This is a genomic window from Streptomyces humidus (assembly GCF_014649655.1).
GTDB classification, from domain to species: domain Bacteria; phylum Actinomycetota; class Actinomycetes; order Streptomycetales; family Streptomycetaceae; genus Streptomyces; species Streptomyces humidus.
In genome coordinates, this window is sequence record NZ_BMTL01000013.1 from 57,672 (window position 1) to 114,974 (window position 57,303).

Genomic DNA, 57,303 nt, shown 5'->3' on the forward strand with positions numbered 1-57,303 from the left:
TCTCGCCGAGGCGGTCGGCGAGCGCTCCGGCGAAGAGGCCGACGCCGCAGTACAGGTCGAGCGCCATGTCGCCCTTGCGCGGCAGCAGGCCCTGCATGACAGCCTTGACGAGGGTGTCGGCGGCCTGCGGGTGGACCTGCCAGAATCCGCCGCTGCCGACGCGGTACGTCCGGCCGTCGGCACGCTCACGGACGAAGGCGCGGCCGTGGACGCGATGGATGCCGCCGTCGTGCTCCTCGACGCGCATGACGGAGACGGGCCGGTCCAGCTCGACGAGGGGCAGGCGGGCGCCCGGCCGCGGTTCGAGGATCACCATGCGGTCCTGGGAGCCCGTCGCGGCGATGGCGTCGACGGACTCCATCCCCGACCAGTCGCGCTTCTCGATGCCCAGCTCGCTGACGCCCTCCGCGGCGATCATGCAGTGCTCGATCGGCTCGACCTCGTGGGAGCGGTGGCGGCGCAGACCGGCATTGCCGTCGGCGTCCACCGCGTACTGCACGCGGGTGCGCCACTGCGGCACCTGTCCGGCGGGCAGCTTGTCGCCCTCCGCCGGCATCACGGTGCCGTCCCAGCCGGCCTCCTCGGGCGTGAGGCCCGCGAGCCGCTGCAGCTGCTCGGCGATCACCTCGCCCTTGAGACGGCGCTGCGCGCCGGGCTTGGCGTGCTGCCAGTCGCAGCCGCCGCAGCGCCCGGGGCCGGCGTAGGGGCAGGGGGCTTCGACGCGGTCCTTGGAGGGCTCCAGGATCCGTACGGCGTCCGCCCGCAGGAAGCGGGCGCCCTCCTCGCCGTCGGTGACCCGGGCCACGACCCGCTCACCGGGCAGGGTGTGCCGGACGAACAGCACCTGACCCGCCTCGGTACGGGCGATGCAGTGGCCGCCGTGGGCGACGGGCCCGACCTCGACCTCGTACTCCTCGCCGACGAGGGACGCCGCCTGCGACTTCTTCGGTTCTGCCTGCATGGCGGGGGGACTCCACAACGTCGAACGAGGAACGGCCGGACAACAGCCCACCAGTCTACGTGGCTGTCGTCCGGCCGTTCACCACGCGCCGGTGCGCGCAGCGGGGTCAGTGCTTGTCGTCCGGTCCCTGGGCGCCGGGCGCGCCGCCGGAACCCGACGCGGAACCCGACGACTCCTTGGGACGGCCCACGTGTGCGGGGCCACGCCGCACGGAACCCGGGGCGTTCCACTCCTGGCGCCTGCGCGCCCGCTTCCTCGCCGCCTCGGAGGACTGCAGCTGGTATGGGACGGACGTGACCATCACGCCCGGTGTGAACAGCAGCCGTCCCTTGAGCCGCAGCGCGCTCTGGTTGTGCAGCAGGTGCTCGTACCAGTGGCCGACCACGTACTCGGGGATGATCACCGACACGGCGTCGCGCGGCGACTCCCGGCGCAGGCTCTTGACGTACTCGATGACCGGCCGCGTGACCTCGCGGTACGGCGAGTCCAGCACCTTGAGCGGCACGTCGATCCCGCGCCGCTCCCACTCCGCGCGCAGCGCCTTCGTCTCGGCCGGGTCGACGTTGACGGTGAGCGCCTCCAGGGTGTCGGAGCGCATCAGCTTGGCGTAGGCGAGGGCGCGCAGCGTCGGACGGTGGATCTTCGAGATCAGCAGCACCGAGTGGACGCGCGAGGGGCGGACGCTGTCGTCGCTGGGGCCCTCGGGGGCGGCGATCTCGGCGGCGACGCCGTCGTAGTGGCGGCGGATCGCGGTCATGACTCCGTAGAAGATCACCATGCCGAGCAGGGCGACCCAGGCGCCGTGCGTGAACTTGGTGAGGAGGACGACGACCAGCACCAGACCGGTGAAGAAGGCGCCGAAGGTGTTGATCGCGCGCGAGCGGACCATGTGACGGCGCTTGGCCTGGTCGGTCTCGGTGGCCAGAAGGCGGTTCCAGTGGCGGACCATGCCGGTCTGGCTGAGGGTGAACGACACGAACACGCCGACGATGTACAGCTGGATCAGCCGGGTGGAGTCGGCGCCGTAGAGGACGACCAGCAGCATGGCCGTGCCGGCGAGCAGCACGATGCCGTTGGAGAAGGCGAGCCGGTCGCCGCGGGTGTGCAGCTGGCGGGGCAGGTAGCGGTCCTGGGCGAGGATCGAGCCGAGCACCGGGAAGCCGTTGTAGGCGGTGTTCGCCGCCAGGAACAGCACCAGGGCGGTGGCCGCGGCGAGCACGACGAAGAAGAAGCTGCCCTTGCCGAAGACGGCCTCGGCGACCTGGGTGATCACCGGGTTCTGGACGTAGCCGACGCCGACGCCGACCCCGTTCTTCAGCAGGTCCGTGGCCGGGTTCTCGGCCATCCGGACCTTGGTGACCAGGGCCAGGACGATGATCCCGCAGAACATGGTGACGGCCAGCAGCCCCATCGCCGCGAGCGTGGTCGCCGCGTTCTTCGACTTGGGCTTGCGGAAGGCCGGCACGCCGTTGGAGATCGCCTCGACGCCGGTGAGGGCGGCACAGCCGGAGGAGAAGGCGCGCAGCAGCAGGAAGACCAGTGCGAAACCGGCCAGCCCCTGGTGCTCGGCCTTGATCGTGTACTGCGAGGTGGGCGCCCGCATCGCGTCGCCGAGGACCAGCCCGCGGAAGGCGCCCCAGGCGATCATGATGAAGACGCCCGTGACGAACACGTAGGTGGGGATCGCGAAGAGCTTGCCGGACTCCTTGACTCCGCGCAGGTTCATCAGTGTCAGCAGCACGATGACGGCGACGGCGCAGGCCACCTTGTGCTCGACGACGAACGGGATCGCGGAGCCGAGGTTCTCGATGCCGGAGGAGATGGAGACGGCGACGGTCAGGACGTAGTCGACGAGCAGCGCGCTGGCCACCGTCAGCCCGGCCTTGGGGCCGAGATTGGTGGTGGCGACCTCGTAGTCGCCGCCGCCGCTGGGATAGGCATGGACGTTCTGCCGGTAGGAGGCGACCACCGTGAACATCAGCACGACGACCGCGAGGGCGATCCATGGGCTGAAGTGGTAGGCCGACACGCCCGCGATGGACAGGACCAGCAGCACCTCCCCGGGCGCGTAGGCCACGGAGGACAGCGGGTCGGAAGCGAAAACGGGTAGGGCGATGCGCTTCGACAGGAGCGTTTCTCCTAGTCGATCACTGCGCAGTGCACGCCCGATCAGAATCCGTTTGGGCACGTCGGTCAGTTTGGACACAACTGAGGATCGTAGGCCTTCGAACACGGGGCCGCCCACCCTCCCCCGGGCTCAGCCGGGTGACAGGTCGCCGCGTCTGCCTCCCGAGTGAAATCGGCCAGGCCCGGGCTGCGGATTCCGCAGCCTCGACGATCGTCGTGGCTATATGACAATCCCCCGTCCCCTGACGCCCTTCGGAGGGTCCATGCACACGACCGCGGAGATCATCGGCGCCGTCGGCACCCTCGTCGGCCTCGGAATCCTTACTTTCCTCAGTCTCTGGAGCATCAGTCGACGGTAGACCGGACGAACCGCGCGCCGGCCGTGCGCGGGGGTGCCCTGGGAGGACCGCGCGTGTGTAGCTTGGGCTGCGGTCTGAGACCCTGTTCAAGGCCGAGTGCCATGGACAGGGCAGAAAACTTATCGACTTCTTTACTTCTTGACCTCGGAAGGACGGTCGTGCACATCGTCATCATGGGCTGCGGCAGAGTGGGTTCCGCTCTCGCGCAGACCCTGGAGCAACAGGGGCACACGGTCGCGGTGATCGACCACGACCCCACCGCCTTCCGACGACTCGGCTCCGGTTTCGGCGGCCGTCGTGTCACCGGCGTCGGCTTCGACCAGGACACCCTGCGCGAGGCGGGCATCGAGGAGGCCGGCGCGTTCGCCGCCGTCTCCAGCGGAGACAACTCCAACATCATCGCCGCCCGTGTGGCCCGCGAGATGTTCGGCATCGAGAACGTCGCGGCCCGTATCTACGACCCGCGCCGCGCCGAGGTCTACCAGCGTCTGGGCATCCCCACCGTGGCGACCGTCCGCTGGACGGCCGACCAGATGCTGCGGCGGCTGCTGCCCTCGGGCGCGGAGCCGCTGTGGCGCGACCCCACCGGCGGAGTCCAGCTCGCCGAGGTGCATGCCGCCGCGTCCTGGGTCGGCCACAAGATCAGCAAGCTGCAGGAGGAGACGGGCGTCCGCGTGGCGTTCCTGACCCGCCTCGGCGAGGCGATGCTCCCCAGCTCGCAGACGGTCCTCCAGGAGGGCGACCTGGTGCACGTGATGCTGCGCACCGACGAGGTCGAGAAGGTCGAGGCCTCGTTCGCCGAGGGTCCCAGGGAGGACGGTCACTCATGAGGGTCGCCATTGCCGGAGCCGGCGCCGTCGGCCGTTCGATCGCCGGTGAACTGCTGGAGAACGGCCACGAGGTCCTGCTCGTCGACAAGGCGCCGACCGCCATCTCGGTCGAGCGCGTCCCCCAGGCCGAGTGGCTGCTGGCCGACGCCTGCGAGATCACCTCCCTGGACGAGGCCGCGCTCCAGCGGTGCAACGTGGTGATCGCCGCCACCGGCGACGACAAGGTCAACCTGGTCGTCTCGTTGCTGGCCAAGACGGAGTACGGCGTCCCGCGCGTCGTCGCCCGCGTCAACAACCCGAAGAACGAGTGGCTCTTCAACGAGTCCTGGGGCGTGGACGTCGCCGTCTCGACCCCGCGTCTGATGTCGGCCCTGGTCGAGGAGGCGGTGAGCGTCGGCGACCTGGTCCGGCTGCTCCGCTTCAGCCACGGCGACGCCAACCTCGTCGAGCTGACCCTGCCCGAGGAGTCGGCCCTGGCCGGCACCCAGGTCGGCGACGTGGAGTGGCCGGAGGACACCTCCCTGGTCACCATCATCCGCGGTACCCGCGTCCTCACCCCGACCCGCGAGGACTCCCTCGAACCGGGCGACGAGCTGCTCTTCGTGGCCGCCCAGGCCAGGGAGGAGCAGTTGGAGGACCTGCTGTCGGTCCGCAAGGAGGACACCGGCAGCTGACCCTCGGTCCGAGGGGTGCGCTCGGGGGATGCGCTCCGAGGAATACGGTCCGAGGGACGCGCTCCGAGGGATACGACGACGGGGGCGCCCTGAGATCTGACGCTGTCGGTCAGATCTCAGGGCGCCCTTTCACGCCTGCCCGTCTCCCCCACCCGGCCCCTCTGCCCACGGGTGCGACCCGCGCTCGAGGACGCGCCCGTTCACGGCCGCGGCGCAGGTCCGGGGACGCGGCCATCGAGGACGGTCGGTCACCGGCAGCGCCGGAGACTACCTGTCCCGACGGTGCCGTCCACCGGCGTCCGACGAGGCCCCCTCGGTCTTTGCGGCCTGCGCGGCCTCCGCCGCGTCCGCTGCCTCCGCGGCCTTCTCCTCGGCCTCCATCTCCGCGAACACGTCGATCGGCGCGGGCGCCTTGGCCAGGAACACCCAGGTCAGCCAGACGGCGAGCAGGAACGGCGGGATCTTCAGCGCCACCAGCACCCAGCCCAGCTGCGCGGTGTTCGCCCACCAGTACAGCGGGAAGAGAATCGCGCACTTGGCGAGCAGAATCAGACCCCAAGCCCAACTGGCCTTGGCGTAGGCCTTCTTGCGCCCAGGGTTGCGGGTCCGCCAGGAGAGGTTCTCCTTGAAGACCGGGCCGAGGATCAGACCGATCAGCGGCACCCCGCACAGCGTCGTGACGATGTAGGCGAGGGCCAGCCCCAGCGTGTAGAGCATGCCTGGCAGATAGAAGTCCTTGGCGTTGCCGGTCATCATCGCGAAGACCACGCCGAACGCGACGCCGAAGACCCCGCTGAACGCGTGCTTGACGGTGTCCTTCATGGCCAGGCGGACCACGACCAGGACCAGCGACACCGCGAGCGCGGCGATCGCGGACATGTGCAGGTCCTTGTTGATCGTGAAGATCGTGACGAAGAGCAGGCCGGGCACCACCGTCTCGACCATGCCCCGCACGCCGCCGAACGCCTCGAACAGCGCGGCCTCGGTCACCGCCCGGGCGTCGGCCGCGGCCCTGTTCTCCGCGGTCGTGTCTTCGGTCGGCTTGTCGAGCGACGTCACCGGCTACTCCCTACCCAGGGGTCTCAGTTCGTACTTGGGGTTGAACAGCACCCGACGGCCACGGCTCATGGAGACCCGGCCCGATGCGATGAGCTTGCGCCCCGGTTCTATTCCCACGATGGAGCGCCTGCCCAGCCACACCACGTCGAGTGCCGCACTGCCGTCGAACAGTTCGGCCTCCAGGGCCGGGACTCCGGCGCGCGGCCGCAGGGTGACCGTGCGCAACGTACCAGTAACGGTGACTATCTGCCGGTCCTGGCAGTCTCCGATCCGCGTGCAACCGGCCGTCTCGGCGTCCTCTCGCAGCTCCTCGGACTCCAGGTCCTCCTGCGACGAGGAGAGCCGGTCGAGCATGCGCCGGAACCGGCCGACCGGCTTTTCGGAACGAGGAACAGCGTTCATATCTGAAGCGTACCGGGGCCCGCAGACAGAGCCGCACCCGCGACGGCACCCGCCCGCGACCCCCGAGACGGTGGCCTAGGTCGTGGCCGCCGTACGCGGAACCCGTACCCATGGGCGTATGCGGAACCCGTACCCGTGTCCCTGCCCATCGGCGTACGCGCGACCGTACCCATGCCCGTGCCCGCGGTCGTCGCGACGTCCGCCTCCCGGCCCGTGGCTGCGGCCCTACCGCTCGAACCGGTATCCCATCCCCGGCTCCGTGACGAAGTGCCTCGGATGCGAGGGGTCCGCCTCCAGCTTGCGTCTGAGCTGTGCCATGTACACGCGCAGATAGTTCGTCTCCGTCCCGTACGACGGCCCCCACACCTCCTGCAGCAGCTGCTTCTGGCTGACCAGGCGACCGGTGTTGCGCACCAGCACCTCCAGCAGGTGCCACTCCGTGGGCGTCAGCCGTACGTCCTTCCCGGCCCGGTTCACCTTCTTCGCGGCCAAGTCCACGGTGAACTCGTCGGTCTCCACCAGGACCTCGCCCTCGCCGCCCCCGGCGGGCTCGGCGCGGCGGACGGCAGCCCTCAGCCGGGCCAGCAGCTCGTCCATGCCGAACGGCTTGGTGACGTAGTCGTCGGCGCCCGCGTCGAGCGCCTCGACCTTCTCGTCGGAGGAGTGGCGTGCGGACAGCACCAGGATCGGCACCCTGGTCCAGCCGCGCAGTCCTCTGATCACCTCCACGCCGTCCATGTCCGGCAGCCCGAGGTCGAGGACGACGACGTCCGGGTGGCGGGCGGCGGCGAGCCGGAGCGCGGTGGCGCCGTCATGGGCAGCGTCGACCTCGTACTTGCGGGCCTTGAGGTTGATCACGAGGGCGCGCACTATCTGCGGCTCGTCGTCGATCACGAGGACCCTCGTCGGAGCCTGGGGCGTCCCGTCGGCCGCGCTCAGCATGAGGCCTGCCTTTCGGGTCTTGCGGTGTACGTGTCCGGCCCAGGAGCCGGGCCGGGATGCGGCCCTGGGTCAGGGCCGGGATGCGGCCCGGGGTGTGACTCGGGGCGTGGTCCGGCCGCGCGCAGGGTGAGGACCATGGTGAGTCCCCCGCCAGGGGTGTCCTCCGCGTCGAGGGTGCCGCCCATGGCCTCGGCGAAGCCTCGGGCGACCGCGAGGCCCAGCCCCACTCCGGCGCCTCGCGGGGCGTCGCCGTAGCGCTGGAAGGGGGCGAATATCCGCTCCTTGGCCTCGTCCGGGACGCCTGGTCCACGGTCGACGACCCGTAGCTCGACCCGGTCGGACAGAGCGCTCGCCGAGACCAGCACGGGTGCACCTCCCGGACTGTACTTGACGGCGTTCTCCACCAGGTTGGCGACCGACCGCTCCAGCAGGCCGGCGTCGACGGCGACCATCGGCAGCGTCTCGGGGATGTCCAGCTCGACGCGGACCTGCGGGTCGGGCACTCCGCCGAGCGCCATCGGCACCACCTCGTCGAGGTCGGTCTCGCGGATGATCGGCGTGACCGTGCCCGTCTGGAGACGGGACATGTCCAGCAGGTTGCCGACCAGGTGGTCGAGACGGTCCGCGCCGTCCTCGATGCCTTCCAGCAGCGCCGCCCGGTCGTCCTCGGACCAGGCCACGTCGTCGGACCTCAGACTCGAGACCGCCGCCTTGATCCCGGCCAGCGGCGTGCGCAGGTCGTGGCTGACGGCGGCCAGCAACGCCGTGCGGATGCGGTTGCCCTCGGCCAGCGCGCGGGCCCGGTCGGCCTCCTCCTGCAGCCGCCTCCGGTCCAGCGCGACGACTGCCTGCGCGGCGAACGCGGCCAGCACCCGCCGGTCCTCCGCGGGCAGCACCCGCCCGGTGAGCGCCAGCGCCGTGCGGTCGCCGACCGGCACCTCCACGTCCGCGTCGTCGGGCCGTTCGACCGGGCGCCCGAAGCCGACATGGCCGGCGCGGGTCCAGGGCTCGCGGTCGCCCGCCCGCTCCAGGAGCGCCGCCGACTCCATCCCGAAGGTCTCCCGCACCCGCTCCAGCAGCGCCTCGAGGCTGGTCTCGCCCCGCAGGACGTTGCCCGCCAGGTAGGACAGGATCTCCGACTCGGCCCGCAGCCGGGCCGCCTGGTGGGTGCGCCGGGCGGCGAGGTCCACCACCGACGCCACCGAGATCCCGACGCCGACGAAGATCACGATGGCGACGATGTTCTTCGGGTCGGCGATGGTCCAGCGGTGCAGGGGCGGCGTGTAGAAGTAGTTCAGCAGCAGTGAGCCCACGGCCGCCGAGGCCAGCGCGGGCAGCAGGCCGCCCAGCAGGGCCGCGGCCACGGTGACCGCCAGGAACAGCAGCATGTCGTTGGCGAGGCCGAGGTGGACGGTGCTCAGCAGCAGCGCCACCAGCGCCGGGCCGGCCACGCCGACCAGCCAGCCCCAGACGATCCGGGCCCGCCCGAGCCTGGCCCCGCGGGCCACGGGCAGCCCGCGCCCCTTGGCGGCCTCCTCGTGGGTGACGATGTGGACGTCGAGGTCCGCCCCGGACTCCCGGGCGACGGTCGCGCCGACCCCGGGCCCGAAGACGTACTGCCAGGCCTTGCGGCGCGAGGAGCCGAGCACGATCTGGGTCGCGTTGACCCCGCGGGCGAAGTCGAGCAGCGCGGCGGGCACGTCATCGCCGATCACGTGGTGGAAGGTGCCGCCCAGGTCCTCCGCGAGGGTGCGCTGCACCGCCAGTTCCTTGGGCGAAGCCGAGGTGAGCCCGTCGCTGCGCGCGATGTACACGGCCAGCACCTCGCCGCCGGCGCCCTTCTCCGCCAGCCGCGCCGCCCTCCGGATGAGCGTGCGTCCCTCCGGGCCGCCGGTCAGCCCGACCACGATCCGCTCGCGCGAACCCCAGATCGCCGACACCCGGTGCTCGCTGCGGTACTGCTGCAGGTACTCGTCGACCCGGTCGGCGACCCACAGCAGGGCCAGTTCCCGCAGGGCCGTGAGGTTCCCGGGCCGGAAGTAGTTGGACAGGGCCGCGTCGACCTTGTCCGGCCGGTAGACGTTGCCGTGCGCCATCCGGCGGCGCAGCGCCTGCGGCGACATGTCCACCAGCTCGATCTCGTCGGCACGCCGGACGAACTCGTCGGGCACCGTCTCCTGCTGCCGGACGCCCGTGATGAACTCCACGACGTCGCCCAGGGACTCCAGGTGCTGGATGTTCACCGTGGAGATCACGTCGACGCCGACGGCGAGCAGTTCCTCCACGTCCTGCCAGCGCTTGGCGTTGCGGGAGCCGGGAACATTGGTGTGGGCGAGTTCGTCCACCAGGGCGACCTTCGGGGCGCGGGCGAGGACGGCGTCCACGTCCATCTCGGTGAAGGCGGCGCCCCGGTACTCCAGCTCACGGCGCGGGAGCTCCTCCAGGCCGTGCAGCATCACCTCGGTACGCCGGCGGCCGTGATGCTCCACGAACGCCACCACGCAGTCCGTGCCGCGCTCCATCCGGCGATGGGCCTCGGACAGCATGGCGTACGTCTTGCCCACGCCGGGTGCGGCACCGAGGTAGATCCGAAGCTTGCCGCGTGCCATGGCCTCATTGTCTTCCTGTCATTGCTGCCTACGCAGCGTCGACCTTACGGCCAACACTTCCGGGACGAGGGGCGGGACGAGGGCCGCGACGCGCCTTTGACGCAACCCTGACGCGTGGCGGACGCCCGCGCCCCTCAGCCCTTCATCGGATGAGCCCTCCCCATCGGTTCACGCGGGATCGTCCGGTGTCCGGCCTGGGGGCCGAGGGCCTGCCGCAGCCGCTCCCCCGCGTCGGTGCCGTGCAGGTCCTGGCCCTGGACCCGGCTGGTCTCGGCGACCTGCGAGACGGGGGAGATGCCGTACCCGGTGCGGGTGAGGTCCCGGCAGGTCTCCTGCGTCGAGCGGAGAGGCCAGGTCCGGGCCAACGGGCCGGACCTGGCCTCATGTGCAGGGATCAGGACGCGCGCAGGGCACGCCGAAGGGCCGCACCCCCGAAGAAGGGGTGCGGCCCTGTCAGCCGTGCGTCGCGTCGACGAGTCGAACAGCCGGCCCTCCGGCGGGGCGGCGGGTCAGCGGACCTCGGTGATCTCCGGTCCACGCTGAAGCTGGCCCATGCCACCGGAGAAGCGGGAGCTCTCGTCCTGCTGCTGGACGCCCTCGGGCACCATCTGCGCGTCGTTCGGCAGCTTGAGGACGATCGGGTCGCGAGGCGCCATCGGACCCTCGCCGCGGACCACGACCGTGTCCCGGAAGATCTGCTCCAGCAGACCCGCCGCCTGCGGCTGCACCGCGCCCTGGCCGGAGATCACCCCGCGCAGGAACCAGCGAGGACCGTCCACGCCGACGAACCGCACGACGTGGAAGCCGCCCGTGCCGTCCGGCAGCTGCACCGGCACCTGGGCCCGCAGCTCCCAGCCCAGCGGGCCCTCGACCTCGTCGACGATGCCGCCCTGCTGCGTGATGCCGGAGCCGATCTCCTCGCGCACCTCGCCCCAGATGCCCTCGCGCTTGGGAGCGGCGAAGGCCTGGAGCTGGATGGCGCTGTCGCGCAGCACGACGGTCGCGGCGACGATCGCGTCGCCGGCGACCTCGACCCGCAGCTCCATGCCGTCGACCCCGGGCACGAAGAGCCCGCCGAGGTCCACGCGGCCCTCGGCCGGGTCGCGTACCTCGGAGTCGTCCCAGGGCCCGTCGGGCCGCGGCTCCGGCTCGAGCCGCACGCGTTCGCGCTCGCCCTCCACGTCGTCCGCCTCAGTGTCGACACTGTCGACGACCTGCTCGGCCTCGCCGGCCGCGTCCTCGGCGGCACCCTTCTTCTTGCGACGTCCGAACACGTCACTGTCCTTCCCGGTCGGATACGACCGAAGCGTATCGATTCCCACCCGTCGCGCCGCCCTCGGCGGCCTGACCGCTTGTACCGCTTGCGCCGCCCACGGCGGCATGCCCGCCGGTGGACCCGAAGCCCCCTGCGGCCCGCGCCGATCCGGGAAGCTCCGCCACCTCCTGGAAGCGAACCCTCTCGACCTGCTGGACGACCAGTTGGGCAATCCGGTCGAAGCGCTCGAACCGCACGGACTCGTGCGGGTCGAGATTCACCACGATCACCTTGATCTCCCCACGGTACCCGGCATCAACCGTCCCCGGGGCATTCACGAGGGCGACGCCGCATCGGGCGGCAAGTCCCGAACGCGGGTGCACGAAGGCCGCGTACCCCTCCGGCAGGGCGATGGACACCCCCGTCGGCAGCACGGCCCGCTCCCCCGGCGCCAGTTCCCGGCTCAGGGTGGTGCGCAGGTCGGCCCCCGCGTCCCCGGGGTGCTCGTACGCCGGAAGCGGTACGTCGGGGTCGACGCGCCGGATCAGGACGTTCAGCGCGTCACTGCTCACGGATTCACCTCGAAGGCGCGAGCGCGCCTGATCCGGTCCGGGTCGCTCATGGCGGCCTGGATCTCCTCCTCGCGGCCGTGCTGCACGAAGTGCTCGACCGCGACCTCCACGAAGAGCGCCTCGGCACGGACGGCGAGGGGTCCGTCGGGGCCACCGATCCGGCCGACGGCACGCGAGTAGATCTTGCGTCGGGCCACCGCGGTGACCTCGGCCTCCAGGTGGAGCGTGGCGCCGACGGGGACGGGCCGCAAGAAGTCGGTCTCCAGCCGTCCGGTCACCGCGATCGTGCGCAGCAGCCAGTTCAGCGAGCCGAGCGTCTCGTCGAGAGCCGCTGCCAGGATCCCGCCGTGGGCCAGACCCGGCGCGCCCTGGTGAGCGGGCCGCACGGTGAACTCGGCGGTGACGCTCACCCCCTCGCCGGCCCGCGTCTCCAGGTGCAGCCCATGGGGCTGCCCGCCGCCGCATCCGAAACAGTGTTCGTAGTGGGCGCCGAGTAGCTCACCGGGTGCGGGAGCGTCGGGATGCCGTACGGGTTTCACGGCGTCGGCCGGAGGCTCAAGAGCTGCGGAATTACCACTCACAGCCGCAGACCTTACCCGCGCGTCCGCCGTGTTCGGACACCGTGCCAAGCTTGGCTTCATGCAGCTCTCCGCCGCCCCTTACGAAGAACGCCTCACCGCCCCCCGCTCGTGGTGGTTCGTCTCGTTCCTCGTGGGCGTCTCCATGGCCCTGATCCTGTTGCCCTTCGGCACCCTGCCGTTGCTCGGCGGCCTGGTCGGCGGCACCGCTGCCGCGGCCGTCGTGGCCAGCTCCTACGGCTCCCTGCGCATCCGGGTCGTGGGTGACTCCCTCATCGCGGGCGAGGCGAAGATCCCGGTCGCGGCCCTGGGCGAGGCGGAGATCCTGGACGCGGAGGAGGCGCGCGCCTGGCGCACGCACAAGGCCGACACCCGTGCCTTCCTGCTGCTGCGCTCCTACATCCCCACGGCGTTGAAGGTGGAGGTCACCGACCGGGACGACCCCACGCCGTATCTGTATCTGTCGACGCGGGAGCCCGAGCGCCTGGCGCAGGCCATCGCGGCGGCGCGGGAAGCGAAGGCGTAGGCCGGGGAAGCCCCCGTCGTCGGTCGGCCCGGCAGTCGTCGGACGTCAGCGCCCGAGCCCGTCGGGGCTTCCGGGGATCTCCCCCATGGTCAGCGGATCCGCGGGGCTCTCCAGCGCCGGCAGTTCCGTCAGCTCGTCCCAGGGGACCTGCATCCTGCGCAGATCGGCGCGGACCTTCGCGGCGACCCTTCTGGTGTCCCGCCGGTTCATGACCGCGCCGACGAGGGCGCCCACCATGAAGGGCATCAGATTCGGCAGGTCGCGGACCATGCGCTTCATGATCTGCTGGCGCAGCTCGCGCTTCATCTGGCCGCCGAGGGCCGAGTTGACCGAGGACGGCTTCAGCACGTCTATCCCGCGTTCGCCCGACCACGAGCGCAGATACGCGGTACTGCGGTCCTTGAGACTGCCCGTCGGCCGCAGGCCGTAGACCTCGTGGAGTTCCGCGATCAGTTTGAGCTCGATCGCCGCGACCCCGGTGATCTCCGCGGCCAGTTCGGTCGGCATCGCGGGCGGCACGGGCAGCATCGCCGCCGCACCGATGCCCGCGCCGACGGTGGACGTGGCGTTCGCCGCGCCGGCCACGAGTCTGTCGGCCATCTCCTCCGGTCCGAGCCCCGGGAACTGCCGACGAAGCGTCTGAAGGTCCCGTACGGGGACCCGGGGGGCGATGGCGATGATCCGGTCGGCCAGGTGCCCGAGGCCCGCTCTGGCCCGCCTGCCGCCCTGTCGGGCGCCTTCCAGGGCCAGGCCCTTGGCCCTGTCCCGGATGACCGCCGCCCTCCGCCTTGCAACGGGGGCGGCGATCCACGCCGGTACCGGGAGGTCACTCCGGCCCGCCGCGGGTTCGAGCGAGGCAGATCCCGCCGGGACTGCTCCCGTGCCGGATGAGCCTCGCTCGTCGTCACGCACGCCGTGAGGGCCGTCGGACGGCCCTTTGTCCGTTCCCCGCAGGGGGAAGCGGCGCTTCCTGGGAGGGGTCGAGCCAGTCACGGCCGACCCCGCCTCAGTCGCAGTCGCGGCAGATCGGCTGACCGTTCTTCTCCCGGGCCAGCTGGCTGCGGTGGTGCACCAGGAAACAGCTCATGCAGGTGAACTCGTCCTGCTGCTTCGGCAGCACCCGGACAGCCAGTTCCTCGTTCGAGAGGTCTGCGCCGGGCAGCTCGAGGCCTTCGGCGGCCTCGAATTCGTCGACGTCGACCGCGGAAGCGGACTTGTCGTTCCGCCTGGCCTTCAGCTCTTCAAGGCTGTCTGAGTCGACGTCGTCATCGGTCTTGCGTGGGGTGTCGTAATCGGTAGCCATTTCGCCTCTCCCCCTCTGGGTGTCTGCGGTGTCTCCAGCGCACGTAACGCGTGAGAGGCCGGACTTGTGCCCGCCTCGAGGCGGAGATTTTGCCTCACATCAAGGTCTGTTACTCAATCGACACCCAACCGAACTCCTCACGAGTGATCGGCTTGGATGGCGATCGGGACCGTACACGGTCCGATTGCCGCACTTCAAAGGCGTCTCACCGTGTACTTCCCGTGATCGGGACCCCCGAAAACCCGGATTTTCCGGGCTTTACGCGGGCATTCATGATCACGGAGAGTAGATGGCCGGAAATTCGCCCCTGTGATCGATCACACACGGAGGGGCCTGTCGTAAGCCCAGAAAATTCCGCGCAAAGCGAACATCCCCGCGTGTGTCGCGACATGATCTCAGACAGGGAAGCTGACTCGCATCACGAGCCCACCTCCCTCGCGCGGCCGGGCCTCGATATGGCCGCCGTGCGCCCGGGCCACGGACCGCACGATGGACAGACCGAGCCCGACCCCCTTGTCGCTGCCCGTCCGCTCCGTACGGAGCCGACGGAACGGTTCGAACAGATTGTCGATCTCGTACGCCGGAACGACAGGGCCGGTGTTCGACACGACCAGAACCGCCTGGCCGTGCCGGACGTCCGTGGTCACCTCGACCCAACCGCCCTCGGGCACGTTGTACCGCACGGCATTCTGCACGAGATTCAGCGCGATCCTCTCCAAAAGGACGCCATTGCCCTGAACCACCGCGGTCTTCTGCTCGCCGCGGATCACCACGCCCTTGGCAGCCGCCTCCCCGTGCACCTGGTCGACGGCCTGCTCGGCCACCTCCGCGAGGTCCACCGGCTTGCGTTCGACGATCTGGTTGTCGCTGCGGGCGAGCAGCAGCAGGCCCTCGACGAGCTGCTCGCTGCGCTCGTTGGTGGCCAGCAGCGTCTTGCCCAGCTGCTGCAGCTCCACCGGCGCTCCCGGATCGGACAGGTGCACTTCCAGCAGGGTGCGGTTGATCGCCAGCGGTGTTCTCAGCTCGTGCGAGGCGTTGCCCACGAAGCGCTGCTGGGCGGTGAACGCGCGCTGCAGACGCTCCAGCATGTCGTCGAAGGTGTCGGCCAGCTCCTTGAGCTCGTCGTCCGGGCCGTCCAGCTCGATACGACGGGACAGGTCCGAGCCCGCCACCGCGCGCGCGGTGCGGGTGATCCGGCCGAGCGGGGCCAGCACCCGGCCGGCCATGGCGTAGCCGAACGCGAAAGCGATGATCGCAAGGCCCAGGAGGGCGAGCAGGGAGCGGCTGAGGAGGTCGTCCAAGGCGCGCTGACGCTGGATGGCGTCGCACTGTTTGAGCACCGAGTTGATCTCCTCCACAGGGGCGGAGTTCACGGCGGGACAGCTCGTACTGGTGATCTGGAAGCTCGGTCCGCGAATCTGCAGGGCCTGGCCGCCGCCGCCTTCGTGCAGGGCCTGCGCGGCCAGCAGGTAGATGATCGACAGCAACAGGATGCCGGCGATCAGGAACATGCCGCCGTACAGCAGGGTCAGCCGTATGCGGATGGTCGGGCGGAGCCAGGGGAAGGGCAGCTGCGGGCTCCTGGGGTCCCAGGTGGGCTTCGGGGGCGCCTGGGGAGGGGGTGGGGTCGATGCCACGGCGATCAGATCCGGTAGCCCGAACCGGGGACGGTGACGATCACCGGGGGTTCGCCCAGCTTGCGGCGGAGCGTCATGACGGTCACACGCACGACGTTGGTGAACGGGTCGGTGTTCTCGTCCCACGCCTTCTCCAGGAGCTGCTCCGCGGAGACCACCGCGCCCTCGCTGCGCATCAGCACCTCCAGGACGGCGAACTCCTTGGGTGCGAGCTGCACCTCATTGCCGTCGCGGAAGACCTCTCGGCGGTTCGGGTCGAGCTTGATGCCGGCACGCTCCAGGACCGGCGGCAGCGGCACGCTGGTGCGCCGGCCGAGCGCACGCACGCGTGCGATCAGCTCGCTGAAGGCGAAGGGCTTGGGGAGGTAGTCGTCGGCGCCGATCTCCAGGCCCTCGACCCGGTCGCTGACGTCGCCGGAGGCCGTGAGCATCAGCACGCGCGTGGGCAGGCCGAGTTCGACGATCTTGCGGCAGACGTCGTCGCCGTGCACCAGCGGGAGGTCGCGGTCGAGGACGACCACGTCGTAGTCGTTGACGCCGATGCGCTCCAGGGCGGCCGCACCGTCGTACACGACGTCGACGGCCATGGCCTCCCGGCGCAGTCCGGTGGCCACCGCATCGGCGAGCAGCTGCTCGTCCTCGACGACGAGTACGCGCACGTCGCAGTCCTTCCTGTGTCCACCCGCGCAGCGTCATGGGACGCACGCGGGCGGGGGTCTCGGTGAGTGTCGCGTCCATCCTGCCCTTTTCGGCCATAAGTCGGCGGTAAGACGGGTGGGGGCACCCGAGGGTCAGGCGCGAGGCCCGGGAACGCGAGATTTTCTCGTCGGGTCGAGGTTTCCGCGGAGGGGAGCCAGGGGAGGACGGGTTTACACCCCGCGATCACGCTCTGCATGTGTCGCTGCACCATGTGGCACTACGCGGTCCGCTTGCCGCAGAGCGGGCGTGGGTGTCCGGCACCGTCGCCGCCCGGCAGGGCAGCGCTGGGCACCCGTGAGAGACGTGATCGCCCCTTCCCGACCCGGCACACCCCCGTGCCACCGACCCACGACCCAGGACGAGGGGGCGCAGCATGGACGCATTCACCGCAGGACTTCTGCAGCGCATAAGGGCGACCGAGACCGACCTGACGCGGGCTCGCGTCGAGGGCGACGACTTCCTCGTCGAGGTGGAGCAGGCCGAGCTCGACGACCTGCGCCGCCTCGCCGCCGAGCACGGTGTGGAGGTCGGCGCGACCAGCGTCTAGCGGCAGGCGCGTACGTGGAGGGGCCCCGGCGAATCCAGCGCCGGGGCCCTTTCGCGTGTCCGGGCGGCTGCGGCTCGGCCGTGCTCAGTCGTGCCAGGCGCCGAAGTCCTCCAGCAGGCGCTGGAGGGGCTCGAAGACGCCCGGAGTGGCGGCGATCGCGAGATCGCGTCCGGGACGCTCTGTGGGCCGTCCACCGGTCAGCGCGCCCGCTTCCCGGGCGATCAGGTCGCCCGCGGCGAGGTCCCAGGCGTGCAGACCGCGCTCGTAGTAGCCGTCGAGCCGGCCGACGGCCACGTCGCACAGGTCGACGGCGGCCGAGCCGCTGCGCCGGATGTCCCTGAGGAGCGGGATCAGCCGCTGCGCGACGTCCGCCTGGTGGGTGCGGACCTCGGTGACGTAGTTGAAGCCGGTCGAGACCAGGGCCTGGTCGAGGGGGGCCGCCGGGCGGCAGGCCAGGACGCGCTCCCCCGCCCAGGCGCCGGTCCCCCGGGCTCCGCCGCCGCGGACGGCGTGGAACGTCTCGCCGCGCATCGGGATCCCGACGACGCCGACCACGGTCTCGCCGTCCTGCTCGGCCGCGATGGAGACGGCCCAGGTGGGCAGCCCGTAGAGGTAGTTGACCGTGCCGTCGAGCGGGTCGATCACCCAGCGGACGCCGCTGCTGCCCTCGCTGGAGGCGCCCTCCTCGCCGAGGAAGCCGTCGTCGGGCCGACGCTCGGAGATGAAGCCGGTGATCAGCTTCTCGGCCGCGATGTCCATCTCGGTGACGACGTCGATGGGGCTGGACTTGGTGGCGGCGACCGCGAGGTCGGCCGGGCGGCCGTCGCGCAGGAGCTCGCCGGCGCGGCGGGCGGCCTCCCGGGCGAGCGCTAGCAGTTCTGTGTGCAGGGGGTCGGTCACACCGTTCCTCACGCGTAGGGGCTGTCGGCGCCCGCGGCGGCGGGCTTGGGGGCGCGGCCGGGGCAGCAGCCGACCGGGCACAGGTGGTGGCTCGGCCCGAGCGCTCCGAGGGCGCACGGGGTGACCTCCAGGCCGCTCTCCACCGCCGCGCGCTCCAGGACGAGCTCACGGACCGCGGCGGCGAAGCGGGGGTCGGCGCCGACGGTGGCCGAACGGCGCATCGGCAGGCCGAGCTCGCGCGCCTTGGCGTCGGCCTCCGTGTCGAGGTCGTAGAGAACCTCCATGTGGTCGGAGACGAAGCCGATGGGGGCGATGACGACCGCCGGGACACCGGCCGCGTGCCGCTCCTCCAGGTGGTCGCAGATGTCCGGCTCCAGCCAGGGGATGTGCGGCGCGCCGGAGCGGGACTGGTAGACGAGCTGCCACGGGTGGTCCACGCCGGTGCGCTCGCGGACGGCGTCGGCGATCAGCCGCGCGGTGTCCAGGTGCTGCCTCACGTACGCGCCGCCGTCCCCGTGACCCTCGACCGGGCCGGAGGCGTCCGCGGCCGAGACCGGGATCGAGTGGGTCGAGAAGGCGAGGTGCGCGCCGTCCCGGACGCCCTCGGGAAGGTCGGCGAGCGAGCGCAGCACGCCGTCGATCATGGGTTCCAGGAAGCCGGGGTGGTTGAAGTAGTGCCGCAGCTTGTCGACCCTGGGCGGTTCGAGGCCCTCGGCCTCCAGCGCGGCCAGCGAGTCGGCGAGGTTCTCACGGTACTGGCGGCAGCCGGAGTAGGAGGCGTAGGCGCTGGTGGCGAGGACGAGCACGCGGCGGCGGCCGTCGGCGACCATCTCGCGCAGGGTGTCCGTGAGGTACGGGGCCCAGTTGCGGTTGCCCCAGTAGACCGGCAGGTCCAGGCCGTGGCCGGCGAAGTCCTTGCGCAGGGCGTCCAGCAGGGCGCGGTTCTGGGCGCTGATGGGGCTGACCCCGCCGAACAGGAAGTAGTGCTGCCCCACTTCCTTGAGGCGTTCCTTGGGGATGCCGCGCCCGCGGGTCACGTTCTCCAGGAACGGGACCACGTCGTCCGGGCCTTCCGGGCCGCCGAAGGAGAGCAGGAGCAGGGCGTCGTAGGGAGTGGCATCGAGCGCGTCTGGCATGGGTCGATCCTGCCACCCGGCTGCGACAGCCGGAAAACGGCCGGGCGGGCCGGCCCCGCGCGCGAAACCGGTTCACCAGGGTGCGTTAGGGTTGCCTAAGTTCGCTCGTCAGCTGTATGAGCTGTATTCACGCCTTACCGGTTCGGCCGGGCACCGCACACCCGCCGGGTCCTGCCGAACCTCCTCTCCTCGCGCCGCGCCGAGCCTTCACGCGCGCGTGAGCCGGACCACCGGAGACCCTGTGCCCAGCCCGTACCGCGCTCTGTTCACGGCCCCCGGCTCCAAGGCGTTCTCCGCCGCGGGGTTCCTGGGCAGGATGCCGCTGTCGATGATGGGCATCGGCGTGGTCACGATGGTTTCCCAGCTCACGGGCCGTTACGGGCTCGCGGGCGCGCTGTCGGCGACCATCGCGCTGGCGGCCGCGCTCCTCGGGCCGCAGATCTCGCGCATGGTGGACGTGCACGGGCAGCGCCGGGTGCTGCGCCCCGCGACGCTGGTCGCGCTCGCGGCCGCGGCCGGGCTGCTGCTGGCCGCGCACTTCGCGTGGCCGGAGTGGGTGCTGTTCGTGTGCGCCGTCGGCATCGGCACCGTGCCCAGCCTCGGCGCCATGGTCCGGGCCCGCTGGGCGGCTCTGTACCGGGGCACCCCGAAGCTGCACATCGCGTACTCCTTCGAGTCCGTGGTGGACGAGGTGTGCTTCATCTTCGGGCCGATCATCTCCATCGGCCTGTCCACGGTCTGGTTCCCGGAGGCCGGGCCGCTGCTGGCGGCCTGCTTCCTCGCCGTCGGCGTCTTCTGGCTGACCGCCCAGCGGGCCACCGAGCCCGAGCCCCATCCGCGCGGGCAGCGCGACAGGGGTTCCGCGCTGCGCTCGCCGGGCCTGCAGGTCCTGGTGTCCACCTTCGTCGCGACCGGAACGATCTTCGGGGCGGTCGACGTGGTCACCGTGGCCTTCGCCGACGAGCGCGGTCACAAGGGCGCCGCCAGCCTCGTCCTGGCGCTGTACGCGGCCGGCTCCTGCCTGGCGGGGATCGTGTTCGGCCTGCTGCGGCTCAAGGGGTCGCCGGAACGTCGCTGGCTGCTGGGCGTGTTCATGATGGGCGTGAGTATGATCCCCCTCCTACTGGTCGGAAACCTGCCGTCTCTGGCCGTGGCGCTCTTCGTAGCGGGTCTGGCCATCGCTCCCACGATGATCACCACCATGTCCCTCATCGAAGAGCACGTACCGCGCGCACAACTGACCGAGGGCATGACCTGGATCAGCACCGGGCTCGCCGTCGGGGTGGCGCTCGGCTCCTCCCTCGCAGGCTGGGTCATCGACGCGGCCGGGGCGCGGGCCGGGTACGGGGTTCCGGCGGTGTCCGGAGCCGTCGCGGTCGCGGTCGGTTTCCTGGGCTACCGCCGGCTGAGCAGGCCGGCTCCGGGTCGGGGAGGCACCGTTGAGCAGCACAGCGAGCGGGAAGAACGGCACGTGGCGTAACTGGGGCGGCAACGTCGTCACACGCCCTGCGCGGGAGGTCACGCCCGCCTCCGTCGACGAACTGGCCGAGGCGCTGCGCCGGGCCGCCGAGGACGGCATGAAGGTGAAGGCGGTCGGCACCGGCCACTCCTTCACGTCGATCGCGGCGACCGACGGTGTGTTGATCCGCCCTCAACTCCTGACCGGCATCCGCAAGATCGATCGCGACGACATGACCGTCACGGTCGAGGCCGGAACGCCGCTCAAGAGACTCAACCTGGCCCTGGCGCGCGAGGGTCTGTCGCTCACGAACATGGGCGACATCATGGAGCAGACGGTCTCCGGGGCCACCAGCACCGGCACCCACGGCACCGGCCGCGAGTCCGCCTCCATCGCCGCCCAGCTCAAGGGCCTCGAACTCGTCACCGCGGACGGCTCGGTGCTCGTCTGCTCCGAGAAGGAGAACCCCGAGGTCTTCGCGGCCGCCCGGATCGGCCTGGGCGCCCTCGGCGTCGTCACCGCGCTCACCTTCGCCGTGGAGCCCGTGTTCCTGCTCACCGCGCGCGAGGAGCCGATGTCCTTCGACAAGGTCCTCGCCGAGTTCGACGAGCTGTGGGCCGAGAACGAGCATTTCGAGTTCTACTGGTTCCCGCACACCGGCAGCACCAACACCAAACGCAACAACCGCAGCGCCGGCCCGGCCGAGCCGGTGAGCCAGGTCGCGGGCTGGATCGAGGACGAGCTCCTCTCCAACGGCGTCTTCCAGGTGGCCCAGTGGGTCGGCCGGGCGGCGCCCGCCACGATCCCGGCGATCGCCCGGCTCTCCAGCAAGGCCCTGTCGGCGCGCACCTACACCGACATCCCCTACAAGGTGTACACGTCGCCGCGCCGGGTGCGGTTCGTCGAGATGGAGTACGCGGTCCCGCGGGAGGCGGTGACCGAGACGCTGCGCGAGCTCAGGACGATGATCGACGGATCGGGGCTGCGGATCAGCTTCCCCATCGAGGTGCGCACCGCTCCCGCCGACGACATCACCCTGTCCACCGCCTCCGGCCGCGACAGCGCGTACATCGCCGTCCACATGGTCAAGGGCACGCCCTATCAGGGGTACTTCACCGCGGCCGAGCGCATCTTCACCGCGTACGAGGGCCGCCCGCACTGGGGGAAGGTCCACACGCGGGACGCGGAGTACTTCGCCGGCGTCTATCCGCGCTTCGAGGAGTTCACGGCGCTGCGGGACCGGCTGGATCCCGATCGTCTGTTCCAGAACGACTACCTGAGGAGGGTCCTGGGGACGTGACGGGGGGTGCGGGCGCGCCGGGCGGCCGGATCGTGACCGCCGTCGCGCGTCGGGCGCCACGGCGTCCCCGGGCTCGGAAGAAACCACGGGGCCGTGCTCCGGGATCGCGTGAAGTGTGCCACGCCCAAGATCGGGAAGGCTTGTGACGGAGGGCCGGAACCCCTCTTTTGCCAGAACTCGGGTGGCGCGCCAATCCACGCACGTGGCCCAAATGGAGTACTGTTGCCAGCCCTGGGCCCGGTCTCCCGCCAGGATGTCCGGGGCCTCGCTGGACCGCATGGAGGGGACTGGTTGCACAGGGTGGCGATGTCGGTCACTCAGCGTGGCGGGTAGGTTACCGTGCCATAACGGCGACGTAGGGCCTGTGTCCGACACGCCGGGCAACTCGGCAAGGTTGTGGCAGGCTGCACCCGGGCAGGCCACACTCGACTAGCGGAAGCAGCGACGCACGTGACGTCGGCAGGCACCACCCGGGAGGTCCCCATGCCCGAACTGCGTGTCGTGGCCGTCTCGAATGACGGCACACGGCTGGTGCTGAAGGCTGCGGACAGCACGGAGTACACGCTTCCGATCGATGAGCGTCTGCGCGCCGCCGTACGCGGCGACCGTCCCCGCCTCGGCCAGATCGAGATCGAGGTGGAGAGTCATCTCCGCCCCCGCGACATCCAGGCGCGTATACGTGCCGGTGCGACGGCCGAAGAAGTCGCGCAGATGGCGGGCATCCCCGTCGACCGCGTGCGCCGCTTCGAGGGCCCCGTGCTGGCCGAGCGTGCCTTCATGGCCGAGCGCGCCCGCAAGACTCCGGTGCGTCGGCCCGGCGAGAACGCCGGTCCGCAGCTCGGTGAGGCCGTCCAGGAACGGCTGTTGCTCCGCGGCGCCGAGAAGGACACCGTCCAGTGGGACTCGTGGCGCCGCGACGACGGCACCTGGGAGGTCCTGCTGGTCTACCGGGTCGCGGGCGAGCCGCACTCGGCGAGCTGGACGTACGACCCGCCCCGGCGGCTCGTCCAGGCCGTCGACGACGAGGCGCGTTCGCTGATCGGCGAGTCCGACGACCTGGCCGCCCCCGAGCCCAGCTTTCCGTTCGTCCCGCGTATCGCCCGGCTGCCCCGCGACCGTCCGCTGGACCGCACCCTCGACCGGCCCGGCCTGCCCGCCCAGCCGTCCGAGCCGGACGAGGAGAACGCCGGCGAGCGCGAACGCGACTCGCTGACCAGCCTGTTGGAGGCGGTGCCGAGCTTCCGTGGCGACATGGTCGTCCCGGAGCGCCCGACGACGGAGCCCGTCACGGAGGAGCCCGACGAGCAGGAGGTCCTCGCCGAGGAGCCCGCCGCGCCGGCCGCCTCCGCCGGTTCCGCCTACGCGGACGTTCTCATGCCGCGTTCCGTCGGCAGTCACCGTGACCGTCTGATCGGCGCCACCGACCGTCAGGCCGAGGCGGACGGCGTCCGTCCGGGCCGTCGGGCCGCGGTGCCGAGCTGGGACGAGATCGTGTTCGGCACCCGGCGGAAGAAGCAGGAGTAAGCGTCCCGGCAACTCCCCCGGGACGCAGGCCGGTTCCCACGTCCCGGGGGCCGGATCGCCGGATCGCCGGATCGCCGGATCGCCGGATGACAGGACCACCGGGTAGGAGGCTCCGCGCCGACCCTGCGTACGCGCGAAGGGCCGCACTCCGGGGTGCGGCCCTATTGACCGGCCCGTCACGCCGGACGGGTCACCCCGGGTCGGGGCCCACGGCGACCGGGCGGGCCGGGTCCGCGGACCACTCCGACCAGGACCCGACGTACAGAGCCGCCGGGATGCCCGCCACCGCCAGGGCAAGCACCTCGTGAGCGCCGGAGACCCCTGAGCCGCAGTACACGCCCACCTCGACGCCCTGCGACGCACCCAGGGCCTTGAAGCGGTCCCTCAGCTCCTCCGCGGGCAGAAAGCGGCCGTCCGGAGCGACGTTGTCGTTGGTGGGCGCGGACACCGCACCCGGGATGTGCCCGCCGACCCGGTCGATCGGCTCGACCTCACCCCGGTACCGCTCCCCCGCGCGGGCGTCGAACAACACGCCGGAGCGGGCGAGGGCCGCCGCGTCGTCCGCGTCGAGCAGACCCCCGGCGCCCGGCGCCGGCGCGAAGTCGCCCTCCTCGCGCGGGGGAACGTCTGTCGAGAGCTCGCCCGACCATGACGGCAACCCCCCGTCGAGGACTCGCACGTCCGGGTGACCCGTCCAGCGCAGCAGCCACCACGCGCGCGCCGCCGCCCATCCCTGCCCGCCGTCGTACACGACCACCGGCGTCCGGGCCGAGACGCCCGCCCGGCGCATGGCGGCGCCGAACTCCGCGAGGTCCGGCAGCGGGTGCCGGCCGCGGTCGCCCGACGGTCCCGCGAGCTCCTCGTCCAGGTCCACGTAGACCGCGCCGGGCACATGCCCCGACTCGTACGCGGCCCGGCCGTCGAACAGCGGCTCCCCGGCCGCCTTCGCCACGCTGAGCTGCCAGCGGACGTCGAGGACCACGGGCGGATCGCCCCCGGCCAGCTCGTCGGCCAGTTCCGATGCGGTGATGATGGCGTTCATGTCCCCCATCCTCGCGTACGGGGTGGCCCCGGCGCTCAGGTCCGGCTACTCTGCTCGGCCGGACCCGCTCGATCACGCGGCGTGCGGGGGCGAACACGTGCCGTACAGGCGATCGACATGCGGCGACCATCGCGCGCCGACCGAAGAGAAACCCCATCAGGCATCCTCCGAGGGCTGAGGCGACGCGGCCACCACGAGTGGCCGAGGAGAGAGTGACGATGACCGAGGCAGGCGGGCCGGCCGGCCCGATCGGCGCAGCACATGCCCGCTACGCGCCCGGTACACCCTGCTGGGTGAGTCTGATGGCGCACGGGTTGACGGCGACTCAGGAGTTCTACGGCGGGCTCTTCGGCTGGGAGTTCCAGCCCGGCCCGCAGCAGCTCGGCCCCTATGTGCACGCGCTGCTCGACGGCCGCGAGGTGGCCGGCATCGGCAAGCTGGCCCCGGACCGGCATCTCCCTGTCGCCTGGACGCCCTACTTCGCCTCGGACGACGTGGACTCGACCGCCGAAACGGTACGGCTGTGCGGGGGCACGATCGGGGTGGGCCCGCTGGAGGCCGCCGACGCCGGCCGTCTCGCGATCGGCTCCGACCCCTCCGGCGCCGTCTTCGGCGTCTGGCAGGCCGGCGCCCATGTGGGCACCGAGGTCACCGGCGTTCCCGGCACGCCCGTCTGGTACGAGCTGACGACCTACGAGACCGCGAGCGTCCGCAAGTTCTACGCGACGGTGTTCGGTTACGCGGAGGAGGCGGCGCCGGCGACCGACTTCGACCACGTGACCCTGCGTGTCGACGGCCGGCCGGTCGCCGGGGTCCACGGGGTGGGCGCGGCGCTGGCCCGGGATCTGGGGCCGCACTGGACTACGTACTTCGAGGTGGCCGACGTGGACGCGGCCCTCACGCTCGTCGTGGGCCTCGGCGGACGCGTCCTCGGGCCGGCTCATGACAGCGCGTACGGGCGCGTGGCGGCCGTGGTCGATCCCGAGGGGGCCCACTTCTCCCTGCTCCAGGACGCGCCCTGAGCATCCGCCTCCGGCCCGCGGGCCGCCCGGGCCGGGCCTGCTGAACCGACGGCACGTCGGGCGGCAGGGACGCAGCCCGCGCCGACGACGCGGGCATCCGGCGCCGGTGGTGGCGTCGGCACAGGACCTCGTGGCCGATCGTGTCGGCCTGGTGCTGTGGGGACGGCGCCCTCTGCCGCGTCTGCCGTGGACAAGTCGACGGCGCGTCAGGTCCGTCGGCCGGATGGGAAGGGCCGAGTTGGGCCGCAGCGTGTGCGGCACGGACCGGTCCGCCCCTTGCGCGGGTGGGCGCAGGGCAGCCATGTCCTGCCGACCGGCTCGTGCCGGCGTCCGCTCCAGGAGAGCGGGCACTTCCTATCGTGGGGACCGCGTACCGCCCGTCGTGCCGCGACGGCCCGTGCCTGCGTATGTGACCGCGATGACGAAGGTCAGGCCGACGACCGCGGCGGGAGCGATCGCCGCCGCCGCGAGCCGGTCCGCGCCGTCCTCGGGTCCGGCGGCCACCAGGAGGGCCGCCGTGGCCACGGCGGCGGCCAGTCCGCAGAACAGGAGGGCGGCGAAGGCGTGCCGGGAGCGGCCGTGTCCGGGCCGGCCGGGGGCCGGCGCCGCGAAGTGACGGGCGATCTCCCGCACCTCCCGGCGGTGCTGCGCGGCGGCACGGATCCGCAGTGCGGCCGCGACGGTCGCACCCGCCACCGCCATGACGCAGGCCGCCTGCAACCTCACGCCGGCGAAGAGCACTGCGGCGACGACCGCGGCCGTGCTCCAGCCGGTCAGGCAGGCCGCCGCCGCGGTACGGCGGGAGACCGGCCGGTCGGCCCCGGCGCGCAGATCGGCGAGGGCAGGGACGTACCAGACGCAGCCGGCGGCGGTCGCCAGCGCGGCGCCGAGCGCCGGGACGGTGTGGGACACCTCAGCTCACCGCCTCGGCCGCGGCGATCTCGGGGTGGTGGAGGTCGAAGGCCGGCGACTCGGACCGGATCCGCGGCAGCCTGGTGAAGTTGTGCCTCGGGGGCGGGCAGGAGGTCGCCCACTCCAGCGAACGGCCGTAGCCCCACGGGTCGTCGACCTCGACCGGCGTGCCGTACCTGGCGGTCTTCCAGACGTTGTAGAAGAACGGCAGGATCGACAGGCCCAGCAGGAACGACCCGATCGTGGACAGGGTGTTGAGGGCGGTGAAGCCGTCGGCGGCCAGGTAGTCGGCGTACCGGCGGGGCATGCCCTCCGCGCCCAGCCAGTGCTGGACGAGAAAGGTCAGGTGGAAGCCCACCGTGAGCGTCCAGAAGGTGATCTTGCCGAGGCGCTCGTCGAGCATCTTGCCGGTGAACTTGGGCCACCAGAAGTGGAAGCCGGCGAACATCGCGTACACGACCGTGCCGAAGACCGTGTAGTGGAAGTGCGCGACGACGAAGTACGAGTCGGAGAGGTGGAAGTCCATCGGCGGCGAGGCCAGGATCACGCCCGTGAGGCCGCCGAAGACGAAGGTGATGAGGAAGCCCGTGGTCCACAGCATGGGCGTCTCGAAGCTGAGCGAGCCCTTCCACATGGTGCCGATCCAGTTGAAGAACTTCACGCCCGTCGGCACCGCGATCAGGAACGTCATGAAGGAGAAGAACGGCAGGAGAACGCCGCCGGTGACGTACATATGGTGCGCCCACACCGTCACCGACAGGCCCGCGATCGCGATCGTCGCGCCGATCAGGCCCATGTAGCCGAACATCGGCTTCCGGGAGAAGACGGGGATCACCTCGGAGACGATCCCGAAGAACGGCAGCGCCAGGATGTACACCTCCGGATGGCCGAAGAACCAGAAGAGGTGCTGCCACAGCAACGCGCCGCCGTTGGCCGCGTCGAAGACATGGCTGCCGAACTTGCGGTCGCACTCCAGGGCGAACAGGGCCGCAGCCAGGACCGGGAACACGATCAGGACCAGCACCGCGGTCAGCAGCACGTTCCACACGAAGATCGGCATCCGGAACATGGTCATGCCCGGTGCGCGCATGCAGATGATCGTGGTGATGAAGTTGACCGCACCGGCGATCGAGCCGAAGCCCGACAGCGCCACGCCCATGATCCACAGGTCGGCGCCGAGGCCCGGCGAGTGGACGGCGTCGGACAGCGGCGCGTACAGGAACCAGCCGAAGTCGGCGGCGCCGCCCGGGGTGAGGAACCCGAACGCGGCGATCGACGAGCCGAACAGGAAGAGCCAGTAGGCGAGCATGTTCAGCCGCGGGAACGCCACGTCCGGGGCGCCGATCTGCAGCGGCATGATCCAGTTGGCGAAGCCGGTGAACAGCGGCATCGCGAACATCAGCAGCATGATCGAGCCGTGCATGGTGAACGCCTGGTTGAACTGCTCGTTCGACATGATCTGCAGACCGGGCCGGGCCAGTTCCGCGCGCATCAGCAGGGCCGTCACACCGCCGACGACGAAGAAGACGAACGCGGTGACCAGGTACATCGTCCCGATCTTCTTGTGGTCGGTGGTCGTCAGCCAGTCCGTCCACGACGATCCGCCCGAGGTGTGCTCCGCCCGTCCGGATGCCTCGTCGGCCACGGCGACCGCGGCGTGCGGCCGCTCGGTCCCCATCTGCTGTATCTGTGCCTCGTCCACCGGACGGCGTCCTCCCTATCTGTCTCGTGCAACGACGAGCCGGAAGTGCCGAGGTGCGGGATGCAGACCTGGCTCTTCGCGGCCGCCGTCACATGATCAGCTGTGGGGTACCGGGGCCGGATAGGGCCGAACAGCCCCTCCGAAGCCCCTCGGACAGGGTCGAACATCCCTTTTCGCGCCGCTGAGCGGCCCGGCGCGCATCGTCTTGCCCAGCCCTCGCTTTGCCCAGCCCTCGCCTTGCCCAGCCCTCGCCTTGCCCAGCCCTCGCGGGCCGCTGAGCACCGATCGAGAGGCGCCAGGAAGCCGGGAGCGCCGGGCGACGGCACCGACGACGCGAGGCCCGCACACGACGAACCGCTCCGGAGACCATGCGCCTTCCCCTGCCCGGAAAACGCCCGCCCGCCCCGCGGAGGGGGCGGGCGGGCGCTTGTTCACAGGCTCGGCAGGGTGCCGTCCAGCGTGCCGTACGTGTCGTACAGGTCCTCCACGGCCAGGACCATGGACTCCACGCCGGGTTCGCGGACGATGACGAGACCCTTCATCCAGAGGTAGGTCCCGTTCAGGTTCTCACCGGTGTCGCGACACCGGTCCAGGATCTCCTGGATCTTGCTCATGGCCAGGACTACGGCGAACCAGCGTTTGCCGCCGGGGCCGGTGACGAGCACATCGCCGTCGTCGAGCGTCCCGGGCTCGTCGCCCGTCTCCACCGTGAACCGGAAGGTGAGTTCGGGCCTGCGGACCGTCCAGAACGGCTCATCGACCTCGATGTCCATGCGACTCCTCATCCATACAGCTTCTTCAGCCTCGCGATGACGTCGTCCTCGTTCTTCTTGTCGGACTTGCCGAGGACCTCGATCGTGTCACCCGTCTTCCGGTAGAACAGCCGCGCGCCGTGCGCACTGCGGGCGTACCTGACGTTGCCGAAGAGCGCCTTGGTGCCGGTGCCGGAATTCAGGTTGCCCGACATCAGCTTCTGGAACATGTTGTTGAGATCGCGCTGGACCGTCTGGTCCCGGCCCGCCTGCTCGGCCAGTTCCTTGAGCCTCTTGTCCTTCCCGACGAGGGACTTCATGCAGAACTTCGCCTCGGGAGCCGCCGACGCCGAGAACGCCTTGCGCGCGGCCGCGGCCGGAGCGAGGCCCAGCATGTCGTCGGCGAGGGTGAGCAGGCACTGCGCCGGCGCCTGCCCCTTGCGCAGGATCTCCAGCAGCTTGCGCAGCCGGTCCAGGGTGTGCTTCGCCTGGACCGTGTCGTCGAGGAACTTCGCGATACCGCTGCCGACCTTGGCGATGGCCTTGCCCAGCGCCGGGATCTTACCGACGGCGAGGACGAGGCCGGCGGCGTTGACGAGGGTCCACAGGCAGCTCACGACGTCCCCGGAGCCCAGGCAGCGCTTGAGGTCCTTCTCCCCGATGAACTCCAGGAGGATGTCCGCGCCGTTCTGCTTGACCCAGTCGATGACGTCCAGGGAGGCGAGGGCCTTCGCGGAGCGGTAGTCGTCCACGCAGGACTGGCCGCACTCCTTGAGCAGGAGCGCCTCGTCGCTCGCGGACAGGCCGGGACCGGAGTCGGGACTTCCCGTCGCGGCGGAGGCGCGGTCCGCCTCGACCCGCTTGCGGTACTCCTCCTCCGCCGAGTCGGCGGCGGCGTCGGCCTCCTCGGCGGAGCCCTGCGCGTCCTTGGCCGCGGCCTCGGCGCCGGTGGCGTCGTCCTCCGCCTCGGTCGCCGTGGCCCGCGCGCTCGCGGCGTCGGCGTCGGCGGCCTTCGCGGCGGAACGAGCACCTGCCGCGTCGCGCTCGGCCTCGGTGGCCTCGCTGTCGGCGGCGGTCGCCTCGGCCCGTGCGGTGTAGGCGGCGGACTGGGCGTAGGCCGCGTCGGAGCCGGCCTGGCGGTCGTACTCCTGGGCGCCGGCGTCAGCCTTCTTCGCGGCTTCGGCGGACTTCGCGGCGGCTGCCGCGGAGACCCGTGCGGCGGCGACCGCCGCTGCGGCGCGGGCGGCGTCGGCGGCGGCGGCCGCCGCTGCCTTCGCGGCAGCCTTGGCGTCGGCGGCGGCCTTGTCGGCGAGCGCCTTCGCGGTGGCGGCGGCCTTGGCCGCATCGTCGGACTTGGCCTTCGCGGCGGCGGCCTGCTGTTCGGACAGCGTCAGCGAGGTCTGGCCGACGAGGACGGCGAACGCGGCGGAGGAGTCCGTCTCCTTGTACGCGGTGCCGATGTTGACGGCCTCGTTGGCAGGCTTGATCACCTCGGCCGCCGAGTCGCGGGCGGCGGTGGCGTGCTCGGCCGCCGCATAGGCGTAACCGGCGGTGACGGCCGCCCAGGAGGCGGTCTTGTCAGCCTCGGAACGGGCGGCGGTGGCCTCGGTGCGCGCGGTGACGGCGGCAGCGGCGGCCTTCTTGGCCTCCACCTCCGCGTTCTCGGCGTTCTTCTGCGCGGCTGCTGCCGCTTCGATCGCGGTGGCGGCGGCGGCGTGCGCGGTGACCGCGGCGGCATGCGTCGTCCGGTAAGCGGCCTGGGCGGTCTGTGCCGCCGACTCCGCCCGGTACGCCGCCCCGTCGGCCCTGATGGACGCCGCGCGGGCGGCGACGGCCGCGGTGGTCGCGGTGTCGGCCTCCTGTTGGGCGTCGGCCGCGGCGGATGTCGCCGTGTTCGCGGCGGCGCGCGCCTCGGTGGCGGCGGCCCGGGTCTCCTGCGCGGCAGCGGTGCCCTCGGCGGCAGCGGCGGCGGATTCGAGCGCGGCGGCGCGGGAGAGCGCGGCCTGCTTGTCGCGGGCGGCGTCCTTCGCCCGGTTCTTGGCCTCGTACGCCCGTTGCTGGGCCGCGATCGCGGTGGCGTACCCCTCCTCGGCGGTGGCGCCCGAGGTCTCGGCGGCGGAACGGGCCGAGGCCGCCGTGGCCTGGTCCTGCTTGGCCCGGGTCTCGGCGGCCTCCGCCTTGGCGCGCTCACGGGTGGCGTTGGCGTGCTCGGCCCCGGCGGTCGCGGCGGCGGCCTCGGCGGTGGCACGGGCCGCCTTCGCGGTCGCCGCCCCGGCCTGCGCCGTCTTCTCGGCGGCCTCGGCGGTGGTCTGCGCGGTCTTGGCCTTGGCGGCGTTGGCCGCCGCCTCCTTGGCCTGGGCGTCGGCCGCGTCCGCGGCGGCCTTCGCCTGGGCGGCGGCCTCCTCGGCGGCGGCCCGACGGAATTCGGTGTTGATCGCGTGGGCCTGCGTCTGGGACAGCGCGAGCTGGGCCTTGCTGTCGGCGACGGTCGCCTTGGCCGCGTTCAGCGCGGTCTGTGTGGCCTTCGCGGCGGCCTGCGTCGCGGCGTACGAGGCCTTCACGACCTGCACCGACTGCTGGGCGTAGAGCAGACCCCGGCCGCGTGGCGTCCTCGCGGCGTCGGCGATGGCGTACGCGCTGGTCTGGGCGGCGGCGGCCTTGTCGGCGGCGGTCTTGGCGGCCGTGACCGCGGCATTGGCCAGCGTGACCTGGGCGGCGGCCTTGTCGCGGGCCTTGGTCAGGTCCGTCGCGGCCTGTGTGAACAGGCTCTTGGCGGGGCGCCCGGGTTCGTCGGCGGGCTTGCCGGCCCAGAACTTCTGCCAGGTGAGGATCTGGTCGGCCAGCCACGCCTGGCCGATCGACTCGATCATCGCGTCGGTGGCCTTCTGCGCCTGCGCGGCGGCGCTCCCCTCGGCGGCCATGATGTCGGCACGCGGCTTGGCCTGCCCGGCGTACTCCTGCTCCCACTCCGCGTAGGCGGCGGCCGTCACCGGGGCGAGGACACGGCGCGGGTCCTGGGGGTTCCAACTGTCGCAGCCGGCCCAGGAGACCTTGAGGGACTCCACCTCCGTGCGGTACTCGGGCGAGCCGTCGGCCGGGGCCTGGGTGGGGAAGCCGCCCTGTCGCAGATAGCGGGCGATGTCGCTGGAGGTGATGGAGTTGAATGGCCCCTCGACGTTGCCCGGATAGAGGGTGAAGTCGGCGAGCTGGTCGTCGCCCGCCGGGCTCTTGCCCTTCAGGGACGCGGCGAGCTTGCGGGCGCCGTCCAGGGACGCGGCGCTCGGGGCGCTGCGGCCGTCCTGCCCGAACGTGTCGTACAGCGCCTCCTGCGGGCCCAGGGTGAACGCCTTGATGCCGGCGTCGAACTCGGGGGAGATCAGGGACATCCCGGTGGCGCCGGTCGCGCTCATCGCGTACGGGCGGTTCGCGGCCTCCCAGCCCTTCTTGCGGGCGTCGGCCCCCTGGACGTAGGCGACGGCGCTCGCCCGGTCGGCGCGCAGGGCGTCGTCCAGGAGGCTCGGATAGATGTTGTCCTTGCGCAGCAGGGCGGCGGCGAGGTCGGCGTCGGTGCCGTTCAGGGCCTTCGTCGCGGCGGCCTTGACCGTGGCGCCGCCGATGTGGAGGGCATGGCCGACCTCACAGCGGTCGGCGCGCGGGCCCTGGCCGAAGGTGATGCGGGCCCCGGCGCCGTTGTCCGGGAGCGGGTCGGCCGCCTGGGCGGGCAGAGCGTACGCCAGGCCGGTGAGCAGGGACACAGCGGTGGTCAGCGCCGTGCCTGCCAGTCCTCGTCTTAACCGTCGGTGTCTGAGCATGTGGCTCCTCACGTCGCATGGGCGATCGGGAGGAAGCGGGCATCCGTGACATCATGACGGCCCCACGGAAAGCTGACGGCGGGCATGACGGCACCACGCAGCACGTGAAGAATCTCAATGAATCGGGCAAGGCCGTCACAGTGGTCAGGAGTGGACGGCCGCCCTCTTCCCCCGTTGAACGCACAGAGCCTGGCACATCGAAAGGGCTTGCGAAAGGGCTTTCCCGGATACGGCAGGGTGGATGATCGCGCCCCCCTGCGGGCGCACCCACACATCCCGGGATCAAGCAGACGACCAGGTGACGGCACGTCATATGTGCTGCATTTCCGGCAAGTTAGCGGGGAACGACCTGGGCCGCCGCATGAACTCACCGTGCGACGCGATGTCTGCCGGTCGTCCGGACGGCGAGTCTCGGCGCACCTGACGGGACACCCCGTGCGGGCGGAGACCGAGAGGCTCCGCGGACCACGGCCGCGGTGAACCGCGCCCCACGGGGCCGACCGCGCTCAGTCGGAGGCCACCGGCAGGACGTCCGGCGAGAGCGCGCCGGCCCGGACGGAAGCGCTCGTCATGCGGCGACGATGGTGGCGCCTGCACAGGACCTCGTAGCCGATCGTGTCGGCCTGGTCGACGTCGCCGACGACGACCTGCGCGCCCTCGACGACCATGACGCCGCCCACCGTGCGGGCGTTGTGCGTGGCACGGGCTCCGCACCAGCACAGCGCCTCGACCTGCAGTACCTCGACGCGGTCGGCGAGTTCGACGAGCCGCTGGGAACCGGGGAACAGCTTGGACCGGAAGTCGGTGGTGATGCCGAAGGCGTAGACGTCGACGCCGAGGTCGTCGACCACGCGCGCGAGCTGGTCGATCTGCTCCTCGGCCAGGAACTGCGCCTCGTCGGCGATCACGTAGTCCGCGCGGCGGCCCTGCGAGAGGTGGTCGACGAGATAGGCGTACAGGTCCTGGCCGTCCTCGACCTCGACCGCGTCGGTGACCAGACCGAGGCGGGAGGACAGCTTTCCCTCGCCCGCGCGGTCGTCACGGGTGAAGATCATGCCCTGCAGACCGCGGGCGGAGCGGTTGTGCTCTATCTGGAGAGCCAGTGTCGACTTCCCGCAGTCCATGGTTCCGGAGAAGAACACCAGCTCGGGCATGGGGAGTCGAGCGCCTTTCGGTCAAGGAGAGGGACAACGGCGGGAGACGGTTCCGGCTTCAGGAGCGTACTTCGAGCAGGGGGACGAACTGCTCGGCAGGGGTCATCGAACCGTGGTTGCCGACCATCGCCGACTCCTTGGGCTCCCGCTCCGACGCGATGATCAGGACGTCGTCCCGGGCGGCCGCGATCACGTCGCCGAGGCGGCCGTACACCCGCTCGTCGACCTGCGGACCGAACCAGCCCGCCGTGATCGCCTCGTCGCGCGAGGCGACCCAGAACTGTTCGCCGAGCACCTCGCGCCAGCAGGTCAGCACGTCGTCCGCGGCGCCCGGCACGGCGTAGACATGGCGGGCGCGGCCCTCGCCGCCCAGCAGGGCGACGCCGGCGCGCAGTTCCCAGTCCGCGTCGAAGTCGATGCGGTGCTCCTCGTCGAAGGGCACGTCGATCATGCCGTGGTCGGCGGTGACGTAGAGCGCGCTGCGCGGCGGGAGTTGCTCGGCGAGACGCTGGACGAGCCGGTCGACGTGCATGAGCTGACCGCGCCAGGTGTCGGAGGCGACGCCGTAGCGGTGCCCCGCGCCGTCCAGTTCGGCGTAGTAGGTGTAGACGAGGGAGCGGTCGCCTGCGGCGAGCTGTTCGGCGGCGAGGTCCATGCGCTCCTCGCCGGTGAGCCGCCCGTGAAACGTTCCGCCGCTGAGCGCGACCTTGGTCAGCGGGGTGTTCTGGAACGCTGGGGACGACACCTGGGCGGCGTGCACGCCCGCCTGGTGGGCGAGCTGGAACACGGTCGGGTACGGCTGCCACTTCCCCGGCGCGGTCCACGGCTGCCAGCGGAGCTGGTTCATCAGCTCGCCGGTGTCCGGGTTGCGCACGGTGTAGCCGGGCAGCCCGTGCGCGCCCGGCGGGAGGCCGGTGCCGACGGAGGCGAGGGAGGTCGCGGTGGTCGCCGGGTAGCCGGCGGTCAGCGGGCGTCCGGTGCCGCCGCGCGAGCTGCCGAGCAGCGCGTGCAGATAGGGCGCCTCGTCGGGGTGGGCCTTGATCTGCTCCCAGCCGAGGCCGTCGACGAGGAAGACGCAGTTGCGGTCCGCGGGGGCGAGCTCCGGGATCGCCGCGGTCATCCCGGGCACGGCCATGCCCGCCGCCAGCGTGGGCAGCAGGTCGGCCAGGGAGCCGGAACCGTACTCGGGGACGGGGGCGGAGCCGACGACGAGCGGTTCGGGGAAGTCCCAGAGGGCGGACCGGTCCATCAGCGGGTGACGTCCGCGGTGGCTTCGGAGAGCGACTGCGCGAAGGCCAGGGCCTGGCGCACCGTCTCCGGGCCGTCCCCGGCCTCGCTGACGCGCAGGCTGAGGTCGTCCGCCGTCGAGCTGCCCGTGTAGCCGTGGTCGGCGTCGCAGTCGGGGTCGCCGCAGGCGGCCGGCTCCAGGTCGAGGCGGGAGACGGCGCCCCAGCCGATGGTGAGCACGACCTCGCGCGGCAGGGCGCCCGGCGTGTACGACTCCGGGTTGGCGACCACCCGGCTGAGCACGACCGACGAGATCCTGGCGAGCTTGACGGACTCCGTGGACGTCGTCGCGTAGGGCGTCGGGGAGGTGCTGTCGGCGGCCTGCTCGTCGGTGTGGCTGACGATGAAGCGGTTGCCGGTGAGCACCAGCACGGTCACATGCCGGCGCACCTCGTTCTGGTCGAACGTGGTCTCCTGGTGGACCAGGAACGACCGGATCGGCTCGCCGCCCACGGCGGCCTCCACCGCCTCGGCCACGAGGGCCGGGTAGTAGCCGCTGCGCTCGATCGCCGCGCGCAGCCCCTGGGTCGTCGTACTGGTCTTGGCCATGCCCTCCATCCTACGGGGACCCACTGACTGCGAGGCACCGCTCAGGGGCGCCCGGACGGACCCGGGGCGGCCGCGGTCCGTTCCGGCGAGCGTCCGCGGGCCGCGTCCGCCCGGTCGGCGCGCCGTCCGGGCGGCGGCTCCTCGCACGCGTGCCCGGGACGGAACGCTTCGGCGATGTCCGGCCGTTCCGCCGTCGGGGCCCGGGGCGGGTGTCCCGTCCGGGCCGTTCAGTAGGCCGGCAGGGTCCTCGGGCCGAGGTCGTCGCGCGCGGGCGGGGGCGCGAGACGGACCGACGCGCCGAGGACGCTGACCCCGTGCGGGGCGACGACGACCGGCTCCAGGGTGACGGCGACGACCTCGGGGTGGTCGTCGACCAGCCGCGAGACGCGCAGCAGGAGCTCTTCCAGGGCCGGGGTGTCGACGGGCTTCGAGCCGCGCCAGCCGAACAGGAGCGGAGCCGTGCGGATGGAGCGGATCAGCGACGTGGCGTCGCGGTCGGTGACCGGGACCAGCCGGTGTGCCATGTCCCCGAGCAGCTGCGAGGCGGCCCCCGCGAGCCCGAAGGACAGCACCGCTCCCGCCGCGGGGTCGATGACCGCCCGCACGACCGTGTCGACCCCGCGCGGCGCCATCGCCTGGACGACCGGCCGGAGTTCCTGCGGCGCGCCGAAGAGCTCCGTCAACTCGGCGTACGCCCTGCGCAGTTGTTCCTCGTCGGCCAGATCCAGACGCACTCCCCCCAGATCGGCCCGGTGCCGCAGGTGGGGGGCGGTCGCCTTGAGGGCGACGGGGTAGCCGAGCGCGCCCGCGGCCCGCACGGCCTCCTCGGGGGTGGGCGCGGGGATCGCCGGGCGGGTGCGGATGCCGTAGCGGCCGAGCAGCTCGCAGGTCTCCTCGGCGCCGAGGGTGAGGCCCTGCCCGCGCGCGAGGAGCCCGGCGATCAGTCGGGCGGCGCCCTTCTCGTCGATGTCGTCGTACTCGGGGACCTTGCCGGGGTCGGCGGCCTCGCGGCGCCACTGGGCGTACTTCACCGCCTCGGCGAGGGCGCGGACGGCGCGTTCGGCGGCGGGGTAGGCGGGGATGAGGTGTGCCCCCTCGGGCGCCTCGACGGCGGCCGGCCGGGGGGCGGGCCCGGCCTCCGCACGCGCGCGTGCGGCGCCTTCCGCGCGCGGTGCGGTGCTCGTGGCGGCCGACAGGGCCGCCGCGAGGCCGCCGAGTTCCACGTGCACGACGAGGACCGGTTTGGCGGGAGCCGCGGCCGCGGCCGAGCGCAGGGCCTGCGCGAGTTCCGCGTCCCCGGGCGAGCGCTCACCGATCGCCGGGATCGCCGTCACCACCACCGCGTCGCACGTCTCGTCGGCCAGCGCCCGCGCCAGTGCCGCGTGGAAGTCCTCCGCCGAGGCCTCCGTGGTCAGATCCGAGGGCGGCTGCGGACGCAGCCCCTCGGAGAGACAGGCGTCGTAGGTGAGCAGTCCGAGCGACTCGGAGTTGCCGAGAATCGCGACCCTCGGTCCCGGCGGCAGCGGCTGGCGGGCCAGCAGCAGGCCTGCGTCGACCAGCTCGGTGATGGTGTCGACGCGGATCACGCCGGCCTGCCGCAGCAGCGCCGACACGGTCGCGTGCGGCAGGCGGGTCGCCCGCACGGCATGGCCCTGCGGGGCGGAACCGGCGCCCTGGACGACGACCAGGGGCTTGGCCGCCGCCGTGCGCCGTGCGAGGCGGGTGAACTTGCGGGGGTTGCCGATGGACTCCAGGTACATGAGGGCGACGTCGGTGTCGGGATCGTCGTACCAGTACTGCAGGACGTCGTTGCCGGAGACGTCCGCACGGTTGCCGGAGGAGACGAAGGTGGACACGCCGGTGACGCCGGTGACGCCTCCGCCGCGCCGGTGGAGACGGGACAGCAGGGCGATCCCGATGGCGCCCGACTGGGCGAACAGGCCGATCCGGCCGGCCCTCGGCATCTCCGGGGCGAGGGACGCGTTCAGCCGCACCTGCGGGGAGGTGTTGATGACGCCGAAGGCGTTGGGCCCGATGATCCGCATGCCGTACGCGCGCGCCTGGCGCACCAGCCGGCGCTGGCGCTCGCGTCCGTCGGGGCCGCTCTCGGCGTAGCCGGCGGAGAGGACGACGAGCCCCTGCACTCCGTGCTCGCCGCACTCCGCCACGGCCTCGGGCACGTGCTCGGCGGGGACGGCGACGACCGCGAGGTCGACCGGCGCCTCCATCTCACGCACCGAGCGGTGGGCGGGCACCCCGTCGAGTTCCTTCAGGTCCTCGGGGAATGCCTTGTTCACGGCGTACAGGCGGCCGGTGAACCCGGCCTCCCGGAGGTTGCCGAGGACGCTGCGGCCGACGCCGCCCGGGGCGCGTCCGACGCCGAGGACGGCGACGGAGCCCGGCGCCAGGAGCCGTCCCACGGAGTGCGCCTCGGCGCGCTGCTCCCGCGCGCGCTGCACGGCGAGGGAGCGCTCGGTGGGTTCCAGGTCGAACTCGAGGCGGACGACGCCGTCCTCGAAGCTGCGCTTCTGGGTGTAGCCGGCGTCCGTGAACACCTTGATCATCTTGGTGTTGGCCGGGAGCACCTCGGCGGCGAAGCGGCGGATGCCGCGCTCGCGTGCGACGGCCGCGATGTGCTCGAGGAGCGCCGAGGCGACCCCGCGCCCCTGGTGGGCGTCCTGCACCAGGAAGGCGACCTCGGCCTCGTCGGCGGGCGCGGAGGCGGCCATGCCGTCGGCCCCGATCCGGTCGTAGCGTACGGTGGCGATGAACTCGCCGCCGACCGTGGCCGCGAGTCCCACCCTGTCCACGAAGTCGTGGTGCGTGAAGCGGTGGACGTCCTTTGCGGACAGGCGCGGGTAGGGCGCGAAGAAGCGGTAGTACTTCGACTCGTCCGACACCTGCTCGTAGAAGCTGACCAGGCGATCTGCGTCATCGACGGTGATGGGGCGGATGCGTGCGGTGCCGCCGTCGCGCAGCACCACGTCGGCCTCCCAGTGGGCGGGGTACTCGTGCCGGTCCGACGCGCTCTGCATGGGCCCCACAGTACGGCTCGCGCAGGACAACGGCGCACGGCAGTCTGTGGAGGACGTACGTCGGGTCGAGGCCGCGATCCGACGACCACACCGGGAGAGGGCGAGACGGACTCTCCCTCACACGCTTCACGTGTGGAACACTGGTCTAGACAACCTGAACCCCGAAGGGCAGCATCACATGGCTGAGCGCCGCGTCAACGTCGGCTGGGCCGAGGGCCTTCACGCCCGCCCCGCTTCCATCTTCGTCCGGGCCGCCACGGCCGCAGGCATCCCCGTGACGATCGCCAAGGCCGACGGCAACCCCGTCAACGCGGCCTCCATGCTGGCCGTCCTCGGCCTGGGCGCCCAGGGCGGCGAGGAGATCGTCCTCGCCTCCGACGCCGAGGGTGCGGACGTGGCCCTCGACCGACTGGCCAAGCTGGTCGCCGAGGGCCTCGAGGAACTCCCCGAGACCGTCTGAGCGGTCGCCGGTTCCGGTGAAGGGCTCGTCCGAATTATCGGGCGAGCCCTTCACATTTCCCGTTCCCGGGCAGCGGAAATAATCCCCCGCGAATTATCCCCTTCTTTGTATACGGCCCTCGCGTTAATTCCGCAGACCCGACATGTTTACGGGAGGTTGCGAAGTTCTCACACGGTCGACGCGCTCCGGGCCGCCGGAAAAGCGCAGCCGGTGCGCCGGCGTCGAGCGCTCGGCGTGCAGCGCCGTGATCGCCCGTGCGCGCTCCCCGTCCCCGCGCGTCACCGCGTCCACGATCGCGCCGTGCTCCGCCCAGGACTCCACCGGGTCGGCCGGGGCGTCCACCGTGTACATCCAGGCGATCTTGTGGCGCAGCTGGGTGAGCATCGACGCCAGAGCGGGGCTGCCGGAGGCCTGGGCGAGCGTCTCGTGGAACCAGCCGCCCAGGGAGCGCAGATCGCCGCTGCTGCCCCTCCTGGCCCGCTCCTGGCCCAGCCGGACGAGTCCGCGAAGCACCTTCAGATGGGCCTCGGTGCGCCGCTGAGCGGCCCGGGAAGCGCCGAGCGGCTCCAGCAGCATGCGCATCTCCAGCAGGTCGCCGGCCTCGTGCTCGGTCGGCTCCGCGACGCACGCGCCCGCGTGCCTCCGCGTGACCACGAAGCCCTCGGCCTCCAGTGTGCGCAGCGCCTCCCGGACGGGGACGCGGGAGACGCCGTAGCGGCGGGCGAGGAGTTCCTCGGTGAGGCGGCTGCCGCGCTCGTAGACGCCCGCGACGATGTCGTCCCGGACGGCTGTGCACACCGAGTGCGCCGGAATACGCATGACGGACCTCCGCCTTAATCCCCGTGAAACGTCGACGAATGACGCGTGTCCAGCGACTCTATTGCAATGAACGGGAATTTCCGATGGCGGGCCGGAATCCATGGATATTTTTTGGACAGGCCGCCCCGGGAAACGGCAAAGCCCCGGCCTGAGGGCCGGGGCCGGACGATCTGCCGTCGTGCGTCGTCAGACGTTCACGCCGTGCTTACGGAGATAGGCGACCGGGTCCATGTCCGAGCCGTACTCCGGGGTGGTACGGGCCTCGAAGTGCAGATGCGGGCCGGTGACGTTGCCGGTCGCGCCGGAGAGGGCGATGCGCTCCCCCGGAGTGACCTGCTGTCCGACCGACACCTCGATGGACGACAGGTGGCCGTACTGGGTGTACGTCCCGTCGGTCATCCGGATGACCACCTGGTTGCCGTAGGCCCCGCCCCACCCCGCCTCGACCACGGTGCCGGAGCCGACCGCGTGCACGGTGGTGCCGCTTGCCGCGTGGAAGTCGACGCCGGTGTGGCTGCCGGAGGACCACAGGGAGCTGCCGGCCTGGTATCCGGTGGAGACGTAGGAGCCGGTGATCGGGATCACGAAGGTGTTCAGGCGCTTGCGCTCGGCCTCGCGGGCGGCGCGCACGCGTGCCTCGCGCTCCTCCACGGCCTTCTTGGCGGCTGCCTGGCGGGCGGCCTCCTCGAAGGCGGCCTGCTTCTGCACGGCGACCTGGTCGTCGATCTGCTCGACGACGGCCTCACCGGCGGTGACGACGGGGATCAGCCCGGTCTGCTCGGGGGTGGGCTCGGCGGCGAAGGCCGGGGCGGCGGCGACGGTGGCCATCACACCGGTGGTGGTGAGCGCCGCGACGCCTGCCGCGCGGGTGGTGGTGCGCTGCATCCGGCTGGGCCGACGATGCTTCCCGGGGGCGCAGGTGAACGCCATGAAGTCAGCGGTGTCCTTTCCTTCCCTCTCGCCTACCGGGTTAGCTGACGGGTTCGGAGCAGGAAGGTCTCCTACGGACCCCCTCGCCTTCGCGCGGGCGTCCGATTCACCCCAGGGACTTCTGGGCCCCTCCGGCCGCGAAGACGGCGACAGGAGGGAGGGTCCCCGGCTCCCCTGGCTCGCGCCATGCGGGGACTCGGCGATGACTGTCCGCTGCCGCGGGTGCGGCGCAGTGCCTGACGAACAGCCCGGATGAAGCTAAACGGCGCGGGTTTCCCTGCTCAAACGAATCCCGGGTTTTGTAGCGCATCCCACAGCACAGACAGGCGACTCCCCCTCAATTCGGACACACGGGGAACTCAATTCCCTCACGTGGGGGCCCTGGTGACGCTCGCGTCGGCCAGGACCCCTGCACGCGCGGGCCGTTGCCCGGCTACTCCGCGGAGACGACCTTCACCTCGCCGATGCCGAGCGCCTCGACCGGTTCCCTGATCTGCGCCGCGTCGCCCACCAGGACCGTCACCAGCCGGTCCACCGGGAAGGCGTTGACGGCCGCCGCGGTGGCCTCCACCGTGCCCGTCGCCGCGAGCTGCTGGTACAGCGTCGCCTGGAAGTCGTCGGGCAGGTGCTGCTCCACCTGATCGGCGAGGGTGCCCGCCACGGCAGCGGCGGTCTCGAACTTCAGCGGTGCCACCCCGACCAGGTTCTGCACGGCGACGTCGCGCTCGGCGTCGGTGAGGCCGTCGGCGGCGAGGGTGCGCAGCACCTTCCACAGGTCGTCCAGCGCGGGACCGGTGTGGGGGGTGTCCACGGAGCCGCTGATGGCGAGCATCGCGGCGCCCGAGCCGTCCGGCGCGGACCGCAGGACCTGCCCGAAGGCGCGGACGCCGTAGGTGTAGCCCTTCTCCTCGCGCAGGACGCGGTCCAGGCGGGAGGTGAGGGTGCCGCCGAGGCAGTACGTGCCGAGCACCTGCGCGGGCCACACGCGATCGTGCCGGTCGGCGCCGATGCGGCCGATCAGCAGCTGTGTCTGGACGGCGCCGGGACGGTCCACGATGACGACCCGGCCGGTGTCGTCGGCGGTCACCGGCGGCACGGGCCGCGGCTCGGCCGAGGATCCCGTCCAGACGCCCAGGGTGTCGCTCAGGAGCGTCTCCAGGCCGGCTCCGGTGAGGTCGCCGACGACCACGGCGGTGGCCGTCGCCGGGCGGACGTGCCGGTCGTAGAAGGCGCGTACGGCGGCGGAGTCGATCTTCTCGACCGTCTCCGCGCTGCCCTGGCGCGGGCGCGACATGCGTGCGGTGGCCGGGAACAGCTCCTTGGAGAGCTCCTTGGCGGCGCGCCGGGCGGGGTTGGCCAGCTCGTGGGGGATCTCGTCCAGGCGGTTGCGGACGAGGCGCTCCACCTCGCTGTCGGCGAACGCGGGTGCGCGCAGGGCGTCGGCGAGCAGAGCGAGGCCCTTGGCCAGGCGGGAGGCCGGCACTTCGAGGCTGAGCCGGACGCCGGGGTGGTCGGCGTGCGCGTCCAGGGTGGCGCCGCAGCGCTCCAGCTCCGCGGCGAACTCCTCGGCCGAGTGCTTGTCGGTGCCCTCCGAGAAGGCGCGCGCCATGATCGTGGCGACGCCGTCGAGGCCGGCCGGTTCGGCGTCCAGGGGTGCGTCGAGGAGGATCTCCACGGCGACGACCTGCTGGCCGGGGCGGTGGCAGCGCAGGACGGTCAGGCCGTTGTCCAGCGTCTCGCGCTCGGGCGCCGGGAACGCCCACGGCTTGGCCTCGCCCGCCCGGGGCTGGGGGTGGAAGTCCATCGTGGCGAGCTCGGTCACCGGGCCGCCTCCTCGTTCTCGTCCTGGTCGGCGGGGGCTTCGGCGGCGGTCGGCTCATAGACGAGCACCGCACGGTTGTCGGGGCGCAGGCGGGCCTCGGCGACCTCCCGCACCTCCTCGGGCGTCACGTCCAGCACGCGCTGGACGGCGGTGAGGGCGAGCTGAGGGTCGCCGAACAGGACGGCGAAGCGGCACAGTTCGTCCGCGCGGCCGGCGACCGTGCCGAGCCGGTCGAGCCACTCGCGCTCCAACTGGGCCTGCGCGCGCTCCATTTCCTCGGTGGTGGGGCCCTCCTCGGCGAACCGGGCGAGCTCCTCGTCGATGGCGGTCTCGATGACGGGCACCTCGACGTCGCCGGACGTCTTCACGTCCAGCCAGCCCAGGGAGGGTGCGCCGGCCAGCCGCAGCAGGCCGAAGCCGGCTGCCACAGCCGTACGGTCGCGGCGCACCAGCCGGTTGTACAGGCGGGAGGACTCGCCGCCGCCGAGGACGGTGAGCGCCAGGTCCGCGGCGTCGCACGCGCGCGTGCCGTCCTGCGGCAGCCGGTAGGCGGCCATCAGGGCACGGGCCGGCACCTCCTCCTCGACGACCTCGCGGAGCTGCTCGCCGATGACGTCGGGCAGTCCGCCGTCATGGGGCGCGGGCTTGCCGTCGTGGCCGGGGATGGAACCGAAGTACTTCTCGACCCAGGCCAGGGTCTGCTCCGGGTCGATGTCGCCCACCACGGAGAGCACCGCGTTGTTGGGCGCGTAGTAAGTGCGGAAGAACGCGCGCGCGTCCTCCAGCGTCGCCGCGTCCAGGTCGGCCATCGAGCCGATCGGCGTGTGGTGGTACGGGTGGCCGTCCGGGTAGGCGAGAGCGGTCAGCTTCTCGAAGGCCGTGCCGTAGGGGACGTTGTCGTAGCGCTGACGGCGCTCGTTCTTGACGACGTCGCGCTGGTTCTCCATGGACTCGTCGTCGAGCGCCGTGAGCAGGGAGCCCATACGGTCGGCCTCCAGCCAGAGCGCGAGCTCCAGCTGGTGCGCGGGCATCGTCTCGAAGTAGTTGGTGCGCTCGAAGCTGGTGGTGCCGTTGAGCGATCCGCCCGCGCCCTGGACCATTTCGAAGTGCCCGTTGCCCTTGACCTGGCCGGAGCCCTGGAACATCAGGTGCTCGAAAAGGTGAGCAAGGCCGGTACGCCCCTTGACTTCGTGGCGTGAGCCCACGTCGTACCAGAGGCACACCGCCGCGACGGGGGTCAGGTGGTCCTCCGACAGCACCACGCGCAGGCCGTTGGCCAGGCGGTGCTCGGTCGCTGTCAGGCCCCCGGAGCCTGCCTGGGCTGTGGCCGTGTGACCCATGGGCATGTACGTCCCTTCCGATCGCGGACGCGGTCGTCGAAACCGCGGTTTTCCTGCCGGTCCTGCCACTGTATGCAAGCGTGCGGACGGTCGGCGAAGTTCCCGGGCGACGTACGCCGAGAGCGAGATCGCGTAGCCTGCGGGCAGCCGTGGAGGAGAAACCTCTGCGTGCGGGCCCGGGCGGCCGACGCCGGGTCCTCGCCCGCTCTGTCAGTGCCACGGTCCACAATGGTCCGCATCAGATCCCGTCACACGCCCCAGCAAGGAGCCGGCAGCGATGGCCCGCCGCAGCACGAAGACCCCGCCGCCCGACGACTCGTACGAGGAGCGCATCCTCGACATCGACGTCGTCGACGAGATGCAGGGCTCCTTCCTCGAGTACGCGTACTCGGTCATCTACTCCCGCGCCCTGCCGGACGCCCGTGACGGTCTGAAGCCGGTGCACCGCCGCATCGTCTACCAGATGAACGAGATGGGCCTGCGCCCGGAGCGCGGCTACGTCAAGTGCGCCCGTGTCGTCGGCGAGGTCATGGGCAAGCTGCACCCGCACGGCGACGCGTCGATCTACGACGCCCTGGTGCGGATGGCCCAGCCCTTCTCCATGCGGCTGCCGCTGGTCGACGGCCACGGCAACTTCGGCTCGCTGGGCAACGACGACCCGCCCGCCGCCATGCGGTACACGGAGTGCCGCCAGGCCGCTGCCACGAGCCTGATGACGGAGTCGATCGACGAGGACACGGTCGACTTCGCGCCCAACTACGACGGCCAGGAGCAGGAGCCGGTCGCGCTGCCCGCCGCCTTCCCGAACCTCCTGGTCAACGGCGCCTCCGGGATCGCGGTCGGCATGGCCACCAACATGCCGCCGCACAACCTGGGCGAGGTCGTCGCGGCAGCGCGTCATCTGATCCGCTACCCCGGCGCGGATCTCGACGCCCTGATGAAGTTCGTCCCGGGCCCCGACCTGCCCACCGGCGGCCGGATCGTCGGCCTCTCGGGCATCAGGGACGCCTACGAGAGCGGCCGCGGCACCTTCAAGATCCGCGCCACGGTGGCGGTGGAGACCGTCACGGCCCGCCGCAAGGGCCTGGTCGTCACCGAACTGCCCTTCACGGTGGGCCCCGAGAAGGTCATCGCCAAGATCAAGGACCTCGTCGGCTCGAAGAAGATCCAGGGCATCGCCGACGTCAAGGACCTCACCGACCGCGCGCACGGCCTGCGCCTGGTCATCGAGATCAAGAACGGCTTCGTGCCGGAGGCGGTCCTCGAGCAGCTCTACAAGCTGACGCCGATGGAGGAGTCCTTCGGCATCAACAACGTGGCACTGGTGGACGGCCAGCCGCTCACGCTGGGCCTGAAGGAACTGCTGGAGGTCTACCTCGACCACCGCTTCACCGTGGTGCGCCGGCGCAGCGAGTTCCGCCGCACCAAGCGCCGCGACCGGCTGCACCTGGTGGAAGGCCTGCTCACGGCGCTCGTCGACATCGACGAGGTGATCCGGCTGATCCGCTCCAGCGACAACAGCGCGCAGGCCAAGGAACGCCTGATGGAGCGCTTCTCGCTGTCGGAGATCCAGACGCAGTACATCCTGGACACACCGCTGCGCCGGCTGACCCGGTTCGACCGCATCGAGCTGGAGGCGGAGAAGGAAAGGCTCAACGAGGAGATCGCCGAGCTGACCCGGATCCTGGAGTCGGACGCGGAGCTGCGCAAGCTGGTCTCGGCCGAACTGGCCGCCGTGGCGAAGAAGTTCGGCACCGATCGCCGTACGGTGCTGCTGGAGTCCTCGGGCGCCACGGCCGCCGCCGTGCCCCTGCAGGTCGCCGACGACCCCTGCCGTGTGCTGCTGTCCTCCACCGGCCTGCTGGCCCGCACCGCGAACGCCGAGCCCTTCGCGGAGGACTCCGAGGACACGAACGGCAGGCGCACCAAGCACGATGTGATCGTCTCGGCCGTCCCGGCGACCGCGCGCGGGGAGATCGGCGCGGTCACCTCCTCGGGCCGCCTGCTGCGGATCAACGTCGTCGATCTGCCGCAGCTCCCCGACACGGCGTCGGTGCCGAACCTCTCGGGCGGCGCCCCGCTGACGGAGTTCGTCTCCCTGGAGGACAACGAGACGGTGATCTGTCTGACGACGCTCGACGAGTCGTCCCCCGGTCTGGCCATCGGCACGGAACAGGGCGTCGTCAAGCGCGTCGTGCCCGACTATCCGACCAACAAGGACGAGCTGGAGGTCATCGGCCTCCGGGACGGCGACCGGATCGTCGGCGCCGTCGAGCTGCGCACCGGTGAGGAGGACCTGGTCTTCATCACCGACGACGCCCAACTGCTGCGCTACCAGGCCGCACAGGTGCGGCCGCAGGGCCGGCCGGCGGGCGGTATGACGGGCATCAAGCTCACCGAGGGCGCGAAGGTGATCTCGTTCACGGCCGTGGACCCCGCGGCGGACGCGGTCGTCTTCACCATCGCGGGCTCGCGGGGAACCCTGGACGACTCGGTCCAGACGACCGCCAAGCTCACTCCCTTCGACCAGTATCCGCGCAAGGGCCGGGCCACCGGCGGTGTCCGCTGCCAGCGGTTCCTGAAGGGCGAGGACTGTCTGTCCTTGGCCTGGGCGGGCCCTGTCCCGGCCAAGGCGGCGCAGAAGAACGGCCTGCCGGCCGACCTCCCGGAGATCGACCCGCGCCGTGACGGCTCGGGCGTGTCGCTGCCGAAGACGGTGTCGGTGGTGGCGGGGCCGTTCTAGGTCCCGGCCCCTCCGGCCTGCTGGAACGCCGGGTCCCGGGGATCCGCGGACGGTCCGGATCCCCCGAGCTCCCCGGCGCCCTCGGGATCGCCCGGGTCCTCGCGGTCCTCGGGGTCCTCGGGGTCCTCGGGGTCCTGGACGTAGCGCAGGACGCCCCACATGTCGTGTTCGCCGGCAGGAGGGGCGTCGCTCACACAGGCCTCCAGCGCCCCGCCGAGGGCGGTGACGTCGATGCCGGAGCCGATGAGGACGAGCTGGGTGCGGCGGGGGTCGCCGGACGGCCAGGGCTCCGGGTGGAAGCGGAGGAAGCGCCCGACGGCATGCACGGCGTACCGGTTGGCCGGATCGTGCGGACCGAAGTCGACATACCCCTTGATCCGGTACAGCCCTTCCGCACGGCTGTCCAGGAACTCCATCAACCGCCGCGGCCCCATGGGCACTTCGGAGGTGAAGGAGAGACTGTCGTAGGCGGTGTGGAGATGGTCGGCATGCCCGTCCGCGCCGTGGTCGTGCACGTCGTCGAAGGTCAGCTGCCCGATGCGCTCCTCACTCGGCCTGCAGTCGAAGAGGAACTCGGGATCGATGCGGCCGTAGGTCGCGGGGACCACGGCGGCGCCGTCGGTCAGCGAGCGGACCAGCCCGAGGACCCGGCCGGCGTCGGGGGCGCGGTCGAGCTTGTTCACGACTGCCAGGTCGGCCAGGGCGAGGTGCCGGTCGATCTCGGGGTGCTTGACCCGGGTGTCGTCGAACTCGGCCGCGTCCACGACCTCCACGAGTCCGCCGTACACGATCCGCGGATGATCGCAGGCCAGTACCATCCGCACGAGTTCCTGCGGCTCGGCGAGACCGCTGGCCTCGATGACGACGACGTCGACGCCCACTGCCGGACGGGCGAGCCGCTCGAGGTAGACCTCCAGCTCACTGGCGTCGACGGCGCAGCACAGGCAGCCGTTGCCGAGGGAGACGGTGGAGTCGCCGAGCGCGCCGGCCACGGCCATGGCGTCGATCTCGACGGCGCCGAAGTCGTTGACGATCGCGCCGATCCGGCTGCCTCCGCTGCGGTGCAGGAGATGGTTGAGCAGGGTCGTCTTGCCGGAGCCGAGGAATCCGGCGAGTACGACGACCGGGATCTGCTGCGGACTGCGCCTGTGTGACACGTACGACCTCTCTTGCGCCTGCGCGTGCGCCGGTTCGCGGCCCGGCGCACCCACGAGGATGGACTGCGGCCCAGGATACGAGCCGCGGAGAACCCCACGGAGTCCACGCCTGCCGACCTCGTCCACCCCGCATTCCCGCACCGGGACCCGGGGTTGACGGCGCTCGGCCCGCGCCCGGACACCGTTGTCCACAGGCACGGAATCCACACCTGCGCCTGCGGATACGGTGACCCCCATGCGTGATCAGGAACCCGGCCCCGGCCACCCCGAACGACGGCTGAGCACCAGGGAGGCCGCCGAGCTGCTGGGGGTGAAACCCGACACCGTGTACGCGTACGTCAGCCGCGGACGGCTGAGCAGCAGGCGCACGCCCGGCGGCCGGGGCAGCACCTTCGACGCCCAGGAGGTCGAGGCTCTCGCTCGGCGCACCGGGCGCGAGGCCGCCGGGAGTCCGGGGACGGAACCGTCCGTGCGCACGCACCTCACGCTCATCGACGAGGATCGCTACTACTTCCGGGGCGTCGACGCGGTCGAGCTGACCGCCCGGCACTCCTACGAGGAGGTCGCGGAGTGGCTGTGGACGGGCCGGCTCCAGGCAGGGGCCGCCTTCACCGCGCCCGAGGCGTCGGTCGAGGCCGCACGCCGCGTCGTGGACGCACTGCCCGAACACACCGGCCCCGTCGACCGGTTGCGGGTGGCGGCCGTCGCCGCCGCGGCCGCGGACCCCCTGCGTTTCGACCTGTCCGAGGAAGCGGTGCTCGCCACCGCGCGCGTCCTGCTCCCCACCCTGGTCGCCGCCCTGCCTCCGAAGCGACCCACTCACCGCGACGGCGCCTCCCTCGCCGGCCGCCTGTGGGCGCGGCTCAGCGGGCTGCCCGCCGGGGAGGCGCAGTTGCACGTGCTCGACACGGCTCTGGGCCTGCTCGCCGACCACGATCTCGCCGCGTCGACGCTCGCGGTGCGCGTGGCCGCCTCGGCCCGCGCGCACGCCTACGCGGCCGTGTCTGCCGGCCTCGGCGTGATCGAGGGGCCGATGCACGGTGCCGCCGCCGGGCTCGCCCACCGCATGCTGCTCGACGTACTGGACCTCGGAAGCGCCGGGCCCGTGATCGCGCAGGAGCTACGGGCCGGCCGTCGCGTCCCCGGTCTCGGCCACCGCCTCTACCCCGGCGAGGACCCACGCGCGCGTGCCCTGTTCGCCCTCCTGGAGGAGATCCCCGAAGCCGCGCCCGCCCTCGCCGCGGCCCGGGACATCGTGGTCACCACCGCGCGCCACGTGCCGCTGCACGCCAACGTGGACCTGGCGCTCGCCGTGCTCACCGCGTCGAGCGGCATGCAGGCCTCGGCCGGCGAGACGATCTTCGCCGTCGCCCGCACGGCGGGCTGGATCGCGCACGCCCTGGAGGAGTACGGCGAACGCCCCCTGAGGATGCGCCCGAGCGGACGCTACGTGGGCCCGAGACCTCCACGACCGCTGCCGGAGTGAGGCCGGGCACGTCGACGAAAGGCCGGGGAGGTCGAGGAGAGGCCTGGCACGTCGACGAGAGGCCGGGGGCCGGGCACGCCGAGGGCCGGATTTCGACGGGGACTCCGCCATGATCTGCCGATCCGCCGGGCGCCCTGGTGGCAGCCTTCGCCACGAGGGCGACGCACCGCGCCCACGGGGAGTCTCCGCGTCACGGCGCACGCACGGGCACACGTACGCGTGCTCCCGCTGCCGCGATGGGCGGCCGCGCGACCGGGCCGACCGTCGTTTCCGAGCCGAGTCAGGTTAGGCTCACCTCTGTGAGTACGTGCGCGACCGTCTCGCGGGACCTCGACGAGCCCCTCTCCGGAACCGCGGCCACGGCGACCACCTGGCTGCTCCTGGAGCAGCCCGGCCCCTGGGGCGCCAGAGCGCTGGTCTCGAGCCACCTGGAGCCCTCCCTGGGCCGCGCCCTGGAGGCGGCCGCGGAGGGAACCGGGGTGCGTGTCGCGCTCATCCGGCGTCCCGGCCGCCACGCGGACTTCGGTGCTCCGGCGCTGCGACAGGTGTACGCGGCCCACACCGTCCCCGGACGGGTGTGGCTGCACGGTGCCACGACCCACGATCCGCGCCGGCTGCTGGACCTCGACTTCGCCGCGCTCGGCCGGGGCGACCACCGCACCTTCGACGACGCGCTGTGCGGCAGGCCCCATACCGGCGACCCGCTCGCGCTCGTCTGCACCAACGGCAGACGCGACCGCTGCTGCGCGCTCCTCGGCCGTCCGCTGGCCTCGCGACTGGCCGTCGCCGGGGTGCGGGGCGCCTGGGAGGTCACCCATCTGGGAGGCCACCGCTTCTCCCCCACCCTGCTCGTTCTGCCGCACGGATACGCGTACGGCCGCGTCGAGGCGCACACCGTCACGGAGGTCCTGCACGGTGTCCAGGAGGGCCGGGTCGTCCTGCAAGGGTGCCGGGGGCGATCCGCCTGGGAGCGGCCCGGCCAGGCGGCGGAGCTGGCGGTGCGCACGGCGACCGGTGAGGACGCGGCGGAGGCGCTGAGCGTCGTGCGGACCGCCGGGGACGCGCCGCGCTGGGAGGTGACCGTCGCCCACGCGGACGGACGCCACTGGGAGGTCGTGGTGGACCAGGGCGTCTCGTCGCCGCCCCGGCCGGAGAGCTGCGGAACGTCGGTCCTCGGTACGCCCGGGCGGATGGACGTCGTGGCGGTGCGGGAGCTGACGGGCGCGGCGTCGCGGGGCTGAGCGACCTCTGGACAGGGTTGTCCCGGTGCACGGCGGCAGCTGCCCGGCGGCCCGCCGTCCTCGCGCGGGTGCGGCCGAACCGTTTCCTCTTGAGCTGGTCAAGAGATCCACACCACCCGCCCCTGGGATCGTGCGGACCTGTCCGCGTACCGTCTTGGGCATGAGCCCCACTCCCCCCGCCCGTCGCCTGCGCCTCGGAATGCCACGGCGCATGTTCTCGCAGCTCCTGCTCATGCAGCTGGCGATCGCCGCGGGAGTGGTGGTGCTCGCCACCGGACTGTTCCTCGCGCCGCTCGGCAACCAGCTGGACGACCAGGCGATGCGCCGCGCGCTCGCCATCGCGCAGACCACCGCGGCGGTGCCGCAGATCGCCGAGGACCTCCAGCGTTCGCGGCCGACGGTCGGGGGGCCGGTGCAGCGGGAGGCCGAGCGGATCCGCAAGGCCAGCGGCGCCGAGTACGTCGTGGTGATGGACCTGCACGGCACCCGCTGGTCGCACCCCGCAGCCGAGCAGGTCGGCGGTCACGTCTCGACGGACCCCCGCCAGGCCCTGGGCGGCCGGGAGGTCATGGAGATCGACAGTGGCACCCTGGGCCGCTCGGCCCGCGGCAAGGTGCCCCTGCGCGACGGCAACGACAAGATCATCGGCGCGGTCTCGGTCGGCATCGAGTACGACAGCGTGCGCGCCCGTCTCATCCACGCGATCCCCGGCCTGTTCGCCTACGCCGGAGGCGCGCTCGCCGTGGGCGCGCTGGCGGCCTGGCTCATCTCCCGGCGGGTCCAGCGGCAGACCCGGGACCTGGCCTTCTCCGACATCTCCGCGCTGCTCGCCGAACGGGAGGCGATGCTGCACGGCATCCGGGAGGGAGTCGTGGCCCTGGACCGGGCCGGCCGCGTCCGCCTGCTCAACGACGAGGCACAGCGTCTTCTCGGCATCGGCGACGAGGCGGTGGGCGGGCTGCCCGACGAGGCACTCGGCGAGGGACGCACTGCGGACGTGCTGGCCGGCCGGGTCTCCGGCACGGACCTGATCGCCGTCCGGGGCCAGCGCGTCCTGGTCGTGAACCGCATGCCGACCGACGACGGGGGCGCCGTGGCCACTCTGCGCGACCGCACCGAGCTGGAGCAGCTCGGCCGGGAACTCGACTCGACGCACGGTCTCATCGACGCCCTTCGGGCCCAGGACCACGAGCACGCCAACCGCATGCACACGCTCCTGGGTCTGCTGGAACTCGAGATGTACGACGACGCCGTGGAGTTCGTCGGCGAGGTGGTCGGCGATCACCGGGCCACCGCGGAGCAGGTGACCGAGAAGATCGGGGATCCTCTGCTCGCCGCCCTGCTGGTGGGCAAGGCGACCGTCGCGGCCGAACGGGGCGTCGCCTTGTGGGTCTCCGACCGGACCCGGCTGCCCGACCGGCTGATCGACCCGCGCGGGCTGGTCACGGTCGTCGGCAACCTCGTGGACAACGCGCTCGACGCCGTCGCGGGCAAGCCGCACGCGCGCGTGGAGGTCGAACTGCGCGCCGAGGGCCGTACCGCCGTGCTGCGGGTGCGGGACACCGGCCCCGGCGTTCCGGCCGGGCAACACGAGTTGATCTTCACGGAGGGCTGGTCCACGAAGAAGCCGCCCGCGCACGGCAAGCGCGGGATCGGACTCTCCCTGGTGCGCAGGCTCGCGGAGCGGCAGGGCGGCGCCGCGACGGTGGGGGAAGCCGACGGCGGGGGCGCCGAGTTCACCGTCGTCCTGCCCGAGGCGCTGACCGAGCCCGGTCCGCAGCCGGGTCCACCCGGTCCGCGGCCCGGTCCGGCACCCGCCCTGGCCGCGCCGACGACAAGCGCCGCCGAGGAGGGGTCGCGATGATCGAGGTCCTGGTCGTGGACGACGACACCAGGGTGGCCCGGGTCAACGCCGCCTACGTCGAGAAGGTGCCCGGCTTCCATGTCGCGGGCGAGGCCCACAGCGCGGCCGAAGCGCTGCTCCGGCTGGCGACTCCGCCCCGCGTGGACCTCGTCCTGCTGGACCACTACCTGCCCGACGAGACGGGCCTCGAGGTCGTCAAGGAGATGCGCCGGCTCGGCCACCGCACCGACGTGATCATGGTGACCGCCGCGCGGGACGTCGGGACCGTGCAGGCCGCGATGCGCCAGGGCGCGCTGCAGTACCTGGTGAAGCCGTTCGCCTTCGCCGGTCTGCGGGCCAAGCTGGAGGCCTACGCGGATCTGCGCCGCACCCTGGACGGCGGCGGTGAGGCGGAGCAGGCCGACGTCGACCGGATCTTCGGCGCGTTGTCCGCCCCTTCGGAGCCCGGCTTGCCCAAGGGCCACTCCCCCACCACCGCCGCACTCGTACGCCAGTCGCTGATGAGCGCCGACGGCCCCCTGTCGGCCCAGGAGATCGCCGACCGGACCGGAGTGAGCCGACAGACCGCCCAGCGCTATCTGAAGCTTCTGGAGCGCACGGGGAGGGCCCGTCTGACCCTGAAGTACGGCGACGCGGGCCGCCCGGAACACCGTTACGTGTGGGCGACCCGCGTCTGAGGCACGGCCCTCGTGGCGGGGAAGGAAGGGTGGGGAAGGAACCGTGCCCTCCCAGAGCACGGTTCCTTCCCCGCCCCGGCGCCCCCGCGCCGCTCGGCCGCTCGGCGCTCCCGCTGTTCCGCCGGTCAGCCGCTCGAACGTCAGCCGGTCGCCTTCTGGACGAACTCGGTCGTGTACGTCTTGTCGAGATCCACCTTGGCGTTCTGGATGTTCGGGTTGAACGCCTTGAGGACCTTCTCCACGGTCTCGGGGCCGCCCTTGGGCATCACGCCGTCCTTGGTGAACATGGGCAGCGTGTTCTTGATGGCCACCGAGTACAGCATCTTGTTGCCCTGGGAGTAGTCGGCGGGCATCTTGTCGGCGATCTCGGTCGCGCTGTGGGTGGACATCCACTTGAGCGTCTTGACGAATGCATTGGCCAACTTCTGGACGGTGTCCTTGTGGCCATTGACCCAGCTTGTCTGCATGTACAGGCTCGACGACGGGTACGGTCCGCCGAGCGCCGCCTGGGAGCCCTCCGGCGTCCGCATGTCGAGCAGGATCTTGCCGGCCTTCTTGTCCAGGATCGTCGCGACGGTCGGGTCGGTCGTCATACCGCCGTCGATGGCACCCTGCTGCAGGGCGGCGATGAAGGTCGGCCCGGCGCCCACGGCGACCGGGGTGAACTCGCTGACCTTGACGCCGTTCTTGACGGCGAGGTACTTGGTGAGGAAGTCCGTCGAGGAGCCGAGGCCCGTGATGCCGAGCTTCTTGCCCTTGAAGTCCTTGGGCGAGGTGATGTCGCCCTCGGCCTTCGTCGACACGATCTCCACCTCGCCGGGCGCCTGCGAGAACTGGACGACGGACTCCACCTCCTTGCCCTTCACCTGCAGGTCGAGGGTGTGGTCGTAGAAGCCGACGGCGCCCTGGACCTGGCCGGAGACGAGCGCGGTCTCGGCCTGCACGCCGGCGGGTTCGCTCAGCAGCTCGACGTCGAGTCCCTCGGCGTCGAAGTAGCCCAGGCGCTGGGTGAGCATGGCGGGCAGGTAGATGACCTTGTCCAGGCCACCGACCATGATCTTGACCTTGGTGCCCTTGCCGTCACCCTTGCTGCCGGCGCCGGCGGCGTTGGCGGCGTCGTCGGCACACGCGGTGAGCGAGGAGAGGGAGAGCAGGCAGGCGGCCACGGCCGCGTATCTGACGGTTGTGCGCATGGCGGGGTTCACGTCCTTGTGAGAAGGCGATGCGGGGATGGGGAACGGTGCGCGTGAGGAGCGGTGACCGGCGAGCGGTCCGCGCGGGAGGGCTCGCCCGAGGGCCTGCCCGGGCGAGGGGTCAGTCCGAGCCCGACGGCTTCCAGCGGAAGATGCGGCTTTCGGCGAAGGTCAGCAGTCCCTCGGCGACCAGGGCGACGACGGCGAGGATGACCATCGCCGCGTACACGCCGGCCGCGTTGAAGGTGCCCTGGGACTGGGCGACGAGGAGCCCGATGCCCTTGGTGGCGCCGATGTACTCGCCGACGATGGCGCCGATGAGGGCGAAGCCGAAGCTGACGTGCAGGCTGGTGAAGATCCAGGAGGTGGCGGACGGGATGACCACCTGAAGGGTCACCCTGCGGTCGCTCGCGCCGAGGATGCGGGCGTTGGCGACCAGGTTGCGGTCGACCTCGCGGGCGCCCTGGAAGGCGTTGAAGAAGACCGGGAAGAACACCAGGACGACGGCCGAGGCGACCTTGGAGGCCGGACCGAGCCCGAACCAGATCACGAAGATCGGGGCCAGCACGATCCTGGGTATCGAGTTGAGCACCTTGATGTATGGACCAAGGATGTCGGCGAGAAAGGTGATCCTGCCCAGCGCGATGCCGCACACCACGCCGGCGACCACACCGATGATCCAGCCGAGCAGCGCCTCGTAGAGCGTGTACCAGATCTGCTCGCCCAGTGAGCCGAGCGCGGTCCCGTGCGTGATCCAGGTGGAGATCTGGTCCCAGATCTTGCTCGGCATCGAGAAGTTGAACGGATCGATGACCTTGGCGCGGGACAGCCCCTCCCACAGGGCGAGCACGGCCACCAGGAGCAGCACGCGGGACACCGTGACGACGATCTTGCGCCTGCGCGCGGCACGCGCGCGGTAATGGGCGCGGTCCGGTGCCGGGACCGCGTCGGTCACCGGTGCGCTGAGGAGGTCAGGCGACATCGGCGGCACCTCTTTCGCGAGTGATGCGGACCTCTTCACCGAGGGACTCCCAGATCTCGCGGTAGATCTCGATGAACCGCGGCTCCAGGCGCACCGACTCGACCTTGCGCGGCCGCGGCAGGTCGATGTCGAAGACCTGCTTCACGGTGGCGGGACCGGCGGTCATCACGACGACCTTGTCGGCCAGCGCGATGGACTCCTCGAGGTCGTGGGTGACGAACACGACGGACGCGCCGGTGCCCTCCCACAGTTCGAGCAGCTCGTCCGACATCAGAGCCCTGGTCTGCACGTCGAGCGCGGAGAACGGCTCGTCCATGAGCAGGATCTCGGGGTCGTTGACGAAGGTCGCGGCGAGGGCGACGCGTTTGCGCTGGCCGCCGGAGAGCTGGTGCGGATAGCGGTCCTCGAAGGCCGCGAGTCCGACCCGGCCCAGCCACTCACGGGCCCTGCTCTTCGCCTCCGCCTTGGGCACCCCGCGGAAGCGGGGGCCGGCCATGACGTTCGACAGAACCGTGCGCCAGGGGAAGGTCGCGTCCTGCTGGAAGACGAAGCCGACCTTGTCGCCGACGCCACGCACGGGTTGCCCGGCGACCAGGACCTCGCCCTGGGTGGGCTCCTCCAGCCCGCTGACCAGGGTCAGCGTGGTGGACTTCCCGCAACCGGTGGGGCCCACGACGGCTACGAACTCGCCGGGGCCGACGGTGAGGTCGAGTTCCCGCACGGCGGTGTGCGGAACTCCCGACGGGGTCCTGAAGACCTTGCTCGCGCCCCGCAGCTCGATGGCGGGGCTGGTGTGTGCGCTCATGGCCGGGGACGGTAGAGGTGACCCGCGAGACAGCATCAGCCTTCTGAGCGCATGCGCTTCTTTTGCTTGCAAAGGCCTGTTGTGCTCGTTTTGCTCGCGCTACAACAGCGAAGCCGAAACACGGGCTCGAAGCCCGCCTGGCCCTCAGGAGAGAGGCCCGATGATCAACGTCCTGGTGGTGGACGACGACTTCCGTGTCGCCGAGATCAACGCCAAATACGTGGGGAAGGTTCCCGGTTTCCGGGTCGCCGCCCGCGCACACAGTGCTGCGCAGGCCCTCGCCTGTGTACAGCGCGGGAACATCGACCTGGTTCTGCTCGATCACTACCTGCCCGACGGGACCGGTCTCGACCTCGTCCACCGCATGCGGGAGCAGGGCCACGGCACCGACGTCATCATGATCACAGCGGCCGGCGACGTGGCGACGGTGCAGACCGCGATGCGTCTGGGCGCCCTGCACTACCTGGTCAAACCGTTCACGTTCGCAGCGCTGCGCGCCCGCCTGGACTCCTACGCCGCCCTGCGCCGCACGGTCGACCGGGTCGGCGGCCACGGCGTCGCCGGGCAGGAGCAGGTCGACCGCATCTTCGGCGCCCTGCGCACCGGCCCGGGGCCGTCCTCTCCCGGTCTGCCGAGCGGCCACTCCGAACCGACCGCGGACCTCATCTGCGCCGTCCTGCACCGCGCGAGTCAGCCGCTGTCGGCCCACGAGGTCGCGTCCGAGACCGGGCTCAGCCGCTCCACCGCCCAGCGCTACCTCCGCCAGCTGGAACAGGCCGGACGGCTGCACCTCTCCCTCAAGTACGGCGACACGGGCCGCCCGGAACACCGGTACGCGTGGGTGGCGCCCTGACCGTTCCTTCACACACCCGTACGGCACCACGACCGGCGGGTCTCCCGCCCGTCACGCGGCTCCCGCCCCCGTCAGCGACCGCACCTCGGTCTCCGCGTGCTTGGCCTCGTCCGCGATCTCGGCCGAGGTCACGGTGCCGAGCCAGCCCGCCACGAAGCCCAGCGGGATCGAGACCAGGCCGGGGTTCTGCAGGGGGAAGTACTGGAAGTCCATGTCCGGGAAGAGCGACTCGGGGCTGCCCGACACCACCGGCGACAGCACGACG

At 71.7% G+C, this 57,303-nt stretch carries 48 protein-coding genes, 1 pseudogene and 1 riboswitch (2 of these 50 running past the window's edge); of the genes and pseudogenes, 15 read left to right on the plus strand and 34 right to left on the minus strand.

Features of this window, described 5'->3' with window-relative positions; all coding sequences use genetic code 11:
• Both IE239_RS17030 and IE239_RS17035 read right to left on the minus strand, forming a co-directional pair.
• Positions 1–961: the 5' portion of a class I SAM-dependent RNA methyltransferase gene (locus IE239_RS17030; protein ID WP_190150177.1), read on the minus strand. The gene continues 380 nt to the left of window position 1, outside the view; only the first 961 of its 1,341 coding nucleotides appear in the window; its start codon is at positions 959–961; its stop codon lies beyond the left edge, outside the window.
• A 106-nt stretch (positions 962–1,067) separates the two neighbouring features.
• A complete protein-coding gene (locus tag IE239_RS17035; protein ID WP_190150178.1) occupies positions 1,068–3,167 on the minus strand; it encodes an APC family permease in 2,100 nt (699 codons plus the stop codon).
• 438 nt (positions 3,168–3,605) lie between these two features.
• Here IE239_RS17035 and IE239_RS17040 point away from each other — a divergent pair, with 438 nt between their 5' ends.
• Positions 3,606–4,277, plus strand: coding sequence for a potassium channel family protein (locus IE239_RS17040; RefSeq protein ID WP_190150179.1), 672 nt, complete (start codon positions 3,606–3,608; stop codon positions 4,275–4,277).
• Complete coding sequence (locus IE239_RS17045; protein WP_020125145.1) at positions 4,274–4,951, plus strand: potassium channel family protein; 678 nt, start codon at positions 4,274–4,276, stop codon at positions 4,949–4,951. Before IE239_RS17040 ends, IE239_RS17045 begins: the two co-directional genes overlap by 4 nt.
• 267 nt (positions 4,952–5,218) lie before the next feature.
• Here IE239_RS17045 and IE239_RS17050 read toward each other — a convergent pair whose 3' ends face one another.
• From IE239_RS17050 to IE239_RS17085, 8 genes and pseudogenes are all read right to left on the minus strand, one after another.
• Entirely contained in the window at positions 5,219–6,010 is a 792-nt protein-coding gene (locus IE239_RS17050) for a DUF3159 domain-containing protein (RefSeq protein ID WP_190150180.1), read from the minus strand.
• A gap of 3 nt (positions 6,011–6,013) precedes the next feature.
• Complete coding sequence (locus tag IE239_RS17055) at positions 6,014–6,412, minus strand: OB-fold nucleic acid binding domain-containing protein (protein WP_190150181.1); 399 nt, start codon at positions 6,410–6,412, stop codon at positions 6,014–6,016.
• A 225-nt stretch (positions 6,413–6,637) separates the two neighbouring features.
• The gene (locus IE239_RS17060) at positions 6,638–7,354 is read right to left on the minus strand and encodes a response regulator (protein WP_190150182.1); all 717 of its coding nucleotides are present in this window, start codon (positions 7,352–7,354) and stop codon (positions 6,638–6,640) included.
• Entirely contained in the window at positions 7,348–9,963 is a 2,616-nt protein-coding gene (locus IE239_RS17065) for a DUF4118 domain-containing protein (RefSeq protein ID WP_229878141.1), read from the minus strand. The genes IE239_RS17060 and IE239_RS17065 overlap by 7 nt, the downstream gene beginning before the upstream one ends.
• 191 nt (positions 9,964–10,154) lie before the next feature.
• A pseudogene (locus tag IE239_RS43475) lies at positions 10,155–10,301 on the minus strand (alginate lyase family protein); the annotation flags it as partial.
• A gap of 171 nt (positions 10,302–10,472) precedes the next feature.
• Positions 10,473–11,237 (minus strand): DUF3710 domain-containing protein, encoded by a 765-nt coding sequence (locus IE239_RS17075; protein WP_190150183.1) that lies wholly within the window; start codon positions 11,235–11,237, stop codon positions 10,473–10,475.
• 1 nt (position 11,238) lies between these two features.
• Entirely contained in the window at positions 11,239–11,790 is a 552-nt protein-coding gene (dut, locus tag IE239_RS17080) for a dUTP diphosphatase (protein ID WP_190150184.1), read from the minus strand.
• Positions 11,787–12,371 carry a PaaI family thioesterase gene (locus IE239_RS17085; RefSeq protein WP_190150185.1) on the minus strand — a complete coding sequence of 195 codons (585 nt, stop codon included), beginning with the start codon at positions 12,369–12,371 and terminating at the stop codon, positions 11,787–11,789. Before IE239_RS17085 ends, dut begins: the two co-directional genes overlap by 4 nt.
• Positions 12,372–12,429: 58 nt before the next feature.
• Here IE239_RS17085 and IE239_RS17090 point away from each other — a divergent pair, with 58 nt between their 5' ends.
• Positions 12,430–12,894, plus strand: coding sequence for a DUF3093 domain-containing protein (locus IE239_RS17090; RefSeq protein WP_190150186.1), 465 nt, complete (start codon positions 12,430–12,432; stop codon positions 12,892–12,894).
• Between the two features lie 45 nt (positions 12,895–12,939).
• On the opposite strand, the gene IE239_RS17095 is transcribed toward IE239_RS17090, so the two are convergent.
• From IE239_RS17095 to IE239_RS17110, 4 genes are all read right to left on the minus strand, one after another.
• On the minus strand, positions 12,940–13,887 hold the full coding sequence (locus tag IE239_RS17095; RefSeq protein ID WP_190150187.1) for a hypothetical protein: 948 nt from the start codon (positions 13,885–13,887) through the stop codon (positions 12,940–12,942).
• Positions 13,888–13,900: 13 nt separating this feature from the next.
• Complete coding sequence (locus tag IE239_RS17100) at positions 13,901–14,197, minus strand: DUF4193 domain-containing protein (RefSeq protein WP_003993510.1); 297 nt, start codon at positions 14,195–14,197, stop codon at positions 13,901–13,903.
• 395 nt (positions 14,198–14,592) lie between these two features.
• Positions 14,593–15,834 carry a sensor histidine kinase gene (locus tag IE239_RS17105; protein WP_190150188.1) on the minus strand — a complete coding sequence of 414 codons (1,242 nt, stop codon included), beginning with the start codon at positions 15,832–15,834 and terminating at the stop codon, positions 14,593–14,595.
• A gap of 5 nt (positions 15,835–15,839) precedes the next feature.
• On the minus strand, positions 15,840–16,493 hold the full coding sequence (locus IE239_RS17110; RefSeq protein ID WP_190150189.1) for a response regulator transcription factor: 654 nt from the start codon (positions 16,491–16,493) through the stop codon (positions 15,840–15,842).
• A 413-nt stretch (positions 16,494–16,906) separates the two neighbouring features.
• Here IE239_RS17110 and IE239_RS17115 point away from each other — a divergent pair, with 413 nt between their 5' ends.
• Complete coding sequence (locus IE239_RS17115; RefSeq protein WP_190150190.1) at positions 16,907–17,080, plus strand: hypothetical protein; 174 nt, start codon at positions 16,907–16,909, stop codon at positions 17,078–17,080.
• 84 nt (positions 17,081–17,164) lie between these two features.
• Here IE239_RS17115 and IE239_RS17120 read toward each other — a convergent pair whose 3' ends face one another.
• Entirely contained in the window at positions 17,165–17,980 is an 816-nt protein-coding gene (locus tag IE239_RS17120) for an inositol monophosphatase family protein (protein ID WP_190150191.1), read from the minus strand.
• Positions 17,981–17,988: 8 nt separating this feature from the next.
• Positions 17,989–19,116, minus strand: coding sequence for a ferrochelatase (locus IE239_RS17125; RefSeq protein ID WP_190150192.1), 1,128 nt, complete (start codon positions 19,114–19,116; stop codon positions 17,989–17,991).
• Between the two features lie 241 nt (positions 19,117–19,357).
• Here IE239_RS17125 and IE239_RS17130 point away from each other — a divergent pair, with 241 nt between their 5' ends.
• The 3 genes from IE239_RS17130 to sepH all read left to right on the plus strand — a co-directional run bounded on the left by IE239_RS17130 (position 19,358) and on the right by sepH (position 23,399).
• Positions 19,358–20,596, plus strand: a complete 1,239-nt coding sequence (locus IE239_RS17130; protein ID WP_190150193.1) for an MFS transporter — start codon at positions 19,358–19,360, stop codon at positions 20,594–20,596.
• Positions 20,556–21,875, plus strand: a complete 1,320-nt coding sequence (locus IE239_RS17135) for a D-arabinono-1,4-lactone oxidase (protein WP_190150194.1) — start codon at positions 20,556–20,558, stop codon at positions 21,873–21,875. Before IE239_RS17130 ends, IE239_RS17135 begins: the two co-directional genes overlap by 41 nt.
• Positions 21,876–22,358: 483 nt before the next feature.
• Complete coding sequence (gene sepH / locus IE239_RS17140) at positions 22,359–23,399, plus strand: septation protein SepH (RefSeq protein WP_190150195.1); 1,041 nt, start codon at positions 22,359–22,361, stop codon at positions 23,397–23,399.
• 190 nt (positions 23,400–23,589) lie between these two features.
• On the opposite strand, the gene IE239_RS17145 is transcribed toward sepH, so the two are convergent.
• On the minus strand, positions 23,590–24,441 hold the full coding sequence (locus IE239_RS17145; RefSeq protein ID WP_190150196.1) for a sulfurtransferase: 852 nt from the start codon (positions 24,439–24,441) through the stop codon (positions 23,590–23,592).
• Positions 24,442–24,659: 218 nt separating this feature from the next.
• Between IE239_RS17145 and IE239_RS17150 the strand changes: the two genes are divergently transcribed.
• On the plus strand, positions 24,660–25,463 hold the full coding sequence (locus IE239_RS17150; protein ID WP_190150197.1) for a VOC family protein: 804 nt from the start codon (positions 24,660–24,662) through the stop codon (positions 25,461–25,463).
• Between the two features lie 354 nt (positions 25,464–25,817).
• Here IE239_RS17150 and IE239_RS17155 read toward each other — a convergent pair whose 3' ends face one another.
• The 8 genes from IE239_RS17155 to IE239_RS17190 form a co-directional block, all read right to left on the minus strand.
• A complete protein-coding gene (locus IE239_RS17155) occupies positions 25,818–26,375 on the minus strand; it encodes a hypothetical protein (protein WP_190150198.1) in 558 nt (185 codons plus the stop codon).
• Position 26,376: 1 nt separating this feature from the next.
• The gene (gene ctaD / locus IE239_RS17160; protein ID WP_268254516.1) at positions 26,377–28,053 is read right to left on the minus strand and encodes an aa3-type cytochrome oxidase subunit I; all 1,677 of its coding nucleotides are present in this window, start codon (positions 28,051–28,053) and stop codon (positions 26,377–26,379) included.
• A 455-nt stretch (positions 28,054–28,508) separates the two neighbouring features.
• Positions 28,509–28,850 (minus strand): hypothetical protein, encoded by a 342-nt coding sequence (locus IE239_RS17165; RefSeq protein WP_190150200.1) that lies wholly within the window; start codon positions 28,848–28,850, stop codon positions 28,509–28,511.
• Between the two features lie 8 nt (positions 28,851–28,858).
• Positions 28,859–32,584, minus strand: a complete 3,726-nt coding sequence (locus IE239_RS42145) for a hypothetical protein (protein ID WP_229878142.1) — start codon at positions 32,582–32,584, stop codon at positions 28,859–28,861.
• Positions 32,585–33,147: 563 nt separating this feature from the next.
• Positions 33,148–33,795, minus strand: coding sequence for a thymidine kinase (locus IE239_RS17175; RefSeq protein WP_190150201.1), 648 nt, complete (start codon positions 33,793–33,795; stop codon positions 33,148–33,150).
• A gap of 58 nt (positions 33,796–33,853) precedes the next feature.
• On the minus strand, positions 33,854–35,044 hold the full coding sequence (locus tag IE239_RS17180) for an alkaline phosphatase family protein (protein ID WP_190150202.1): 1,191 nt from the start codon (positions 35,042–35,044) through the stop codon (positions 33,854–33,856).
• Positions 35,044–35,640, minus strand: coding sequence for a DUF5998 family protein (locus tag IE239_RS17185; RefSeq protein WP_190150291.1), 597 nt, complete (start codon positions 35,638–35,640; stop codon positions 35,044–35,046). The genes IE239_RS17180 and IE239_RS17185 overlap by 1 nt, the downstream gene beginning before the upstream one ends.
• Before the next feature lie 218 nt (positions 35,641–35,858).
• The gene (locus IE239_RS17190) at positions 35,859–38,666 is read right to left on the minus strand and encodes a bifunctional acetate--CoA ligase family protein/GNAT family N-acetyltransferase (RefSeq protein ID WP_190150203.1); all 2,808 of its coding nucleotides are present in this window, start codon (positions 38,664–38,666) and stop codon (positions 35,859–35,861) included.
• Between the two features lie 178 nt (positions 38,667–38,844).
• Between IE239_RS17190 and IE239_RS17195 the strand changes: the two genes are divergently transcribed.
• Positions 38,845–39,126: an HPr family phosphocarrier protein gene (locus IE239_RS17195; RefSeq protein ID WP_069767459.1), complete on the plus strand. Its 282-nt coding sequence runs from the start codon at positions 38,845–38,847 to the stop codon at positions 39,124–39,126.
• 123 nt (positions 39,127–39,249) lie between these two features.
• Here IE239_RS17195 and IE239_RS17200 read toward each other — a convergent pair whose 3' ends face one another.
• From IE239_RS17200 to IE239_RS17215, 4 genes are all read right to left on the minus strand, one after another.
• Entirely contained in the window at positions 39,250–39,945 is a 696-nt protein-coding gene (locus tag IE239_RS17200; protein WP_190150204.1) for a GntR family transcriptional regulator, read from the minus strand.
• 186 nt (positions 39,946–40,131) lie between these two features.
• Positions 40,132–40,875 (minus strand): M23 family metallopeptidase, encoded by a 744-nt coding sequence (locus IE239_RS17205; RefSeq protein WP_190150205.1) that lies wholly within the window; start codon positions 40,873–40,875, stop codon positions 40,132–40,134.
• Between the two features lie 14 nt (positions 40,876–40,889).
• A riboswitch (cyclic di-AMP (ydaO/yuaA leader) is annotated at positions 40,890–41,087 on the minus strand.
• Positions 41,088–41,308: 221 nt separating this feature from the next.
• Positions 41,309–42,697, minus strand: coding sequence for a M16 family metallopeptidase (locus tag IE239_RS17210; RefSeq protein WP_190150206.1), 1,389 nt, complete (start codon positions 42,695–42,697; stop codon positions 41,309–41,311).
• A complete protein-coding gene (locus IE239_RS17215) occupies positions 42,694–44,043 on the minus strand; it encodes a M16 family metallopeptidase (protein ID WP_190150207.1) in 1,350 nt (449 codons plus the stop codon). Before IE239_RS17215 ends, IE239_RS17210 begins: the two co-directional genes overlap by 4 nt.
• 271 nt (positions 44,044–44,314) lie before the next feature.
• Here IE239_RS17215 and IE239_RS17220 point away from each other — a divergent pair, with 271 nt between their 5' ends.
• Positions 44,315–46,780, plus strand: a complete 2,466-nt coding sequence (locus IE239_RS17220; RefSeq protein ID WP_190150208.1) for a DNA gyrase/topoisomerase IV subunit A — start codon at positions 44,315–44,317, stop codon at positions 46,778–46,780.
• On the opposite strand, the gene IE239_RS17225 is transcribed toward IE239_RS17220, so the two are convergent.
• Entirely contained in the window at positions 46,777–47,937 is a 1,161-nt protein-coding gene (locus tag IE239_RS17225; protein ID WP_190150209.1) for a CobW family GTP-binding protein, read from the minus strand. The genes IE239_RS17220 and IE239_RS17225 overlap by 4 nt on opposite strands.
• 235 nt (positions 47,938–48,172) lie before the next feature.
• Between IE239_RS17225 and IE239_RS17230 the strand changes: the two genes are divergently transcribed.
• From IE239_RS17230 to IE239_RS17245, 4 genes are all read left to right on the plus strand, one after another.
• Positions 48,173–49,423, plus strand: a complete 1,251-nt coding sequence (locus IE239_RS17230; RefSeq protein ID WP_190150210.1) for a citrate/2-methylcitrate synthase — start codon at positions 48,173–48,175, stop codon at positions 49,421–49,423.
• 299 nt (positions 49,424–49,722) lie between these two features.
• A complete protein-coding gene (locus IE239_RS17235) occupies positions 49,723–50,664 on the plus strand; it encodes a ferredoxin family protein (RefSeq protein WP_190150211.1) in 942 nt (313 codons plus the stop codon).
• A gap of 160 nt (positions 50,665–50,824) precedes the next feature.
• The gene (locus IE239_RS17240; protein ID WP_190150212.1) at positions 50,825–52,528 is read left to right on the plus strand and encodes an ATP-binding protein; all 1,704 of its coding nucleotides are present in this window, start codon (positions 50,825–50,827) and stop codon (positions 52,526–52,528) included.
• Entirely contained in the window at positions 52,525–53,205 is a 681-nt protein-coding gene (locus tag IE239_RS17245; RefSeq protein WP_190150213.1) for a response regulator, read from the plus strand. The genes IE239_RS17240 and IE239_RS17245 overlap by 4 nt, the downstream gene beginning before the upstream one ends.
• 140 nt (positions 53,206–53,345) lie before the next feature.
• On the opposite strand, the gene IE239_RS17250 is transcribed toward IE239_RS17245, so the two are convergent.
• The 3 genes from IE239_RS17250 to IE239_RS17260 all read right to left on the minus strand — a co-directional run bounded on the left by IE239_RS17250 (position 53,346) and on the right by IE239_RS17260 (position 56,185).
• Entirely contained in the window at positions 53,346–54,398 is a 1,053-nt protein-coding gene (locus tag IE239_RS17250; protein WP_190150214.1) for an ABC transporter substrate-binding protein, read from the minus strand.
• Between the two features lie 121 nt (positions 54,399–54,519).
• On the minus strand, positions 54,520–55,380 hold the full coding sequence (locus IE239_RS17255) for an ABC transporter permease (protein ID WP_190150215.1): 861 nt from the start codon (positions 55,378–55,380) through the stop codon (positions 54,520–54,522).
• Complete coding sequence (locus IE239_RS17260; protein ID WP_190150216.1) at positions 55,370–56,185, minus strand: ABC transporter ATP-binding protein; 816 nt, start codon at positions 56,183–56,185, stop codon at positions 55,370–55,372. The genes IE239_RS17255 and IE239_RS17260 overlap by 11 nt, the downstream gene beginning before the upstream one ends.
• 160 nt (positions 56,186–56,345) lie before the next feature.
• Between IE239_RS17260 and IE239_RS17265 the strand changes: the two genes are divergently transcribed.
• On the plus strand, positions 56,346–57,038 hold the full coding sequence (locus IE239_RS17265) for a response regulator (protein WP_190150217.1): 693 nt from the start codon (positions 56,346–56,348) through the stop codon (positions 57,036–57,038).
• Between the two features lie 51 nt (positions 57,039–57,089).
• Here IE239_RS17265 and IE239_RS17270 read toward each other — a convergent pair whose 3' ends face one another.
• Positions 57,090–57,303 carry the 3' portion of a monocarboxylic acid transporter gene (locus IE239_RS17270; RefSeq protein ID WP_190150218.1) on the minus strand. It continues 1,379 nt past the right edge of the window, so only the last 214 of its 1,593 coding nucleotides appear in the window; the start codon falls outside the window, past its right edge — the gene reads right to left on this strand; its stop codon occupies positions 57,090–57,092.

Excerpts from the sequence above, each read along its gene's own strand:
- IE239_RS17045 (WP_020125145.1), top strand. The coding sequence starts at position 4,274 with ATGAGGGTCGCCATTGCCGGAGCCGGCGCCGTCGGCCGTTCGATCGCC.
- IE239_RS17055 (WP_190150181.1), bottom strand. The coding sequence starts at position 6,412 with ATGAACGCTGTTCCTCGTTCCGAAAAGCCGGTCGGCCGGTTCCGGCGC.
- IE239_RS17060 (WP_190150182.1), bottom strand. The coding sequence starts at position 7,354 with ATGCTGAGCGCGGCCGACGGGACGCCCCAGGCTCCGACGAGGGTCCTC.
- IE239_RS17065 (WP_229878141.1), bottom strand. The coding sequence starts at position 9,963 with ATGGCACGCGGCAAGCTTCGGATCTACCTCGGTGCCGCACCCGGCGTG.
- IE239_RS17090 (WP_190150186.1), top strand. The coding sequence starts at position 12,430 with ATGCAGCTCTCCGCCGCCCCTTACGAAGAACGCCTCACCGCCCCCCGC.
- IE239_RS17100 (WP_003993510.1), bottom strand. The coding sequence starts at position 14,197 with ATGGCTACCGATTACGACACCCCACGCAAGACCGATGACGACGTCGAC.
- IE239_RS17115 (WP_190150190.1), top strand. The coding sequence starts at position 16,907 with ATGGACGCATTCACCGCAGGACTTCTGCAGCGCATAAGGGCGACCGAG.
- IE239_RS17125 (WP_190150192.1), bottom strand. The coding sequence starts at position 19,116 with ATGCCAGACGCGCTCGATGCCACTCCCTACGACGCCCTGCTCCTGCTC.
- sepH (WP_190150195.1), top strand. The coding sequence starts at position 22,359 with ATGCCCGAACTGCGTGTCGTGGCCGTCTCGAATGACGGCACACGGCTG.
- IE239_RS17145 (WP_190150196.1), bottom strand. The coding sequence starts at position 24,441 with ATGAACGCCATCATCACCGCATCGGAACTGGCCGACGAGCTGGCCGGG.
- IE239_RS17150 (WP_190150197.1), top strand. The coding sequence starts at position 24,660 with ATGACCGAGGCAGGCGGGCCGGCCGGCCCGATCGGCGCAGCACATGCC.
- ctaD (WP_268254516.1), bottom strand. The coding sequence starts at position 28,053 with ATGGGGACCGAGCGGCCGCACGCCGCGGTCGCCGTGGCCGACGAGGCA.
- IE239_RS17165 (WP_190150200.1), bottom strand. The coding sequence starts at position 28,850 with ATGGACATCGAGGTCGATGAGCCGTTCTGGACGGTCCGCAGGCCCGAA.
- IE239_RS17175 (WP_190150201.1), bottom strand. The coding sequence starts at position 33,795 with ATGCCCGAGCTGGTGTTCTTCTCCGGAACCATGGACTGCGGGAAGTCG.
- IE239_RS17180 (WP_190150202.1), bottom strand. The coding sequence starts at position 35,044 with ATGGACCGGTCCGCCCTCTGGGACTTCCCCGAACCGCTCGTCGTCGGC.
- IE239_RS17185 (WP_190150291.1), bottom strand. The coding sequence starts at position 35,640 with ATGGAGGGCATGGCCAAGACCAGTACGACGACCCAGGGGCTGCGCGCG.
- IE239_RS17190 (WP_190150203.1), bottom strand. The coding sequence starts at position 38,666 with ATGCAGAGCGCGTCGGACCGGCACGAGTACCCCGCCCACTGGGAGGCC.
- IE239_RS17195 (WP_069767459.1), top strand. The coding sequence starts at position 38,845 with ATGGCTGAGCGCCGCGTCAACGTCGGCTGGGCCGAGGGCCTTCACGCC.
- IE239_RS17200 (WP_190150204.1), bottom strand. The coding sequence starts at position 39,945 with ATGCGTATTCCGGCGCACTCGGTGTGCACAGCCGTCCGGGACGACATC.
- IE239_RS17205 (WP_190150205.1), bottom strand. The coding sequence starts at position 40,875 with ATGGCGTTCACCTGCGCCCCCGGGAAGCATCGTCGGCCCAGCCGGATG.
- IE239_RS17215 (WP_190150207.1), bottom strand. The coding sequence starts at position 44,043 with ATGCCCATGGGTCACACGGCCACAGCCCAGGCAGGCTCCGGGGGCCTG.
- IE239_RS17220 (WP_190150208.1), top strand. The coding sequence starts at position 44,315 with ATGGCCCGCCGCAGCACGAAGACCCCGCCGCCCGACGACTCGTACGAG.
- IE239_RS17230 (WP_190150210.1), top strand. The coding sequence starts at position 48,173 with ATGCGTGATCAGGAACCCGGCCCCGGCCACCCCGAACGACGGCTGAGC.
- IE239_RS17240 (WP_190150212.1), top strand. The coding sequence starts at position 50,825 with ATGAGCCCCACTCCCCCCGCCCGTCGCCTGCGCCTCGGAATGCCACGG.
- IE239_RS17245 (WP_190150213.1), top strand. The coding sequence starts at position 52,525 with ATGATCGAGGTCCTGGTCGTGGACGACGACACCAGGGTGGCCCGGGTC.
- IE239_RS17250 (WP_190150214.1), bottom strand. The coding sequence starts at position 54,398 with ATGCGCACAACCGTCAGATACGCGGCCGTGGCCGCCTGCCTGCTCTCC.
- IE239_RS17255 (WP_190150215.1), bottom strand. The coding sequence starts at position 55,380 with ATGTCGCCTGACCTCCTCAGCGCACCGGTGACCGACGCGGTCCCGGCA.
- IE239_RS17260 (WP_190150216.1), bottom strand. The coding sequence starts at position 56,185 with ATGAGCGCACACACCAGCCCCGCCATCGAGCTGCGGGGCGCGAGCAAG.
- IE239_RS17265 (WP_190150217.1), top strand. The coding sequence starts at position 56,346 with ATGATCAACGTCCTGGTGGTGGACGACGACTTCCGTGTCGCCGAGATC.